This window comes from Legionella lytica (assembly GCF_023921225.1).
GTDB classification, from domain to species: domain Bacteria; phylum Pseudomonadota; class Gammaproteobacteria; order Legionellales; family Legionellaceae; genus Legionella; species Legionella lytica.
Genome location: NZ_CP071528.1, coordinates 1 through 57671, shown reverse-complemented (window position 1 = coordinate 57671; position 57671 = coordinate 1). Strand labels below are relative to the sequence as shown.

The following is a 57671-nucleotide window of genomic DNA, read 5'->3' as shown; positions in this document are numbered from 1 at the left end:
GATGTACCAATGATTCGGGAGAAAGTTCTTTCATATTTAATCCTTATAAGATTTAGATAGTCTATTTTTCTACTTAAAGAGTGATAATTATCCATGTTAAACTAAATTGGCTCAACTCTCGAATAATATACATAAAGGAGAGAAATGAAATTATTTCCCATGTAAGGCATTGATAATATTTAATAAAATGTAAATTTAGTCTCGTTTTAGGTTTAAATTTCTAATTAGGAAATATCTATTTTCCAAAATAGGAAAGTTAAGAAATTTGAACTAATTTATCGGACTCCTATCCCGAAAAGAAACAAATATACTTGAGAAATTAGATAACGCAGTTGCTAAGCTTCAAATTCTAAACAGCAGTAACGAACCACGTATTTCAGAACTTGAAAAAATGCAGCGAATTAAACGCTGAGAGGATTAATTCTATAGCGCCTGTTTATCTGCATGCCCGCTATAACCCATATGTAGAAAGGCTATGTTGAGTCAGCCCTCTTTAGAAGATAAGGTAGTTACGGTGGATTTTATGAAAAAGAATTAAAAATTATATAATTATGATTGAATAAAATTAGCATACTATACAAAGCACGAAGTAAATGGTGAAGTATTTTCTTGCTTTCAATAGAGACAAACTCTAAGGTTAAGGCTTCAGAAATTTTTAACAAAAGGTTCACAGGATTTAATGAAATTATGAACAGACATCCTACACAGCATGATTTACCACGTGCTCAAATGCTCGCAGAAAGAGCTTTTGCTTCAATAGAACGCTTTCTTCATATAGAGGCCGTTAGCGGTATTGTTCTCCTCGTTGCGGCAGCGATAGCCTTAATATGGGCTAATTTACCTTTAGCAGAGAGCTATAATAATGTCTGGCACACACCTTTTTCTATTAGATTAGGGAACTATGAGTTTTCCAGGTCGTTACATTTTTGGATTAATGATGCTCTGATGACTTTTTTCTTTCTCGTTGTTGGTATGGAAATTCGTCGTGAAATCTTTGAGGGTTCATTAAGTGACATAAGGCAGGCACTACTTCCAATGATTGCTGCAGTTGGTGGTGTTGTTGTTCCTGCATTAATTTTTCTTGGATTCAATTCCTTACCGCTTCATCAAAATGGATGGGCGATACCTACAGCTACTGATATTGCATTCGCTGTAGGTGTACTTGCACTGCTTGGACGATCTATCCCGGGAAATATTCGGATATTCTTGCTGACTCTAGCTATCATTGACGACATTATTGCAGTGCTTATTATTGCGCTGTTCTATTCGGGTGGTCTTAATTTCGGGGGCTTCCTGATTGCAGGTGTGGGTATTATGTTAGTGCTGGGCTTTCAGCGCATCGGGATTGGTTCTGCTTTTAGCTATGTTATTCCGGGGGCCATTATCTGGGTCGGGCTCCTAATGACTGGTGCCCATCCAACTTTGGCAGGAGTGGTGCTGGGTCTAATGACTCCAGTAGTTTCCGTTCGCATGAGGGAGCGTCCTTTAGATATGTTATCACGCATGGTCAATGAACTTACTGGCCGAGATCCACACATGGAAGATGAACATAAGTTAGAACGGTCGCTTCGAAAAATTCAGCTTGCGCATAGGGAATTGTTACCTCCAGTTGTTCGAGTGCAAAAAGCATTACATCCATGGGTAGCTTACGGGGTTATGCCATTATTTGCTTTGGCAAATGCTGGGGTAAGCATAAGCAAGAGCACGTTCGCTGGTAATCATGAGCTGCAAATTCTCATTGGTGTTGCTGTAGCTTTGGTGGTCGGAAAGCCCCTTGGTATCTTAAGTATAAGCTGGTTGTCTGTGCGAATAAAATGGTGTCAACTACCCGCAGGTGTAAATTGGCAAGGTTTAGCATTGGTAGGTCTTCTGGCTGGTATCGGGTTTACAATGTCCATTTTTATTGCAATGTTAGCTTTCAATAATGAGCATTTACTCAATGCAGCAAAACTGGGGGTATTGATTGGTTCCTTTACTGCTGCTGTATTGGGACTTGTATGGGGTAAATTTTATATCAACAGAAGATTATGCTTAGAAAATGATTAAGAATTTTTAATTACTATTTAAATGAGCGCATTAACCCTCTTCAAATTTCAAGACCATTAATAAAAAACTCAGCAAATGAACATGAAAGCCATCATGTTCTGGATATTGTTTATAACAATACCAGCGATCTGAAGATTACAGCCGTATCTGGAGACATGCATAGCATCAACCGGGTTAATGTTGCACTGATGTAAAAATCCTACTGAAACAAAAAACGGATTACTGATGCGTGCAATATCCCATCATTGAGAAAACAATGGTATAATGAGGCTAGTAATCATTTTATCGAAAATTAGTCTAATGTATAAGACAGGAGTTCGATTAACTAGAACACATTTTGTTTCCTAGTGATGAATTGATTCTGAGTTTGCAGCAAAAATGTATTGCTCCATTATTCCCATCAAAGTGCAGAATCAAACGAAAACAACGTTAATGTGCTTAAAATCCACTGATTTGTCTAAACCCAGCGAAGTAAAGGATCCTACGAATACAAGCTTATAGATTTACCCAGAGCTTTTGAAGCAATAATATACAAAGATAAGATTTATTTAACATCAGGATATCACTAAAATGCAAATATACGAGGGGCGTCATGAACGGCGCGCACTTAAAATATCAATAGCTGTTACCTTTACCTTAGCGGTGGTAGGTATTTTATTTGGGCTATTATCAGGTTCATTGGCTATTGTCTTTGATGGTATGTTTAATATGGTTGATACCGTTATGTCAATCTTGGCCTTTTTTGTTGCCCGTCTTTTAACAAGAACAGGGGACCGAAGATTTCAATACGGTTATTGGCATATTGAACCTATGGTTCTTGTTTTGAATGGTAGTATTCTAATACTTCTTTGTGCTTATGCGATGATAAATGCCATAGGCAGTATAATGTCTGGTGGGCATGAGTTGAATTTTGATTGGGCCTTTGTGTTTGCTCTGTTGGTCTTTTTTTTATCCACGGGTATGTATTTTTACTTGATTAAAATAAACCGAAAAATCAAGTCCGAATTCTTACGATTAGACATTCAAAGTTGGCTAATGTCTGGATTGATCTCCGCATCTCTCCTATTGGCGTTTGGTCTCGCCGCGTTGTTACATGGTGGGGTCTACGGATATTTTACCCCTTACATCGATCCCCTTATTTTGGCGACTCTTACTGCTTGTTTGATTTTTGTGCCTATGGCCACTATCCGAGATGCACTGCGAGACATATTTCGCATGGCTCCCTTGGAGCTTGATGAAAAAATAAGAAACTTTTTAGAGCAGCTTTTAAAACAGCGTAATTTCAAAACCTATACAAGCTACGTTGCAAAAATAGGACGTGCACAGTTTATTGAAATACATATAGTACTACCCATGAATTTTCCAATTCCAAGCATTGAAACCTTGGATGAAATTCGTAATGAAATCGCATTGGCTCTTGGAGAAGACTCCCCAAGACGTTGGCTAACCATAGCTTTTACTGCAAATGAAAACTGGATTTAATGAAGAAATACATCCCCAAAAAATATACCCACTCGAAGGAGCCGAGGAATTTTTTTTAAGTTTTTACAATAGACAGTGTGTTTTTTGGCATGATCTGCAGAACAAGAATTGGTTTATCGCAATTTTGAAATTAGCAACGAGCAACACGCGGATCGCTTTTTATTTCCTCGGTTAAACCAGTCACGAAACTAAATTGGTTATCTTCATGCGACTATGAACCTGATCCTGCGGGAACAGCCGTCTATCATAAATATAAAGACAAAGTCGATATTGTCTGTGGCGTGCTTAAAATCCTAATTGAATTTACGCCTAAATGTATTGAAAATGCAGAAAAGGAAGGCGCAGCAACTTATGACCCAAAACTTCATTTGATGAGCGTTTTAAACGATTCGGTAAAGACGGTATAAGTATATTGGCAGAGTTCTTACAACATCAACATGCATATCAATTGTTAAGAGCTGACAATCATTTACGGTATGAGCAATGGAAAAATATACTTCCCTTAAAAGATTTATTTTTATCCCAGAAAAACAATTCGGAAACACGGTTTTACTTCAAGATAGGTAACAAGATCTCAGTAATGGGATCCTGTTACCTAACTACGTGCTTCAAATTTCAGGTAATTCACAATATCAGCCATGCGATTTCTGCAATTTTATGGATAAATGAAGCATGGACCGGAGGTATCGACTCATTTTAATTGCAATAGAGAACATCTTAAGAATTTGGTAAGCATTCTACTGTACAATATGTACAAATACCAATCAATGGTTCTTGCTATGTGGAAAAAAGCTGAAACAATATTTAAACGCTCATTAAAAGATAAAGCTCTCTCGGCAGCCAAGCATACCGCGGCTTTGTTTTCAGTAACAGCTCTAACTGGAGCTAGCGTAACTTTTTTTAGTAAAAAAGCCGACACCGATTCTCCTGTTGAATCGGTTCCAGTAGGAAAAAAAGGCCCTATTTCTTACTCCACTATGGCTTCAGGTAGCGCTGATGAAATTCGCATGCTCGCTGAAGATTATGCTCAAAACCAAGCTGAAGAAGAGTTTAACGAGTTGCTCAAGACGACTACGTGTAGAGGCAATAATTCGCTGCATCTTGCTGCACAATACAATACATACGAAGGAATCGTTGAATTATTAACTATAATGGGTGAAGAAATACTCCCGCTGACGACACAATCCAATCATTCAGGAAATCCTCCTATTCGTTTACTTAACCAAAATAAAACACTAGCCAACAAAGACCAGGAAGAATTCGATAAATTAGCTAGTATGATGTTCACACTGACACGAAGTAAACCAACTTCGGAATTAACACAGTTAATAGACCCCAATGCATTATTTTCTGAGCGTTACTCACATATTCAAAACGAGCGTTTTAAATATAATTTCAAAATGGCTGTAGATGTCATTAATGAAACACGTGGGGTTATTAAAAAATCATCGAGTCATCATGCGGTTAATTTACCCTATTCAAAAACGAAGCAAGATGAGATGAAAGAGGTTACTGCAGCGATTATTTCTATGCGCCGAAGAGCTTTATTTTCTAGCTTATTCTCCTTTAGAGATACTTCAGAAATAATAGCCGACTACGCACAACAAAGAGAGGTTGCAAATTGTGGTGAATTAGCGACCATTGTTTATGTAAGTTTAAAAAGAAAACGATTTAACTCATCCTGTGAAGTTATTCATATTACAAATGGTGATCATGTGTTTAATGTAATTGATCGTATTCCTGGAAGTGATATAAATGATCCGAGCACTTGGGGAGAAAATGCATTAATTGCTGATGCATGGAGTGGTGATGTTTATATGGCAAGTGAATTGCCTCTTCGCCTAAAAGCATATCATTTTGTTGATTATAAGAAAAAAGAACAATTCTACATTGCCCCATTTAATCCTTACTTTCATAAACTTAAAGTCCTTAATACATATTACCCTGATGTAGAAAAAGAGGAACTTGCTGAAAATTCAGACTGTATGACAAATAAAATTTGATAAAACCTCATATTGAAAGCAATTTGGGCATTGTTTTGCCTTAGGTATATGCCTTAAATGATCGCAAAAAGGACAGGAAGTAAAATTCAGCAGCTCGAGCCAGAGGAAGGAATGGAGGTAGGCCAAAAAAACTATCCATAGATAAAACGAAACTAGCTATTCATTTATACGAAGGAAAAAAACATAGTATTAAACAAATCTGTGAATTAATGAATATTTCGAAGCCAACTTTATATAAATACTTAAAGACCTCGTCATTGATATCCATAGGAGTATAAATGAGTGAGCAGATTCCGTTACTTTATCAATGTAGAAGATTTCATTCAAATGGAAGAACCAATAAAAGTAGATTAAGGCAATTACTAATTAGGAATGAATTATTTTTTAATTCTCCAAAAGAGTATAATGCTCCTTTTGAATGCTGGTTTTCTCCCTTACCTGAAAGAAATGTTATCTACTACTACAACTCATCCCCTTCCTACTTCATTAATTGCAGATAGTATCGAGAATAGTATTGATTCCCAAAAATTTTTTGTAAATCAACTAAAAGAAAAGTTTAAAAATAGATTTTTTATAACCTGCTTATCAGAAAAAAAGAATCATCTTCTTATGCTGGCACATTATGCTGATAATCATAAAGGATACTTCATTGAGTTTGATTTTTTATCCAATTCTCAACAACTTGAGGAATGGGTAGAAGTCTGTATAAATTTTTACCCGTAAATTATGTTCCTGAAACGTTAGAAAATAAATTAGCTTATCCAGTTATAGATAATTTGAATAGTGCCGCGCAGGCTTTTGAATATATGCTATCTACAAAATCGCAAGACTGTCAGTATGAGCAAGAATAGCGAATTGCAATAGACTCACAGAAAATAAGTACATTGAGAAGTACAGGATTGATTCTCAAATTTCCTAAAAATTTTATTAAAGGGATTTATCTAGGTGCGAGAGTATCAACTGAAAATTTCAAGTTATTGCAGGAAATTTCTAAAGAAGCAAATCTACCTCTATACGCAAACCAATTTAATGAAATTAATTTCGATATCTCTAATATTAGAATTTATTGAAGAAGCTAGCGTAGCACTAATTAGGGTTTTAAAAAAGAAAGCGGCCAACGGCCTCCTTTTTATTTACACCCAGGTTCGTTACATGACCTTGACGGAACAAAACTTTCGAAAAAATCAAGTAGTTGAGTAACCACTGGTGTTGGTACAGGTGGTGCAGGCGGCACAGAAAATAATGAATCTCTCCACCAAGATGGCGAACTAGGTGCCTTCAAAAAACCAGAGTCTGGATTAAGAAGAGGATTACCCATATCATCAAATTTAATACTACCAATCTCCAGGCACTCCACCTCCATTCCCCAATCCTTAAAACTAATCACAGGATTACTGCTTCCAGAGAGAGATGACCGCACACGAACAAACCTCACACCAGCCTCGTTAGACTGTAGATTGATTGTTGTTGTAACACCATCTTTGAAATGGTGAAATTCCTCCACGGGAATCACCTTCCAATCAGGAGACTCTGTTGTTTTTACCTGTACACGAAAGGTGTCCTGTACCCCATCATCTGAATCCACATAAATGCATCCCACCAGGGTATTATATGGCGCTTTAAATCTGATTAAATATTCTGGCTTTCTCATAAAACACTCCTGGTATTTATTAAAATAAAATGCGTCATATGTAGAGGGATTTTCCATCTTTTTAAAGACGAATAGCACTATATAAATACGGCGTGGACGCGTATTATGCAGGTAATTGTTGAGCATTATATAGAATTTCAGGCTGCGTTGCAAAAAAGAAAAACTGTACAAAAAAGCAATTTTTGTATAGATCTCAGCCGTAAATTCCAAATTGCTCATTAATAAATGAGATCTCAGCCCGGTTAACTAACTATTTGGATACATTATTTCTTTTGCCTTGGAAAAATCCAATTATTTTGTGAGTGATAACAAATAAACAATGAAAGATTAGTAATGAACAAGTTGTTACATAAAGAGTATCAATATTTCCTAATAACGGGATGAACATACGATGAGGAAAAAATGGTTCAATAGAGACCAGAATTACTACTATAAATGAAAAAGCCATTATATATGTTTTATGGTTTTCAATTAAAAGGGCTATTGCTGAGAAAAATATAGAAAAAAATAAACCGTAGAAAGTAATGATGCTAATTATTAAGGACCACCATCCTTTAGCATCACAATTGTTGTATGAAAAAATTAATGAAAGAAGAGAGCCAAATAAGAAACTAAAACTTAATAGAAACAAATTTCGTTTAAATAATTCTACTTTTCCTAAACTGCAGCCAGGTTTTTTGACAAGTGGAGAAAATTTTTCACAGAAGTAAACTGCAAAAACAATTAGAGGAAGCGTTTCAAAAAAACCTTGGAGGGAAGTATTACTGGTATTGTACATGGCGAATGTTGCACAAATGAATGCTAAAAGAAGAGACCAAGAATACATATTTAATAGGTTAAATTGGCATTTTTTTTCTGACGTGACCATATATTAATTCCATTAAAAGTCTCGCGATAAATTTTGTGGCTTATTTTAAATGGCTTCCTAAATGGGTCAAGTACAACTATCTGTTTTTACCACACACATTGCAAGAAAGAATTTTTTATTTCTTGTTGATTATTGGAGGAAATTTTTTAGGGGACAGAATACAACTGTTCTTCATTTATGCTAGAGAGTTCTCTATCCACTTCGTTTCCCCTACAATATGTCTGCGCGCAGACACAATTGTTACGCTGAATAATACAGGCAAGTAAAGGGGGGTTAAATTAATTCCTCCAGAAGACGTCAATTGGTATTGAGTGAAAATCAGTGCAAGGGGTTTCGGCACACAAATTACCAATTTATACCTCCGACCGGCATTCTGATAAAAAAGGCCATTATCAATAGATGAAAATTGCAAAGTTTTAAAAATTTCTAAACCAACGCTTTACCGATATTTAGCATCATAATAAAGAGAAACTGTTAAATGAAACGTTCCATCGCGTTTTGTGTATTCGAGATAGTAATACTAATTTTTTGGATATTGGGATGTGCTTTGTTTTTTGGCTCAAATAATAATTCTAGCAATATCCTCCTTTCTAAAATATAGGACATTTTCGTGATGTACAAAGTTTCATGGTTAATGAACATTCGCTCTCTACGAATAATCTTATTTAAAGTATAGACTGGCTCGCATTTTCCTTAAATCAACACCTAAAAAATTGCCACAATGCAGGGGAAGTGATATCGCTCACCCGCATTTCCAGCACCGGAGATGAGTTTTAAGTTTAGGAAAACCCCTCCCAGCTCAAAACAGCCTATCAAATTATATGGAGAATCTATGAAAGAATTAGCATTTTTAATCATCGCATTAATGATGGAATCAACTACTTTTGCACTACCTATTCATAAAAAATACCAAATTCATCAAGCGTTCGCATCAGAAGAACATCCTGTTGAACTTAATGATTTCCCCGGTGAATGGGTGGGTTCATGTACTAGGGACAACGAAGGAGAAACCAGCAAAAAAATTCAGCTTACAATAACGCAAAATCCGAAACAAATAATTCTAATGTTTAATCACCACAAAAAGGAAATCATAGTACTGAATTTGAATCAATTATCTTCTCAACCCAGTAACACGTTCAACAAAAGAGAGACAACAATTCAACGAGTTCTCGTCCTTGACAGCAATGCGATTCAATTTAACTATGAATCCATAGCTCAACAAGGTACATCCGAAGAAAACAGCAGCCTAATCAGAACCTCCTTTCATGGTATTCTGGCTAAAGAAGAAAACACGCTCACACTTCCAGAGCCTCCTAATTCATCTCATGGACCCTGTGTATTAAAAAAAGTAAATTAATTGTTCCTACTTCACCTCAATGGAAACAAGCAACCCGAAACAAAGGCCGCTCAGAGCGCTGGATTTTTCATCACTGCTTACCTTCAATTCTATGTTGGTGAGATCCATGATTTGAGCTCGCTTTTAAATGATTTCCGTAAAGGGATTGTATCTAAACCTCAGATTCGGGGAACCTAAACACTTGGGATTCAAACGCATCCTATTTTTTACAAAGTAGAGATCAATTTGACCAACAAGCGCAATTTTAATATAATTATCTTCCTTTAAGTTACTAAGAGGTCTGAATGGAATACAGAACTGTGCGTATGAATACCCAGCCTGTGTCAGAGGCAAGCAATCAGTTGTATTCTCAAAAAGAACATGCTCTCCTAGGAATCAGTCCTTTTAATAGTTACTTCTCCGAAGAAGCAATCGGTCTTTGGATTGAATGGGCGAAGGCGACCTTTTCTTCATTTCATATTTTTATTCCTGATACATTGCCCGTCTATACATTTCTCGCATTAGGCTATGACGAAGCACGAGCACGCCAAAAAACCAAAAGACAAGCCGCTTATTTGAAAAACAAGGTGGCACGTGCGTTAGCTCACCATCACATCTCAGGAGCAGATGCCGCTCAGATAATTATTGATATGAGTGTTTTAGAAAAAAATCCCAGATACCTTGAGCTCAAAGAGCATTGCTATACGCTGTATCACACCCATTCAGCCTTTCGCGATGAATGCGATCAATGCACCGGCTGGGTTTTAAATGGCCAAAGCATTAAAGACCTTCATCAAGCCAATGAAAATATTGCCGTGCACTACATTTTAGATGAAATGCCCCTGTTCATGGATACGCCATCAATTCTTGGTGTTAACTCTTCCTTATTTACCTATCACCAGACTCCAGAATTCATAAATTATCTCTATACTGATTCTATGGGAAGTGAATTAATCGCCTCAAACCAAGGATTTATTGAATTATCAGTTCATAAACAAAACGCGCGAACGGAAGGAGTGCTGTTTAACGATGAGTTTAAATAATGACGCACTGTACTTAATTATTGATACCATTGATGCGAGCATCTTTTGGAAAGACCTCCGTGGGCGATATTTAGGTTGCAACCACTATATGGTGCAGATGAGCGGCTTTAAACATCGAGAAGAGATTATCGGGAAAACAGACCGCGAAATGCCCTGGTGGAAAATCGCAGATAAATTAGAGGCAATCGACCGCAGCGTATTAAAAAATGGCCTTTTTGAGGGTGAGGAATCCCCGTTAACCGCCTCTTCAAAAAGGGTATTCCATACAAAAAAAACAATTTTGTATGATAAAAACAAAAACATATTGGGTATCATTGGCATATCCATCGACATCACCGAACGCAAGAAAGCCGAGTTGATGCTTAAAAAGAAACAAAAGCAGTTAATCCAAGAAAAAGATAAAGCGCTTGCAGCAAATCGTGCGAAAACCGAATTTCTTGCCAACATGCGCCATGACATCCGTACCCCGCTGTCAGGAATTGTGGGATTTTCTGAGATTTTAAAATCAGAATCCAATGAGCCACGCATTAAAGAGTACGCGGATAACTTAGTAGCTTCCAGCCACGCCTTATTGCATCTCATGGATGAGGTTCTCGATGCGGTCAAGATTGGCTCTGGAGAAATTCCTAGACTGAAACGCAAATTCGATCTCATCGACACCTTAGAACAGGTTATTTCGCTTTATGAGGCCAAGGCGTGCGAGAGAAAACTTAAGCTCTCACTCTCAATGGATAAAAAAGTCCCTCGCTACGTTATTGGCGATAAAATTAGAGTCCATCGTATTGTCTTAGAACTCATCGGCAATGCCCTCAATTTTACAGAAGAAGGGTTTGTGACCCTTCATGTAGAGCTCGCCAAAAAAGAGCATCGTCATTTAGTACTGCGTATTAACGTGACGGATTCAGGCATTGGGATTCCACAGGACAAACAACAAGAAATATACCTGCAATTTAAGCGACTCACCCCTTCATATCAAGGAATTTACAAAGGTGCTGGGCTTGGGCTCTACGTGGTCAAACAATTCATCGAAGAGTTGGAGGGTGAAATTTATGTGGAGAGTGAGCCACGCAAAGGTTCCGTATTTACCTGTTTAATACCATTGCAAGAACCATTGCTTGATGATGAGTCAGGCGTGGAGCGAGCTCGTCTAATCCCTCCAAAACCCCTACTTACCCCCATCCCTGTACCAAGCGAGCTCAGCACACCGTCCCCAGAGGCTGCCATAAAACATAAAATCCTGGTTGTCGAAGACAATTTCATCGCACAGACGGTGGCGAAAAGCCTTCTTAGTTCGTTGAATTGTCAGGTGGACATTGCAGCCAATGGCCTTGATGCCATAGCCCTGTGCAAAGAAACGGAGTATGATTTAATTTTCATGGACATCGGGTTAGGCGAAGGCATGGACGGGTATGAAGTCACCCAATACATTCGTAGTCAAATCAACTCAGAGCATCACATCCCAATTATTGCCCTTACAGCTCATGGTGCAGATGAAAGTAAGCAGCGGTGCATCGAATCGGGAATGGATGCCGTATTAACCAAGCCACTGACGCAAAACAATGCCGCTGAAGTAATTCACTCATTTATTCCCTCGCCTCTGGAAAAACCCTCACCTAATGCGGCTATCACCCGCCATGACTTACCCGATAATGATGAGGAACTATTTCATTTAAACCAGTTTTCTTTACTCGATGAAGCAGAGGCCTTACGCAATTGCGCCACTTTAGATACAGTACGAAGCATGCTGGAATTATTGCATCAAGAACTTCCCAAGGATTTAGCACAAATGAAACAGGCCTTTGCTGAGAAAAATTTCCCACTGGTGGAAGAAATAGCGCATAAAATCAAGGGTGGTGCGATGTATTTAGGGACTCATCGCATGAAATACGCCTGCCAATATTTGGAGCGTTATTGGAAAGCAGGAGAGCGTACTTTATTTTCAGCGCTCTATCAGCAAGCAATAACCGTAATTGAGGAAACACAAACCCATATCGATGGCTGGTTGCGTACTCATTAACCCTTAATAACCACCGCAGGAATGCAAAGGCCGCGAAACGCTGCCTGAAGAAGCTCATCAAGTCTAATCCGACCTGTGATGTCCGTGTCATCAATACTGATAAAAATCCAGCCTATGGTCAGGCCATTAAAGAACTAAAGCAGGAAGGAAGTCTGGCTTCAGACGTCAGTCATCTGCAGATAAAATACCGCAATAATCGGCTCGAAGCTGACCACGGCAAGCTCAAGTGCCTCATCAATCCAGTCAGGGGATTTCAATCCATGAAAACCGCCTATGCAACCATCAGGGGTTTTGAAATCATGCGTATGCTTAAAAAAGGACAGTTCAATATCTGGATGTATGGTAACCGTACTGAAATCTCATTTATTAATGAACAATTTGGGTTATATTGTTGAACTACGCCTAAAATTCAGATTTTTGAGCTCTTGAACTTATTTGCAACGGAGCCTAATGAAATTTCTTTTATTAATGAGCAATTTGGTTTATACAGTTGAGCTACGCACAAAATTCATGATTCTTCATTTTTAAAATTATTTGCAATACAGCCTAAAGAAGTACATCCAAAAAAAATATACCAACTCGAAAGAGCCGAGGAATTTTATTTGGGGTGTGACGTATATTCTATTTTCGACAGAGCCTTTTATTACACATCCGACGCGGAATCTTTTCTATCTGTTTCAATTAAATACTTTATTTTTTCTTTAAGATCAGTATTTATACGGCGCTTTTTATTAAAAAACTTTTTTAATAATTTTTTCATTGTGCACCCATTGACTAGTCTCATAGATACTTTTAAATATAGACGTGTTGCCAATGAATTTTCGATAAATATCCAAAAAAAGTGAAAAAGGCGACTTTTGCGCATCTGTAGAAATTGGTCATGCATAAATTTCCAGCCCTTGCGTCTGGCACGCTGCCTAAGGATGTTGCACCAAATCTTGGTATATCTGTACCGACTCTATATCGTTGGATGCCTGCATCAAATAATTTAACTTAAGCGAGCCAAACTCCGTGGTAAATCACCGCAACAATTTTTAGTTGACATCCACTTTGGCAATCTGCTCACATCGACTTAGAAAAGTTACAGCTGGGTGAGTCGTTTAAAAAGTTCATAAAAACCCCCTGCCTGTTGAAAAATATGTGTAAATAATACATTTAAATATATGTATCCAAGGGGTCCGTCAATTTAACTTTTCCTAACGCAAGAAAAGGGCGCTAGTCGACTTTTAGGCGCAAAGTAGCTCCTGAGCTTGTCCGTTACAATCACCCGAGGCTTTGGATAGGCATTCAACCGACAAGACCGGAAACAATGGCGGCCTTTTTATTGCGCCGCTTTTGCAGAAACACATCCAGCTCATAGCCCTCATCATCCACAGCACGCCATAGATAATACGTCGCGCCCCGAATACGTAATTGCTGCTCATCCAAGTGCCATTTATCCGATGGCCTGGAGGCTCGCTTTTGGCGCTCTTAAAATGAGGTCCAAACTTAATGCACCATTGCCGTATTGTCTCATAACTCACGTCAATACCGCGATACAGCAAACGCTCTGATACGTCTCGATAACTGTCATTAAACCGATGATAACTCCATACCCCGATGCTGATTAACTCCAAGGGGTAACGGTATCTTTTCGGTTTACTTTCTAGCATCGAGATCCTCCTAGAGGTTAATTCCATATAGCGCTGGTTTATCAGCACGTGTCTCTATAACCCTTGTGCTGTAAGGTTTATCGGTAAATTAAAGAATTTATAGATATTGTTTGTTATTGGTCATAATCAAAACAATAAAATTTTGATATAGGTTCATTTCTGTAATTAAACACTCATTTAGAATATTATTTGACTGGCGATACTGATAAACTAGCGCTATATGGAATTAACCTCTCTTAGAACATGCTACCTTTTATGTGTTTGGATGCCGCCTCATAACATTTCGACAAATTTTTTAAGTAAAGCTCCATTGATAACTTCTCTATAAAAATTGTCCATTTTTGTTTTTCTTCGGTAACATTTGTTTTGAGGCAATTCGTATTGCTTTAAAAATTGCAAAAGAAAAAAATATAATCTATATGTTAAAATATACATCAAGAGGAGCCCCCCCAATGCCCTACTTATCTTACGCATATGTTATTAACAATACTAATTTCGCTAATGTATTAAGTGATTTACAATCCAATAAAATAAACTCATCAGCTATTGAATTTGAACTAGAAGAACCTTTAACTAACGATCAATTAAACCAATTACAAGTAGCCCTAAAGAACAATAAGGAAGTTTCGAAATTTTGCCTACGGAGCTGCCATGCATCTCGCCTGGAGTTGTTAAATATATTTCGTGGTTTAGATGGATGTAAATGGTTACTGCTGCAACTTGATTATCCTTTAGAACTTACCCCAAACGAATTCATGTTGGCTTGTGACATCATTAAAGATGAAAAAAAATCACTTGAACTACTCTACTTGTCTATTCCCAAGGGATATGAAAGTAAAGCTTATGAAGCTCTGAGGGACAATTATTCTCTTAATACAATTTCGCTTTTTGGTTATGATGAGTACGATATGTCACTTTTTCAAGACTATATTGTGTATCGAAATACCGGATGGTTAAATAAACTAGAGCACTGGTTAAATAATGACATCATGAGTCCAATGCCTCCTCCAGCCTTGTCTTATGCTTTTCTACTTGAAGAAGATCCACTTGAAGAAGATCCAATTGACGAAGATCCATTTTATGATAAACGAGGTTACTATACTCCAGAGAGAATCAGGCAATACGAGGAAATACTGGAGCATTCAAGCGCCAACCAACTTTACGAGGGGTTAAGAGGCTTAAGACCACAAACAACAGCTGAAGAAGAAAAAGAAGGCTTAATCCAAGAACTCACCGCTGAAGGAAAACAACAATTATTCCAAATACTTACGCAAGCATATCCTCATCCCCAACTCCAGAGGATTGCTTCTTATGCCTTAGGGCATTTTTTGCTTGAAAATCCAAAGTTTCTGGCAACTGATAAGGAGGAAATGATTCGGAGTCTATTAATAATCAATGCATTTAAAAAAAGTGATTTCAGCCCGACAACAGAAAATTTCATCAGCGAAATACGAAAAATAGCTGTCGCCATCGCCATTCTGAAGCTTCAGCACAAAGACGCCTCTCCAAATGACATAAGAAAGTTTACCGGTGGCGAAAAACAAATACTAGATTTTTTTAAATTAAGAGACATACTAAACCAAGCAGTTGAAACGCTAAAAAATGACCAAAACGCATCTTCAGTCAATGAACTCAACCTTTTAAATGCCATTGGAGCTCAAAAGAGTTACCACCCACTTCTCATTAAGTATATGTTAGAATGCCCCTCTCTGGTAAAACAAATGAAGACCAGCTTTCCTTCATTACAATCATTCTTCATAGTGGAAGATTGTTTATCTCAAAACACCTCAATCAGGGAGATTGACTTAAATGAATGCTGTGTTGCAAAGCTAGAGCAAACAGGCATACCCAAGGACAGATGCCCTAGTCTAGCCGCCGAGTTACGATCCGCAAAAGACGTGGTGTTATGGGATACAAAATCCCTCTTAGAGCATCTCAGCAACGCAGAAAAAACACTTGGTTATTCACCTATGTTTTTTCCTAAAACTTCTAAGGCTGAAAGCTCAGCTCCTGATTCCAGCTTATCAAATCAACCATAGGAAATCCTTAAAATTAAGGATTTCCGGCTCCGTTGCAAAACGAACGATAGTTTATACTTGAAGATCAAATCGTTATGCCAGGCGTTGGCATTTGGATGAAACTTACATTCGAGTGAACGGTGAGTGGAAGTACTTATACCGAGCCATTGATGAGCAAGGCAATACGATTGATTTTTATTTGTCTCACCGACGCAATACTATTGCACAACCAAAGTTCACTCGAAGATAATGGTCGGGGAGGAATTTCATATCAAGACTGTGAACATATTAATTAGTGAAAAAATTTCTTAATATCTAGAAAGAAACTAAGCTTAAGACATTAGTTCAATAAAACGTTTGATTGCAATAAATTAAACAATATTTAATTGAAACAGAAAACCACTAAAATGCACTAAAGTTTAATTTTAACACAGAGATTAAAGAGTTCATTAAAACGGTGGTTTTTCTATACTCGAATCTAACTGGATTTACAGGACATCTTTATAAAGAAGATAATCCCAATAATTAGGATTATGTTGAATGATAAGCCAGGGATAAGTCGTATTATTAAACAAGAAGAACCTAAACCCAAGGCAGAAAGACCGCTCATGTGGCTTGGTTCATTAAAACCAAGCCACAAAGCCAATCAAAAATACCTCATAAATTCCTGTAGCTCCTCAGGCAAGTTCTTATTTTGTTCGTGAAGTTCTTTATGATGGACAAAAAAAGCCGCCACATTACTTTTAAGGCTCGGAGGTATTTTGGTTAATCCAAGCTTACTGGCAAAATAGTGACGGGCCTCTAAATCATTTCCGCCTCTAATTGCTCCATAATTATCTAATAAGATAATGGTTTTAATATTAGGAAAAATCGCTTTTAATGCGGCACGGCTCATTGGTTCCATTTGCGCAATCTCGGACTCACTTAAAGTAATTGTTTCTATATTAGGAAGAGAGTTTCTTAATTTATTTAGCTCCTCTAAAGGTAACTGGTCAAGGTAATTACCGCTCAAATGAAGAGAACTCACGCTGGCAGGGAGGGCTACAAAGGCTTGCGCTAATTCAGCACCACTTTTGTTGCCAAGAGAGTTTTCACTCACATCAAGAGAATTCACACTGGCCGGGAGGGCTGCAAAGGCTTGCGCTAATTCAGCGCCGCTTTTTAAGTCTAGAGAATTGTAACTCACATCAAGAGAACTTACGCTGGCTGGGAGGGCTGCAAAGGCTTGTGCTAATTCAGCACCGCTTTTGTTGCCAAGGGAATTGAATCTCAAATTAAGTGAGCTGACACTGGCTGGGAGGGCTGCAACGGCGTGCGCTATTTCCGCACCACTTTTTGGATCAAGGTTATTAAGATTGTATGTGTGCTGCATCAAATGCTCCTACGCTAATGATTAATATTAATTACCATTTATATCGAAATAAAATGATTCATTGTGCTCTTTGGGCTAATGAGAAATTAAGTATTTGGGCAGGCTAATCACAGCCTTTATAAGTCCTTTATGAGTCGAGCCTGTGATTGACACGTGGCGACCTGCATAAATTTAACCCTGTAGAGACAAATAATAACCATTCTGGGCTGGTTTTGGGAATGCTCTTCCTTGGAAATTAATTTATTCCCAAATGGAAATTTGATGATGCCGTCAGGATCAAAGACCCTTGGCGGGTATTAAGTGATGCAAATCTTTTCTGAGCATTGACACGTGGGTGGTATTGAAACTATTAAAACACCTTAACTCTCAGATTCCCAAATGCTCATCAGTTCTCCTTAAAGTCATAGCTTTATTTACCCAAAAGTGTCAGATTAAATTCCATGACCTCGAGTTGGAAGTGCCAATATATTAAAAAACCATAATTTCCTGACACGAGTTTTCCATGCATCACTGACACCCACTTAGGGTATACCTCAAATAGACATTTGAGTCTAATATAACATCGTTTTACTATTATTAATAAATAGCTACTTGTAAAATTCAAACTCACCTAATAGGTGCTCTGTTGCAACAGGATAAACTAAAAATCAAATGAAAGGATCTACAACACGTGCTTATAAAAAATAATAGCGGACTTCGAATGGATTAGGATGTTTACTGATTTCTTTCTTGCTACAGAGACGAAAAGACAATCAAGATTTGATCATCCGGAATGTACTCATAAAAGGCCTCGCACTCCGAAACTTGCGCTCTGACGTAATAATTGTTTGAAAACGAGACCACATTGCTGTGATCCCGTTTCCAAAAAACCATAGATTTATCATTGGATTTCTTTTATTTCCGCCTCGACCCCTTCGCGTGAGCAATGCCATCAGCAGGATTTAATGGCCATTGATGTTTAGGATAACGTATCCGTAACTCTTTACGGATTTCTGAATAACCATTTTGCCAAAAGCTTTCTAGATCGCTTGTTACCTGCACTGGACGAAAATTCGGCCCTAATAAATGCAGTACAACTGACACACTCTGAAATAATATTTTTGGCGTTTTTTCCCATCCAAACACTTCTTGGATGCGTACTCTAAGAAAGGGATGTTCAACCGTTGAATAATGAATGGGTATCATGCTACCACTTGGAACTTTTAACTTATTGGGAAGTTCGGTTTGTAAAATACTACGCAACGTTTCGGATATATTTAGTTCAAAAAAATACACTAAATTTTTTTGCAGTACGAGGGTCATTTTACTTTCGCCGAAACATGCTTGTCTAAATACAGTTAAGCAAAATGATTTTTTTAATGCATCTCCATCGAAAAGACTTTCCAATTCATCTTGTATATGAGGGGGTATTAATGCCTTATGGAAGCGTAAAAATATAATCTTTTGATACCACTCATGTAAATTTTCATTTTTCTTCAGTGTGCTCGCCCAATTGTCAGTTAATATTTCAGGCAGTTTTTCTGCAACGTGTACAGAGCTCGCCAGAGAAAAATTGGGTTCTTCTATAGGTAAATCCCAAAGTGTTTTAAATTCACGCTGATATAATTGCGATTTTTCTGCTTCAAAAATGATGTCTCTTTTCTTTATGATGTGGTCGGAAAAGTATTTGAGTAAAAATTCTTTATTTATCCCACTCGCCTGATTAATCAACGTTTCAGCCTCGCCGTTTTCTTCAAAACCATTCAATGCAATAAAAAATTCACTCCTTTTCACAAGCGTTCGATCTAATAATTTTACACCACGACCACCGACCATTAATGCACGATCAGAGTTCTTCCGACGTCGACACAACCGATCACCAAAAGATAACATGAGGAGTAACTGTCTAGCTTCATCTTCTTCAAGATAAGTAGGGGGCTCTGCTTTTTTTAATTTTTTAGCAAGACCTAGAATCTGCTGATAACTTTGCGCGACACTTTGTAAAATTGTGAAATGACCTTCATGTGAAGAACCATCTTTTAGATATTTATTCAAAATATTTAATCGCGGTGCAACATCACATTCAAAATGATCTGCTTGAAAATGATTCGCCTTTTCTTTCCGTAGAATATCGCGCTCTTGTAATAACGCTGCAATTTTTGCAGCCAGATCGATGCAATTATTTTCTATACCTGCAATTAATAATCTCCCCAACCGCAGAGGTAATGGGAAGTCCAAAAGCTGGCGACCTATTGATGTTAATTCATTATTATTTTTAATAGCACCTGCCGCTTGTAAGCTAAAGGTCGCACGTTCGATGTTGGCACGGGGAGGTCGTTCAAACCACGAAAAATTCTGAAAATTCGAGATATGTTGATTAGCTAAAAAAAGTAAACTATCGCTTAAATCTGAACATAAAATTTCTGGAATATTTGATTTCACAAACGAACTTTCATCATGTTGATTCCACATCCTGTAACAAACACCTGGAAATTGTCGGGCAGCTCTACCAGCACGCTGAATGGCGCTCGCTAAGCTAATTCGCGAAATTTCCAGGCGTGAAAATCCAGTACGTAAATCTTGTTTCATTATTTTTACTAAACCTGAATCTATGACGGTATCAACACCGTCTAAAGTAACAGAAGACTCCGCAATATTAGTTGCAAGAATAATTCTTTGCGCTGAAGATTTTTGCAATGCGATACGCTGTGCTTCCAGAGGAAGACTGCCATGCAGTGTGATCACTTCTATTTTTTTGCTTTCTTTCCAATCAAGTAAGTTTTCTTTAGCGCGTTCAATTTCACGTGCACCCGGTAAAAATACTAAAATATCTTTATCAGTCTGTCGCTGTGCTTCTTTGATGACTTGAGATAAATGCTCATAAAATTGATATTTAGGTGTTAGTAATTGGGTTGATTTTTGATAACGTACCGTTAACTCAAATAATTTTCCAGGCACGGAAATGACAGGACAATTACCCAAATATTCAGCAATTTTTTCTGCTTCGAGTGTCGCTGACATGACCACAATTTTAATATGATGTCCTAACTCTTGTAATTCACGTATTAATCCTAGTGTTAAATCAACGTATAAAGATCGTTCATGAAACTCGTCTAGAATCACAATGTCTACATCGTCTAACTCAGGATGATGAATCATGTGTCGGGCCAGCAAAGCTTCCGTCATGTAAATTAATCTGGTTTTATGCGAAGTTTTATTAACAAAACGGACTTGATAACCAACCTCCTCACCGACTAGCCAATTATTTTCTTCTGCAACCCGATGAGCCGCAGCAATCGACGCCATTCTTCGAGGTTCTAGCACTAATATTTTCCCGGCTACAACAGAAAGCAATTCCGGAGGCAATCGAGTTGTCTTGCCAGCACCAGGTGCGGCTGTTATTACTAAATTTGTATGAGATGTTACCTTCTGTAAAATATCATCTATAAAATCATCTATTGGTAAATGAGTTGAGCCTGCTTTTAAAATGATTGTACCCTCAGTTGAAATTTTCAAATAACCATCTGAACTTTTAATTTAATGAAAATGAACATTTCTATAAATTGACCTCTGGCCTGGATTCTAGTAAAAAAGGGCATGATTGAAATTTAATCAATAGCACCTTAAGAACCGCAGATTTATCTTATTCTTAATATTCTAGCAACGTTCAATTATCGAGTACCAAGTTGCTCTTGAACTTATAATTATTGGTCTTTAGATACTATTGGTAGAACCCCTCTTTATCCGTTATTGGAGTGACAAAAGAAATAAAAGCCCTTTTCTCTTCATGGTCATTCCTTATCTTAATCTAAAATAATACTTGTTGGAGCTTTATACCTGGCTCTGTAATATATCGCAGAAATAGATACTCCTCTCAAATATTTGTAAAACGTCGCTTTGCTTAAATCATGTTGCATGCAACACTAAGCGTTCCTTTCTTGTAGAGTAATTCTGATGAGTGCGCCTTTCCTTGAGCAGACTTTGATAGGCCAGCCGGACGCCCTCCCTTTTCCTCGCAATCTGCTTTTTTGCACCTAAGGGCTCTCTTTGTTACAATGGCCTTTCATTTTACCTATCAAGCAATGAGGTCTATCCTTCTATTAAAATATGAAAAACTCAAATCTAACCATATGCAATGCAACGATACACCCAGGGGAAACCGCTAATTTAGCACTCCCACTTCCCGAACTCTATTCCTGTACCTCATTTTACATGCCGATAAAGGTAGTGCATGGAAAAGAAGCTGGCCCCTGTGTCCTTCTTTTTTCTGCATTAAAGGGAGATGAGCTAAATGGCTTAGAAATCATCAACCGTCTGTTAGAGCCTCAGAAGTTCAATAACTTAAAGGGGACGTTAATCGCCATTCCAGTTCTTAATGTGCTGTCGTTAGTTAACCATCCCAAAGCCTCTGCTTATGGAGTTACTCTGGAACATTGTTTTCCTGGATCTGAACATGGAACTTACGGAGAGCGTATAGCCCATATATTTACCAAAGAAATACTTTCCAAAGCAGATTATTGTATCGAATTACAAAGTGGTTCTCTAAACCACGAAATCTTACCACAAATTTATTGCGATCTTAGCGATAGACAATGTAAAAATTTGGCTCAGCATTTTGCAACACCGGTGATTACGAACATACCGAAAATAACAAACTCACTACGACAAACCACTGAAAAACTTAATATTCCATTGCTCATTTATCAAGCTGGCGAAGCCCTACGTTTTAACGAATCAGCAATATCTGTTGGTCTTAATGGAATACGTAAAGTATTGCATGCTTTAGAGATGTTGGACGAGACAGAGAAGATACCCTTAACTCAATTTAAAAGCATATTTTCCGAAGACCAGGACTGGATTTATTCCCATAAAAGTGGAGTACTAACCAGTAAAGTAGAGCTCGGCCAATTAATTTATAAAAAGCAGATTATTGGTCATGTCAATGATCCTTTTGGGGCTAGTATCTCCGAAGCGATTAAGTCTCCCTCCGATGGCATTATCGTGGGCATTAACCGCCACCCCTTGATTTATGAAGGCCAGTCTATTTTTAAGATAGCCTCATTTGTTGATAATAACCGGGCAGAAACTGTGATTGAAGCCTGGGGTGAACAACAGAACGAAAAACAATCCTAAATCCGGAGGATACTCCATGACAGTTAAAGGCCTTGTTATTTGGCTAATCTGTGCCTTATTTTTTCTTTATGAATTTTTTTTACGAACGGTACTTGGAATATTTCAAGTACCCTTAATGAATGAGCTCAACTTATCCGCTGTACAGTTTGCGATGATAAGTTCCACCGCTTATCAAGTAATCTATGGGCTAATGCAAATCCCTGTAGGTATTATCGCAGACCGTTTTCAACTCAAAAGAACTTTACTTTGCGCCACGTTGATCTGTACTCTGGCAACCCTCGGTTTTGCTTTTTCCTCGGGATACACTAGCGCTTTGTTTTATCGCTTTCTCATGGGGCTAGGCTCTTCTTTTGGCTTTGTTTGCCTGTTGCTGGCAGTCTATGATTGGTTGCCGCGAAAAAATATTGCGTTTTTTATTGGCTTATCCCAATTTATTGGAACTATAGGTCCAATGCTTGCTGCTGGCCCCCTAAATTCACTATTAGCAGGTCACTCTCATAATTGGCGTAGCTTATTTCTGATCTTGGCAGGTATTGGAGCAGGTTTGGCTTGTCTCGTTCTGTATTTTGTAGAGCAAAATCGTGGGCGTGAAGGAGATTTTTTTATCCTATCACGTCCTTCTACCCTTCGAAGTAATGTCCAACTCTTACTGCGCCAGAAGCAAGTCTGGTATATTGGTTTTTATTCAGCATTAGTTTATTTCACTCTAGAATACTTATCAGAAAATGAAGGTATTTCTTTTTTAGTTCATAAAGGGTATAGCCACATTTTTTCTGCTTACCTTATTTCTATTTCGTGGCTAGGCTATGCCATAGGCTGTCCTTTTTTAGGTTATTTATCTGATAAAGCACAACAAAGAAAACCTATTATGGTATTTAGTATTTCTTGTGTTTTATTGAGCTTTAGCGCAATTCTTTATCTTCCCTTGTCGCAGACCGCATTAATAGGATGCTTTCTTATGCTCGGTTTAGGAGCTAGTGGACAAAGTATTGGCTTTGCTATCATCAGCGAATACTGTCAAGCCCGCTATCTTACGATTGGTCTCGCTTTTAATAACTCACTTATTATGTTTTATAGCGCCTCCAGCGCCCCATTTATTGGTTACTTACTCGAAAGTAAGTCCGATTACGTTAACCCCATTGTGCATTATCAAAAATGCTTTTCTGTACTTATTGTTTTAGTGTCATTAGGTTTCCTATTAAGTTTAGGTTTTATCAAAGAAACATTTTGTAAACAGGTAAATGAAAATACCTTACTTAAATAAAAACAGCATGGGGGTTGACGTAATAGTATCGATCCCCCTACGACTTAGACAGATATCAATTAAGCGTATCTTTCTAAAATTGCGTGTAATACAATTTCTCACTGTCAACTGATTCATTTTTCAAGGAACGATTCATGAAGTCTATTTTAACCATTGCGCTAAGTATCACTACGGTAACTGCTTTGGCCACACCAACACATTACATCACCCACAATGATACACAATGGGAAACCAATGTTGTCGTCAAAGGGGTTGAGTCCCCCTTTCCTACACTTCCGTACTCTACAAGAAAAGTAGCTTGGCGCATGGTGAGATTGGGCTGTGGTATTACCCCTGTTTGTGCTGCGGTAATTATGGTGGCAACAGATACTGCCGAACCTATAGAGGTTGGCACACTGTACATGGATATGGAGTCCGGAGAACTCACGCCAAAAAGGATTTCTGCGCACGGATACACCGCGCAAGTTAAAGATATTGCTGAAGTGATGATTACTCAAGATTTGCCATAACACCCATTCAGGAATATTTTTACGCGATTGCATTATCTCTTCCACAACATAGCAACTGTCTTGAATTTAATTGAGGGCTTTGCTACGTTCCATCAGAGTTTCCCTCCAAAAAATGGAACAACCATTGTGCTATTAATGCATGTTCATGCTCTTGCTCTAAAGAACGTAACCCCTGCTCCAGGACTTCCTTTTCAAGAATATTTTTACGTGATTGCATTACATCTTTAGCATAAGCTTTAATAAACTCTGGATGCCCTTGCAGACTTAACATTGTTTCCCCTATTTGCATCATGTTATTAGGGCAAAACTCACTGCTTGCCAACAGCTGTGCTCCAGGTGGGAGGGTAACCACTTGGTCTTGATGACTTGCAAGTAAATTGAAATGAGGTTTTGCCGGATGCATCCATTCTTTAGGCTGTACGATTTGATTCTGTAAAACCCCAATGCCCCAGCCTTTAGGTGATTTAATTACCGTTCCCCCCAGAGCCTTGGCAATAAGTTGATGGCCAAAACAAATACCAATCACTTTTTTGGGTGTTGCATGTAAAATGCGTACAAACTCTTCCAATGCCGCAATCCAGGAAAAACCATCATTCACACCGTATTTGCTTCCGGTAATTAAATAAGCATCTACGGCATGAACATCCGTTGGCAATTCTCCATCGATTGCATTAAACACAGTAAATGTCATCTTGGGAGCTATAGATTGAAACAGTGCGGCAAACATATCAGGATACTGTCCATAATGTAGGGCAAATACTTCATTCACTCGATCACAATTTAAAATCCCAAGATTCATAAATACCTCAAAGCCCGTTACATGCTGAATAAAGAATATCTTTGTATTGTTGTTGCGTAAATATTATAGGATTCGACCCTGATGCAGCGTCTTCCGTTGCCATAGTGGCAAGGCGTTCTAGTTGTGAGGTATCAATACCAATTTCTGCTAAGGTCGATTCAATTCCTAACTCCAAACGCATTTGGATAACCCAGCCTAAAAATCCATCGAACCCACCATCCAGAGATAAATAACGAGCCAAGCGTTCTATTCTTTCTTCAATCGCAGAACGATTAGCCTGTAAGACGTAAGGCATTAAAATAGCATTGAGACGACCATGATGGGCGTCATATAAGGCACCTAAAGGATGGGCTAATGCATGCATTGCTCCTAAGCCACGTTGAAACGCCGTTGCCCCCATCGAGGATGCAACTAACATATTCGTTCGCGCGGCTAAATTAGCCCCTTCGTTATAAGCAATTAATAAATTCTCTTTAATTAAGCGAATTCCTTCTAAAGCAATCCCTTCAGCCATGGGATGATAACCAGGAGCACAATAAGCCTCTAAACAATGCGATAACGCATCCATTCCTGTCGCAGCAGTAATTGGTTTGGGTAAACCCACAGTGAGTTCAGGATCAAGGATGACTAAAGAAGGCAGCATATTTGGATGAAAAATTATTTTCTTTATTTGCTGTTCGGTGTCAGTAATGACTGAAGCTCGCCCTACTTCGGATCCTGTGCCCGCCGTCGTTGGTATCGCAATCACCGGGGCCATTGCGTCCACATTAACACGCAGCCAATTATCGCCAACGTCCTCAAAATCCCATAGAGAATGCTGTTGGCCCACCATTAACGCAATCGCTTTGGCCGCATCAAGCGCTGAGCCCCCACCAAAAGCAATCACGCCATCATGAGCTCCCTGACGATAAGCAACAACGCCTTCCATAACCTGCTCACCAGTAGGATTTGCTTTAATCTGACAAAAAACGGAAGTCTTTACTCCCGCTTCCTGCATCAATGCCAGAGTATTTTCTACCAATACTGAATTTGCCAAACCGGGATCAGTAACCAGTAATGGGGCCTTCATCCTCAATTCTGCACAGGCTGTAGGCAGTTCATTTAGCCGTCCTCTGCCCACACGAATTTTTGTTGGGTAATTCCAATTAGCTTTCAACATCGTTTTAAATTCCTATTTTTTTAATATGAAATGACTTAGGTCGCGTTAATGATTCATAACCTACAGCAGACAAAGTGCAGCCTCTTCCTGAGTTTTTTACACCCGTCCACGCCAAAGCGGGATCCAAATAATCGCAACGGTTAATGAAAAATGTACCCGTCTGTAACTGCTCCCCAATGGCAATGCCTCTTTCAATATCTTGGGTAAACACCGCGGCGGTCAATCCATAATCACTGTCATTCATTAACGCAATTGCTTCGTCATCGGTCCTTACCTTCATGATACCGACTAAGGGGCCAAATGTTTCCTCATTCATCACCCGCATCTGATGCGTCACTTCCGTTAATATTTGTGGTGCTAAATAGGCAGAGCCTGGTTTGTCTAAAGCAAAATCCCGGCTATCTATGTGGGCTATTGCCCCCTGCTCTACTGCCTCTTTGATTTGTCCACGTACAAAATCAGCAGCTTCAGCACGTACCATCGGGCCTAGGGTTGTTTCTGGATCATCCGAACGGCCCAAGCGATACTGCTTTACGAGTTGCACTGATTTAGCCAAAAACTCATCATAAACATCTTGATGCACATAAACACGCTCAATCCCACAACACGATTGGCCAGAATTAAAAAAAGCACCATCCATAACCGTTTCTACTGCGTGTTGCAAATCAGCATCGGCACGAACATAGGCCGGATCTTTTCCCCCTAACTCTAAACCTATATGTATAAAACGACCCGCAGCGGCACGCTCCACCATCTCCCCACCGGCAACAGAACCGGTGAAAGCAACTGCATTGATGTTCGCAGAATGAATTAATTGCTCTGTGTCTGCATGATTCAGATGCAAATATTGAAAAACGCCTTCCGGCAAACGCGCATCACTAAAGCCTTGTGCTAATCGCTCGGCAACCAACGGGGTTTGCGCCGAACTTTTCAGTAACACGGCATTTCCTGACATGATTGCGGGAATCATTGAGTTCACTGTAGTAAGAAAGGGATAGTTCCAAGGTGAAATTACCAAATGAATACCTAAAGGCTCTCGTTTAATGTAACGAATAAACCCTTCTTTCTCAGGCAGTTCAATAGGAGCTAGAGCTGTTTTGGCTGCCGCAATCATGTATCTGGCTCGCTCTTCAAACCCGTTAATTTCTCCTTGGGTATAACGAATGGGTCGTCCCATTTGCCAGCTCAACTCCAAGGCAATCGCTTCCTTATTGGCAACAACAACGTCTACAGCGGCCTGACAATACTCCTCACGTTCTGCAAGTGAAGCACGACGCCATAAGTTTTGTGCTGCCTCTGCTTTTTTCAGTGCTAAATCAATCTCTTGTGGCGTTGCAAAGGAGCGTTCTACATAAACCGAATTATCAATAGGAGAGTACGTTTTAAATTTCATTTTTATCCCTAAATAATTTCAAAATAACGATCTAATTCCCAGTCCGTAATATGTCTTCTGAATTCGCGTTCTTCCCATTCCCTGCTTGCTGCAAAATGAGCTACGAAATCAGGGCCAAATAAAGCATGCGCTGCTCGTGATGCTTTAAGATTTTGTGCGGCATCCCATAAAGTTCGAGGCAAAGCCAATTCTTTATCATGAGCTTGTGCATACGAATTTCCTTTAATTTCTGCTCGAGGCTCCAATTCCTGCTCAATTCCATACAAACCTGAACCGATTGCTGCAGCTAAAGCAAGATAAGGGTTTGCATCGGCAGAACCCAAACGATATTCAATACGTTGAGATTTTTCGTTACCAGGAATTACGCGCAACGCCGTGGTTCGGTTTTCTACCCCCCAAGTGGCATCCGTAGGTGCCCAATAGCCTGGGATCAAACGTGAATAACTATTTATTGTCGGTGAGAACATCGCTAACAATTCCGGCATTAACACTTGTTGACCAGCCAAGAAATGACGTTGAATTCGACTCATGTTGTAAGCATTTGCGGGGTCATAAAATGCAGATCCACCTTCCAAGTGCTTGAGGGAAAGATGAATATGCCCACTTTGCCCCGGACAATCCATAGACCACTTCGCCATGAATGTAGCCATTTTTTGGTTACGCTGGGCCAATATTTTCATAAAGGTTTTAAATAGTGCCGCCTTATCGCCAGCATTCATTGCCGAGTCGACTGCAATTGCTGCCTCAATGACTCCAGGCCCTGTTTCCGTATGCAATCCTTCGATAGGAAAATCCATTGCCTCACTCATGTGTAAAATTTGATGATAAAATTCCGCATGGACCGTATTACGTAAAATGGAATAACCAAAATTATCTGGAGTAATTGTTTTTAAATTACGAAAACCTTTAGCCCGCACACTTTCAGAAGTTTCATCAAAAACGAAAAATTCATATTCCAGTGCGGCATAAACATCAAAGCCCATATTCTTTGCTTTTTCAAGGACACGTCTTAATACGGCTCGAGGGCAAATCGCCTCAGCCTTTTCAGAAAACTCGGCCAGAAATAATAACTGATTCTCCTCAACAACTAACTCACGACAACTGGAAGGAATAATACGTACATTGGCATCGGGATATCCCGTATGCCAGCCCGTATAATTAACATTATCATAAAGCTGATCTTTTATATCCCAACCCAGAACCACATCACAAAATGCAAAACCATTATCCAAAGCGGAAAAAAACTTATTGCGACTCATATACTTGCCAAGCATCACTCCATCGATATCAAAAATCCCCACTTTGACATGGCTTAATTGCCTCTCTTCAACGATGCGTTTTGCGTCTTCTGCAGTCTTCACTTCACGTGGATTGAGCATTTTATATCCTTATGTATTTATCCTTAAAAATTCCTATGTGTTCATCTTGTTGAAAAAACATGATCACAATAGCAAGAGAAACTATCACTGGGAAGAGATATAAAATCTTATTCAAATAAAATAAAGTCCAACAGCAAATGGGGCAAAAAACACCCCTAAAAACCTTAACCACGTGTCTAACGAACCTCCGGACGTAAGCAGCAAGATGGTTCCAGGGGCATTGCTTAGCAACTTATATGGGGCATATAAAAACCGAATTATTTGGCAAGAAAAACTTATAAATCAAAAAAATACTTTTCAAGTTGACATTATTTTATTAGGCTAGACCAACAGATGGGTATTGGCCCTTAACAAACCAATATAATCAAACACATAAGGATAGTGTAGGATGGTTAATACAACCCAAGATACAGTTATGGAAAGTACAGATAAAGTTTCCAATGTACTGAAGTGGATTCTTTTAGTCACCGCAATTTTATGTTTTATTGTTTTGATTTGGGGTACTTATAAAACCTACCAGCTCGCCCCACCGCTGCCGCAACAATTTCAATCACCTACTGGACAAGTAGTAATGACCGCAGATGATATCGTTGCTGGTAAAGCAGGTTTTCAGCGCGCGGACTTAATGGATTATGGCAGTCTTTATGGAATGGGGTCTTCTTTTGGAGAGGATTATACCGCTAAGTACTTAGTACGTTTGGGGCGTATTGTTGAAGACAAAATGGCCCAGAAACAATTTACTAAACCCTTTGCAAACCTGTCTGAAGGTGACCAATATGTAGTACGTAAAGCCATGCAACGGGACTTACAACAAACAAATTTAAGCCAACCCACATCCATTTTATCGCAACCGGTGACCGATGCAATTTTGCAGTTAAGAAATGAAATCGCACAAAGCCTGTTAACTCATAATCCAGAAATTGGTTGGACAATGGCTTATAGTCTGGATTCTCAAAGTGCCTTACAAACCGCTGATTTTCTGATTTATTCGTCCTTGACCACAATAGCACATCGACCTGGCAAAAATAGCTCGTATACCAACAATTGGCCTTATGAGCCTACCATGGGAAATACGCCAACAACCCATACTTTTTACTGGACCTGGATCTCGTTTTGCTTTGTATTTTTGGGCTTTGGAGCCGTACTTTACATTTATCACCGTTACCTTAGCTCCCCTGATCACGCGCTAAGAACACCAATATTTATGAATTTTTCTCCCCTTACGCCAAGCCAGCGTAAAACAGGGCAATATTTCCTTGTGGTGGCGGCTGTATTTTTGCTACAGATTGGTGTGGGGGCAATTTTGGCACACTATTACACGGAACGTACTGGTTTTTATGGAATTCGCATTAACGATTATTTACCTTTTAATTTCTTGCGCGATGTACATATTCAAACGCCAATCGTGTGGATTGCTCTTTCTTGGATTAGTGGCGCCATATTTTTATCACCAATCATCAGCAAAAAAGAAGCAAAGCATCAAGGCTTTCTTGTCGATTTACTATTTTGGGTCACTCTACTTATCGTTGGTGGGGCAATAGTTGGTAATTATATAGGGATCATGGGCTATGTGAATCAATCTTGGTTTTGGATTGGAAATCAGGGCTTATCTTATTTACAACTTGGTCGGCTATGGCAAATCGCCTTTTGTGTGGGGCTTTTCCTGTGGAGTTTTATTGTGTTTCGTGGCATGTGGCCTACGTGGAACGAATTAAAAACGGCTACACGGCAATTTTGGACTGGAAAAATCCGATTAGAACACCTTTTTTGGGCAAGCACTCTAAATGTTGCTGTATTATATTGCTTTGGAATGATTCCATTAACTGGAATTGAGAAATCCTTCACCATTACCGATTTTTGGCGTTGGTGGGTAGTACATTTATGGGTAGAGCAGTCATTTGAGTTTTTCGCGGCATGTGCTACAGCCTATCTGTTGATGGGAACAGGTTTGGTATCTCGAGCCCTTGCTGAACGAACTATGTATTTTGAAACCATTCTTGTCTTTTTAGGCGGAGTGATTGGTACCGGACATCACTGGTATTGGACTGGTACACCGGATATATGGGTACCTCTTGGTTCCATGTTTTCGTTCATTGAAGTATTGCCCTTAGTTTTGCTGATTATTGATGCAATTGAACAACGAATATTAATTAAGCGGCAAGGTTCTTTCGCCTATAACTTAGCATTTATGTATATTTTAGGGGCTTCATTTTGGAACTTCGTCGGTGCCGGCGTTTTCGGCGGAGGAACACTTAATGCCCCATTAGTGAATTATTATGAACATGGAACATTCTTAACCTTAAACCATGCTCATACTGCTTTATTTGGAGCCTTTGGGTTATTAGGGCTTGGTTTAGTTTATTTTTGCTTACGATACGCGGCAGGAGATCGCCTACCTTGGAGTGATCGTTTAGGGACTTGGGCATTTTGGCTATACAATATTGGCTTGCTCTTATGGATCACACTAAATTTCTTCCCCATAGGCTGGGCACAATTGATGGATGTGTATGAGAATGGTTTTGCTCATTCACGAAGTCTTGAGTTTTATAACACAACTTTATTGTGGCAATGGCTGCGATTACCAGGTGATATTGTTTTTGCTCTTGGGGCGATCTTTATGGCCTATGATTTTCTTAAAAAACTAGGACCTTTTTTCCCAAAATTTGCGAAAAACAGACTTAAGGAACAATTACCTATTCGCGAGAATTAAAATTATCGTTTAATCATTGGGAGTAGCCTGGATGCATGCAGCCAAGCTAGTCCCAATGATTTTATACTATTAAATACCTAGATCATTAACTATTTGTTGCTAAACTAGAATTTTGTAAGGGGCCTTGTTAGTTAACAAGCGAATGAGTCACTGAATCAAGGATGAAACATAATGACTACAACACAAGTATCAATGTACCGATTAAAAACCGCTCTGCGCTCTTTAATCGCGATTTATCGTTTACCTCAAGAACAAATAGATGCCTTTTTGCGTTCTTATGAAAGCTTTAACAAAGAAATGTCTGATGAAAATGAAGAGCAGAGTATTGCTAATTATTATTCCGTTCTCAATCATCTTTGCGCTCTAGGTGAAGTGGAAAAAATGTATATTCCACCGGTAATGGATCTAGCCAAAGGAATATTTGACAATCAACTCTTATTCGAAGAAAAAATGAGCCATGATTTAAATATAAAAGAAGGCGATAAAGTTTTAGATATGGGCTGTGGTAGAGGACGTGTGGCAGCTCATGTAGCGACGATGACGAACGCGAAAGTCACCGGATTTAATATTGACGATGTGCAATTAGCCAGTGCTCAAGAATATGCCTCATTAAATCAATTAACTGACAAATGCCAATTTATAAAAGCAAATTTGAATGAACCTTTTCCTTTTAAAAATGATTCCTTTGATTCCCTATATCAAATCCAAGTTTTAACTTATGCGAAAAATAAAGAAGAACTCTTCGCCGAAATGTTTCGTGTGCTAAAGCCTGGAGGAAAAATATCATTCCTCGATTGGGTACAACTGGATAATTACGATATGAATAATGCCCACCATCGTGATTTATTAAAACGTGTCAAACCCTTAATTGGTGCCATTGACACCCCTACCCCTGATGAAATTAAAAATACGCTAGAAAAAATTGGCTTTAAGGTACTGTTAAATAAAGACATCAGCGTGGGTGGTCATCAAGCACCACTTATAGAAAAAGCGGATAAATATTATGAGCATATGCAAAAACTAGTGTATTTCATGGTTAAATTACACCTGCTCCCCAAACACTTTAAAATATTATTTGACCGATTTGCACAAGATGGTGAGTCATTTATTGAAGCAGATCAATTGGGGCTTTTTACTACGAGTTGTCAAACAATCGCAGTGAAACCTGGCGCGAGCCTTCACTAGAATAATGAAACTCCCAGCTACTTCACGTAGATTGTCTGCGTAAAGTAGCGTTATTTACCATTTGGCGTCTCTTTGGATAAATGAGAGTGCTCCAAAACTCCGTGTTGGGCCGTGGCCCAACATGAAAATGTTACCCTGTGATAACTTGATTCATGATGCGCAACCCGCATATCATCGGGTTAAACCAGAAAAACGCCACTACTAGCTACTGCAAATTATGTCCGAAAAAACTTATTGGGTTTATATCCTACACTGCGCAAATCAAAGTTATTACACCGGTTATACTGATAACCTTGAAAAACGTTTTCAAGAGCATCTTTCAGGCAAGGGCAGTAAATATACGCGCAGCTTTAAACCCACAGCAATTGCTCAAAACTGGGAAATTAAAACCGGTAAATCAATAGCAATGCGCATCGAACGCTACATTAAAAAACTATCCAAGGCTCAAAAAGAGCAGCTCATACTCAATCCTTATTCAGATACATTAATCAACTTATTATCCAATGAGGAACTTACATAAGCCACATTGCCAACGCCATTGCAATCATCATTAGGTTTTCAGTTAAAGAAATAAAGCCTAATGGTACATTACTGTCACCGCCAACACAGGCACATTTCAACTCACGCTTATCAATATACACTGCTTTAAATACGGAAAAAGCGCCTACGCTGCCGATAAACAAAGCAATTGGAATAGAAAGCCAATTCAGTGCATGTGCACTCATCAAAACCCCTGCTAACGCTTCTGCAAAAGGATAGATATAGCTATAAGGCACCCAACGTTTGGCTAAAAGATCGTAATTTAGAAACATAGTTGAAAAACTTTCAATGTTTTGTAACTTGAACAGCGCAAGAACCACCATACTAAAAGAAATAAACCATCCTAGCGCTTTTAAAGTAAAGGGGGTATGTAAAACAGCATAACTCGTTGCCATAGCCATAAGCGCTGTAATGGCAAAAAGTACAATGACTGGTCGATAGCTTTTTTCTTTTGGGTCCCGTACGTTTTTACCAAAATAACGGCATAAATCATCATAGCCGCCAATGCGCTCCCCATCGATAAACGTTTGCGGGGTGGTCTTCACATTATGTTTTTCTTTGAATGCATCTACTTGTTCACGAGTAGTGAGCCAATTATCTTCCACTACATAGCCTCTACGCTGCAACAAATCTTTTGCCTTAAGCCCATATGGACAAGTATGTTTTGACATTACCATACGATAAAGAGTAGCTTTTTTGGCAACTACGTTGTTCATTTTAATTCTCCTTTGATACATAATTTAAATATAGGGTATGTACTATAGTACGGAGTCAAGCAATGGATAATAAAACCATTAGCGAATTTGCTAAATCATGTGGGGTCGGAGTAGAAACTATTCGTTATTATCAACGCAAAGAACTTCTTCATGTTCCAGCAATTAGCAAAGAATTAAGCGCGGGAAAAATAAGGCGTTATGGGGATAAGGATATAAACCGTTTGCAATTTATCCTTTCAGCCAAAAAAGCCGGCTTTACTCTAAACGAAATAAAAGAACTATTAGAATTAGATGCTAAAAATGATCGTGAGCGTGTACGAGAACTAGCTCAAAAGCGGATTGAAAAACTTAATTTAAAAATTACCGAATTAACCGAGGCGCGTGACTCACTCTCACACTTGGTGAAACAATGTAGGGACACTAAATCGGCCCCCTGCCCCATTCTTCTCACCTTTGATAAAGAGGCTTAAGTTACGGTCTTATTTAGCGAGCCAATCCTCATAAGTAAGCGCAAATCTAAAGTGATCGCACCATTGATTATTTACTTTAAGGTATCGAGGAGAAAATCCCTCTTTGCGAAAACCATTTTGCGTAACAAAACGAATAGATGGAGTATTGGTTGGCTGCACATTGGCTTCAATCCGATGTAATTTTAATTCTAAAAAATCTTTTTCAAGCCTCACTACAAATAACTTAAATAAGAAACATTATGTATTTTACTTCGTCAAATACACCCCTCATACCGTATTTTTTACGGTATTGCGGTTTGATTTCAGATATCATTAACGTCTAGCTGAAATTAATCGTACTAATAAATAATAAAAATGGCCACTCTAGACTCTAATAGTGATAATAAAGTTAACGAATTTATTCATGCCATTCAAAAGTATTTAAGCCATTGGAAATATAAATCGTTTGAGCGACTGGTGTCATTCTCAATCATCTCACTGCAAGCAATTACGTTATTTAATTTAATTTATACCTATGAAAGGACTTCTTCTTTTTGTTTAATATCAGTATTGATTATTACTTATATCATTACCGATTTTGTCAATGGTTTAGTACATATGTATATGGATAATAACACTTATTATACATCTGCTGCTGGACCTTATATTGCTGCATTTCACCTACATCATGCAAAATATTTTTATACTGTAAGGCACCCATTAAAGGTCTATTTTGATGAGTCAGGAACTAAATTTTGGTTATTGGTGTATTTATTTGCTTTAGTAGGGATTCAGTTCAATGTTCACTTGGGGGCTTCTTTAAATACAGGATTGGTCGCCTTTGGCATTTTTTCATCTGTTGCCGAGGTATCGCATTATTGGTGTCATAACGCCACTGAAGAAAATCGACTCATCCTATGGCTACAGAATCACCACATATTACTTTCTAAAAAGCACCATAGGGCACACCATTGCTCTGATAACATTCAGTATGCCTTTTTAAATGGAGTAACCGATCCGCTAATCAATCTAATTGCTCGTGGTTTTTATAAGGGCTATAAAAATCATGCAGACAAACATACACGTGCATACATACAACAGACGTTACACTAGTGTTAACGGCACTCTTCGTGCCAAAGTACGCTTTGGCACGAAAAAATACTGTCTTACATGATAGTGCAGTTTTCCTCAGAAACATAAATGGTCGTCGAGCTTGTTTTTAGAGCAGCAAACATGCTTAAAGCTCTTAGAAGGTGCGCATCAGCAATTTGCTTGCGCTCTAAAGCTCGCTCATAACTCGTACTTTCTTCTCGAGTAAGTGTCGTCTGTTCTTCCACTAAGGTTTCTACAAAACTTCCTTTATATTCTTGATAATATGTCACAAAGATAGTTAGAATATGTTCTATCTCTCCTTTGTTAAGAAATTTAAATTCGCCTGCATCAACCTTATTCTGTTGTTCCCAAAACTTATTCAAATATAAAGACAGCAGTTCTGGTGTAACTTCCATGGTAAATTCACGGTGAAAATGAATTACATCTGTTTCACCTTTATGAGTATGATTTCTTTTTATATGAGGGGCATCTGGACCGCGGAACCAATCAGCATTATATCCAGGGATAGAGCTTAAAAACTTCCCATCTAAATAGTCCCATGCTTTTACCGCAGCCTCTATCTTTTCGTCTTCTGCACCATAAAAATAAAGCGTTATAGTATTTTTAGAAATTTGCAGCTTAACAAAAGGTTCGCCTATTGATAGTTCTATGTTAAATGGCATAACGATTCCACCCGTTTTAGTTGAGAAAAAATAATAATACGGATGAAATATTAAGGAAATATTAACAATTTACTTCTTTTTTTCACAAAAAAATCGTTTTCTATACATCTTGCGCGAAACAATTTTTTATTTAATTAAAGAGAAGGCAATTAACTTTTTTAGGAAATGTGAAGGGTTAATTTCTCAAAAGAGGGATTAGCCCTTCACAATTAAGGAGGATATGCAACTTCACAGGACAGTGGAGTCGTTATTGGTGGAACAAAAAGATGCTAGAGACTATAATTGACCAATAAAATCACTTAAAATAAAAAAATAAACCGTCTACGCAGCTCCAAATGATTTATCCCATGCGGAACGAACCCAAATAATGCCTTTTACTTATAATTACAAACAACCTGACGAATATCATTTTAGTCTTGACTCAGTTCAGCTCGCGCAATTCGTTGCAACTGAATTACAATCGCACTCCGCTCTGAGTTCACTACGCATCTTGGACCTCTGCGCAGGTTGTGGGGTCGTGGGTATGGAGCTCTCCTGGCATCTGCCGGCAATCCGACAAATTGATTTTATTGAAGTCCAGGATATTTATACGGACTATTTTCATCAAAACTTGGCCCATATCAATCGCCCTGAACTTCAATGCCATTGGCATCTTATAAATTATGATGAATTGCATGAAAAAAAGTGGGAAGGAAAATATGATTTGATTATCAGCAATCCCCCCTATTTCCTACTCGGCCATGGAGTGCTATCACCTTCCGAATTTAAAAATCGCTGTCGATTTTATTTAGATAGCTCTTTTCAGAATTATATTCTCGCCTTAGAAAACGCCCTTGCAGATCAAGGTAAAGCTTATTTTTTATTACGCCCATTAAAACATCATGGTTTTGATTTATTTGCGCAGATACATACACTCCTCCAGGAAACAACAGCAGTCAAAAAAATAGCGAACATCCGTGGTACAGATATTATCTTATTAGAAAAAACTCGCTCTGCTGTGATTGTGTAGCAACATCAACAAATAATAAACACATTATCTGTTCTGTGTTAAGCTTTACGAATCTAAGAGCAACGAGTTTAGTCATGATTAAAGTTGGACAATTTAATAAATTAAAAATGGTACGAGAGGTTCCTTTTGGCGTGTATTTACAAGGAGGCGAATGGGGAGAAATTTTATTACCCAATAAATCAATACCAAAAGGCGCTTTAGTAGGTGATGTGCTGGATGTATTTATTTATTTTGATTCAGAAGACAAAATTATTGCCACAACCACACGCCCTCATGCCAAAGTAGGTAGTTGTGCTTTTTTAAAAGTAGTTGATGTAAATGCGGTTGGTGCGTTTCTGGATTGGGGATTGGACAAAGATTTATTAGTCCCTAAGCCAGAACAACATAGCCCCATGGAAAAAGGGAAATCTTATCTTGTCTATTTAAAGCAAGATCATCAGGGACGCATTATTGCCAGTTCAAAAATCGATTACTTTCTAGATAAGACAAAAGCTGATTTTAAACCTGGCGAAGAAGTTAATCTCCTTATTGCGGATACAACACCTTTAGGCCGAAAAGTAATTATTAACAACCGCCACTGGGGATTAATCCATGCAGATGATATTTTCCAAACATTGGGTTATGGCAAAAAGCTAAAGGGATACATTAAAAAAGTACGTGATGATGGCAAAATTGATGTTACTTTAAGACAGATAGGACAAAACAGCATTAATGACTTAGCACAACGTATCCTGGATAAACTGGAACAATCCAGTGGTTTCTTAGCCTTACATGACAAAAGTTCTCCAACGGAAATTCAGCTTGCATTTGCTGAAAGCAAAAAGAATTTTAAAAGCGCAATAGGGCAACTTTATAAACGTGGTCTAATTACTATTGAAGAGAAGGGAATTCGCTTACAAAGCACGAAAAAGAAAAGTTAGGTGTAAAACTCAAAGCACGACACCCTGGATTGCTTCCCTACGTTCGCAATGACGGGGCAGTATTTAGCAACACGATTGAAATTGAAGAATAATCACTCAAAACAATACTCCGTCATTGCGAGGAACGTAGTGACGAAGTAATCCAGGAGGCCGCGGCACAAAACTCTGAGCTTATGTTAACCAGAAGAATTAACCAATAAAAAAATTTACTTCTCAAAAGTTATCTTATCTTGAATGGGTGTGTAAGTAGATTTTGGGGCGATTAACTCATACTTTCTAGGATTGTTTTACTTCAGGATTGAACTCCATTGATTCAGATGGTATTTCATTGGTTGGTTTCTTTTTACTAAAAAAACTAATCGGACTAAAAATGCTAGATACCGTAACCACAACCTGCTTTCCCCACTTAAAAAGTGAACTGAAATTATCAACAATGGTATTTGTGAAACTCGCTGTTGTTTTGCCTATGTGTGAGCCAAGCCCTGCACCAGCGAAGCTTGCGGCAAGCATCGTACTTAAATAAAAGAGTTTTACTAAAGCATCTTCATTATTATAAAGCTCATAAAAGTGCATCATAATACCAATAATATTGGACATTGTTTTAATAAAGTGAATCACATCAACATGAGTTTCTTTCCTTATGAGCGCTGTGAGTTCAACTAATGCTAATGAATTAGTTAAACTAAAGCCCGCATTGCCTGAATAACTACGAATTAAAATAAAGGCAGTCAGCGAAAGTGCATTCGCCATCTCCGGATTTAAATTCAACAGCTTGATATGGGATAAAAAAGAGGCAACAGCTGATTCAGCAGCGCTATGTAAAAATCCGGTCCTTAGCCCATTCAATAGAATCCTTTCTGAAAACGGGGGGAACTCATAAATACGCGTACATATTTGTTGGTCCAATGGCCCAGGAACAAATGCATGCCCCTCTCCGTATGGGCAGTACTTATTCGAGCTACAAAAATTATCTGGGCTCGCCAATAGCCAATCATAACCCATAACGGTGCATCCCCTACCCTGAGCTATGACCAGCAATTGTTGTTTCACTGACTCGACTTCATGAGGATGAGCAATGCCTAAAGCATGGCCTATTTCATGGGGAATAGTATTTTTATACCGACTATTTGCCGCATTATAGGACAAACAGATTAGCGAATATTGATACCCACCATTCTCATAATGATTCCAGGCTTCACCTTGATGTCTAAACTGTTTACACAGAGCGAAGATGATTCCAGGCTGACTCGTAGAGAGAGTGTTTTTATAATTAAATTCTATGGTTTCACCACAAGCAACACGCCATAAACCAAGAGCAACCCTCACCCTTTTTTGGGTAGATAAGGTTAAAGGTTCCATTGTTACGTTCGGATGTTCTTTGTGAGCGCGTCTCTCTAGCGCAGCCGGGATGAAGCTAAGATCAAAAGTATAATTAATTGCCGTTGTTCTTGCATGAGGTGCTCTTTTCCACCTTCCCATAAAAAGTGCCGCAAATTCTTTATTGGTGAGCTTAGGGCACAAAATTTCAGACTTTTCGTTCACGTTGAGAAACCATCTATATAATTTTTGGCTAATGTAATCATGAAAAGAACATCAAGTCAAAAATTAAGTTAATCTTACTTCCCTTCTCTCTTCCCCTCTAAAATGCCCAACAAAAACATCCACCCCATTGCCATGACGTATGCTGGCAATGAGGCGACGAATGATGATGTGGATGGACTAGACGTGCAACAGAAGTAAATAGTTTATCGCGGTTATATCCACCGTAATATTTTACCGGAGACCAAGAAGGACTCACTGGAGGTAATGGCGGGTTAAATTTCAAAAACTGTTCACATGCATGAACAACCTCCCCACCAACAACCGTCATAAGTGAATAGATATCTTTGATTTCTTCATCCTGGACCTGAAAAAAGTTTTTTGAAAGAACTGCAAAATCAGCTAATTGGTTGGGAAGAAATGAACCTTTGTGCTCTTGCTCATTGGAAAACCAAGCACTTCCTTTCGTATAAAGCTCCAATGCTTTTTCACGAGAAAGAATATTATCTTCTTGATATAACGATTGTCCTCCCACCGTTTTTCCAGTCGTGAGCCAATACAAGCATAGCCATGGATTATAACTAGAAACTCGAGTCGCGTCCGTTCCCATGCCTACAGGAATACCTGCTTCCATAAGTTTAGTAATTGGTGGCGTGCGTATAGTTTTTTCTTTCCCATAACGTTCACTAAAGTACTCACCTTGAAAAGCCATCCTGTCTTGAATCGCAATACCTCCACCGAGTTTTTGTACTCGTTCAATAGACTTATCCGAAATGGTTTCGGCATGGTCAAAAAACCAGTGTAATTGATCAATGGGGGTTTCAGCGTTCACCTGTTCATAGACAGTTAATGCGCGCGCAATGGATTCATCATAAGTTGCATGCAATCTAAAAGGCCATTTATTTTGTGCCAAAACCTCAACGACTGGTTTTAATTGCGCTTCCATAACCTCGGGTAGATCAGGACGAGGTTGTAGAAAATCCTCAAAATCAGCTGCAGAAAAAACCAGCATTTCTCCCGCGCCATTATGACGGTAATAATCATTGCCTTGTTGGTATTTTGAGGTTTGTGTCCAATGGGTAAAGTCCTCAAGCTCATGTCCTGGTTTTTGAGTGAACAGATTATAAGCGATGCGTAAAGTGAGCTTATTTTCTTTATCTAATTGTTGAATGACGTCATAGTCATCGGGGTAATTTTGAAAACCACCGCCAGCATCGATGACGCTAGTAATTCCAAGGCGGTTTAATTCACGCATAAAATGTAAGGTCGAATTAATTTGATCGCTGCGGCCCAATTTAGGCCCTTGCGCCAATGCAGAATAAAGAATAATGGCATTAGGGTGCGCAATTAACATTCCTGTGGGATTACCTGATTTATCACGTTGAATTTTTGTTCCAGGAATTTCTTGAGCGTTTTTATCATAGCCAATCGTATGGAGTGCTGCTTTATTGAGTAATGCCCGGTCGTACAAGTGTAAAATAAAAACAGGTGTGTCTTTAGAAACTGCATTAATTTCCTCTAAGGTAGGCATTCGACGCTCTTTGAATTGAAATTCAGTCCAGCCCCCTACTACACGAACCCATTGCGGAGCTGGGGTACGGGCAGCCTGCTCTTTGAGCATATGCAGGGCTTCATTAAGACTGCGAATCCCATCCCAGCGTAACTCCATATTAAAATTTAAGCCGCCACGAATTAGGTGAATATGTGAGTCATTTAAGCCTGGAACTACTGTGTGCTTATGTAAATCGATTAACTTAGTTGATGAGGTTTTCAGCTTCATCATTTCCTCATCTGAACCAAATTGCACAAATCGATGATTTTTAATAGCAACAGCGGTAATTCTTTTACTGATACCTGAACCTTTAAAATTGCCATTGTAATAAATAGTATCCATCTCTAGGTTCTCCTATGAGGGGCCTGAAGGGAATTAATTCCCACAGCTCCCGGAATGATAAGGACTCGGCTCACTCCTGGACTTTTGCTTGTGTACCATGGTGTAAGCACAATCAACTCCCGTCAGGCCAAATAAATCCACTAAAGCTTTCTGTTTCCACAGAGGTAAGAATGGTAGGCACTTTGAATAATTTGCCTGCTTGGCTAGAGCACTCGTATTGTTTTTGAGGCTTTGGCGGTCAATAGTGGTGACACTAAAAGCCATTTGTGGGTGATAATTAATCATTAGAAGAACAGAGTTTTTAGGTGTGAGTAACTCGATTTGCTTATCCATAGCATTCTTCCTTGTATGAAATGTGGTGGATAAATAACCACCCCAGCCAATAGATCAAGTATAGGCCATATTGGATGTTTTACGTGCCAATCAAGGGGAGCTGTAATGTGGCAATGGTTACAAAGAATTTAAATAAATGTATAATTTTACGCACTTTTTGAAAAACGATTTAGTAAACACCAGGTAAAAGGATGCAGTTCACTAACCTCTTACTTTACTCATTACTTTGGTAAGGATACTCACATGAAAAAAATAGGGATAGGTGCTTTTCTTTTATTCATTATGACTCATGGCATAGCCCATGCAATGCAAAGTCCAGGTTTTGCTGTTGGATCTCAATATGACACCACCCACGTTTATGTTGCTCCTGAAAATTTTGATCGTTTTGTTTCCAGTTTTGTCAGCACTTTTGGTGGAAAAACATCAAAGAAAGGTGTTTTTCAAGTAACACCTACCCCCAGTCAGACAATGTCACAATTGGCATTAACTCCCGCCGGGACAATTTCTGTCTTTGGGTTTAAAACACCAATACCTCATCCATTTGGCACTGAAAGAACCGGTTATTTGGTTAATGATTTTGATAAAGCGATTCTGGCCGCACGTTCTGCTGGCGCTGATGTGCTCGTAGCACCCTTTACTGATCCAATTGGTCGTGACGCAATTATTCAGTGGCCAGGTGGTGTAAACATGCAAATCTACTGGCATACAACCCCTCCATCGTATGAACCTTTAGCAACAATTCCAGAAAATCGAGTTTATGTTTCCCCTGATCGCGCTAATTTGTTTGCTCAACGTTTCTCCAGCTTTGCTCGAGGCAAAATTGTTGCTGATGATCCTAAGGCATCAGGAATAGAAATTGGGCAGCCAGGGACTACTTATCGACGTATGTCTATAGAATCAGGCTTTGGTAAAATGCTAGTCATTGTGACGAATGGGCATTTAAACTGGCCTTATGGTCACGAAATGACCGGGTATGAAGTGCCAAACTTAAAAGAAACTTTAGATAAAGCACAAGCTGCTGGGGCGAGGATTCTTGTTGCACCAGTTACTTCTGGAGGTCGTATCTCAGCGATGGTTCAGTTCCCTGGCGGCTACATTGCAGAAATTCACGAGCAAATAAAGAGCAAAGAAGACTCGCAGAACCCCATTACTAAGCAGTAAATGAACCCCGGGGGTATACTGTTTTATAGCTTGCTGCTAAGTTCATGCACAGTACTCGGTAATCAGATCACAGCAGCAACTACTCTACGTAAAGTGGATTTCGAGCTGTGGAGGGAAAAAATTCAAATTATGTTGGCGTGCAGATTCAGTCTGGTTGGTAAGAGACCCTACCATTAACCTCTACCACTATGTCTAAAAAATAATGTATTATCTTTAGCGCATCTAAGTCCAATTAGGAAATTATGTCGCTTCAATTCTGCATCAAGAAAGGGATTTTTCTCTTCTCTAAATTAATTATAGCGTTTGTGTTATTCAACACATCGTTTGCCTCAACCCCAATCGTGAATGACATTACCTTATTAAATCCTATCGTAGTAAAAGAAATCCTGACTCCTAAATCTGTAGACGAGATAAGCCAGTTAATTAAAAATCATCCTGGTCCAATTTCAATTGGAGGGGGAAGATTTAGCCAAGGCGGCCAAATCGCTACGGATAATACTCTGTTTATTGATATGCGAGACCTGGATCATATTCTAGCGATTGATAAAGAAAGGCGTTTAATCACTGTAGAAGCAGGGATTACGTGGAGAAAAATTCAAGAAACGATTGATAAATATAATCTATCACTACAAATCATGCAGTCATTTTCCAGCTTTACTGTCGGTGGTTCGCTCAGTGTTAATGCCCATGGGCGCTATGTAAATGAAGGGGCGATTATTAAATCCGTCAAATCAATTAAAATTGTGCTTGCCAATGGACAAATCGTAAACGCCAGCAGAGATGAGAATAGCGAACTATTTTTCGGTGCCATTGGTGGCTATGCCGGACTTGGTGTCATTGTAGAGGCTACCCTCACTCTAAGTACGAATACTCCAGTAAAAAGAATAGCGCGAAAAATGAAAGTGGCTGATTATAAAGCATACTTTCTCCAAAATATTCGCCACTCACACAGTGCTATATTTCATAATGCCGATTTATATCCTCCTAATTTTCAATACATTAATGCCGTAACCTGGGAAAAAACAAAGGAACCTGTCACAATAAAAGAAAGACTAGCCCCGATAAGCCGCCCTTCTGCTTACCAAGAATTTCTTTTAAATTGGGTATCGGATACCAAATCAGGAAAATATTTTAGGCAACATATTTATAATCGATACGAAAATTTAGGGTCTATTATCGAATGGCGTAACTATGAAGCAAGTTATGATGTACTCAGCATAGAACCTACGTCACGGACAAAATCCACCTACGTACTGCAAGAGTATTTTATTCCCATCAATAATTTTGATTCATTCGCTAAAAAAATGATTTCTATCCTTAAGCAAGATCAGGTGAATGTTTTAAATATTTCCATCCGCCATGCACTACCCGACAATGAGTCTTATTTGTCATGGTCTAGAACTGAAGTTTTTTCATTTGTTATTTATTACAAACAAGGGGTTACCGAGCCAGATAAAATGCAGGTTAAAAAATGGACTTCTTCCTTAATAGATGCAGCGTTAGACGAGAAAGGAAGCTATTATTTGCCCTATCAAATTATTGCATCCAATACTCAGTTTTTAAAAGCATACTCACATGCTCCTGATTTTTTCCGCTTAAAAAGCAAATTTGATCCAGATTATAAATTCAGAAATAAACTTTTTGATCAGTACTATACTCCCAGGTCACCAGGAAATGCTAAAATGTAGCTATAAGGACGACCTTATCCATCATGGTTTATCATTTCTGGACGGCCAGACTAAGTTAAAAGGACTAATAAAATGGCCTGGATCTATTTATTTTTCGCGGGATTACTTGAAGTTGTTTGGGCATATTATATGAAGCAATCTTCAGGTTTTACGAAACTGCTCCCTTCGATTATTACACTTATCACCATGACTCTTAGCTTCATCCTTTTATCCATCTCCATGAGAAGCCTTCCCTTAGGCACAGCTTACGCCATTTGGACGGGGATAGGTACAGTAGGGGCATTTTTATTAGGTATCGTTCTTCTAGGAGAACCCACAAATTTAGCAAGAATAATCGCGGGATTATTAATTATTGGTGGGCTAATACTGATGAAGATTTCCGGTTAAAGAACCCTTACGCAGTCATTGCGAAAAACAGAGTGACGAAGCAATCCAGGAATGTGTGGCATGGCACCCGTGATTTGCACTGACTACAGGTTTTTAAATACTCGCATACCTCATGAATATTTATATGACATGAATAATAATACAAAATCCTATTTACAATGGAATTGGATAAAATCTATAACCGTTTTGACAAACTGCGAGTCCCAAAGATCATTATGACCTTTACCATCCAAGGCAACAAAGGTTTTGGGCTCATTGGCTTGATTAAAAAGTGCTAATCCTTGCTCAAATGGTATGAGCTGATCCTGTTTACCATGTAAAATAAGCAAGGGAGATTTAACCTTATTTATCCTCCCAATCGAGTCATATTTATCCCATGGTGCTATAAAAATCCACGGATAATGATAACGCGCAACAGCCGCTAAGGAAGTGAATGGGGATTGAAGCACCACAGCACAGGCAGGAAACTCTGTAGCCATTTTTACCGCGACACCGGTGCCTAGCGACTCACCATAAAGTACTAAATGCGCTGACGAAATACCTTGCTGCTGTAAAAAATGTATGGCGGTACGGGCATCAATATAAAGCCCCTCCTCTGTGGGGTTTCCCTTATTGCCACCAAAACCACGATACTGCAAAAGTAACACGCCAAATCCCACATCTAAAAATGCACGCGCTAAAAACATGCGATGGCCAATGTGACCGGCATTTCCATGGAAAAATAATAGGGTTGGTTGATTCTCTTTAGCCGCTTTATACCAGGCCAGTAACTCAATGCCATCACTGGTTTTAAGATGCAGTTCTTGCATATCCGTGGCATGATAAACTTGCCGACTAGGCACTTCCCGTGCGGGGAAATAAATCAAATTCCTTTGAAAGACAAACATTCCTAAGGAAAGAATAATGAACATCAAGCAACCAACCTTAAGGATATCTATCAGCATGTTCGAAAATCCTGAAAAGAGTTAATTGACTTGTATACTCTTATTATTGCCTCTACTCTATTTTTTTCAAGACATTCCCATTGCTTTTGAAGAAAAAGAGTAATGATCTCTTTGCCAGCCGCTACTAAGGAATAGTATTTTGAGTGTCTTCACTTTTCAGTCCACGTTAATTCATCATAGGACATTAACCAGCATCATTCTCCACATACGTCATCCAAAATAACTCCGTTCCTGATCTATATTTTACGACATACCGCAATTGAACTAAATAATATCTTGCTGTAGCATATGTGAACAAATATTATTGGCTACAGGTTCTTATGCTAAATCAAATGTTTACAAAATCTTTTATTTCTTCTGATTCCATTGTAATGCCTAATGTTTATGACATTTATGATGAAGAGGGACGGTATTTTATTAGAGATGCTCAGATTGAGATTAAGGAACAATTAGAAAATTTTCGCCAAAGCCCCGAGTTTAATCTATTAAAATCCCAGTATGAGTCATTATTGAACAAACTAAACGACTGGTGCGCTGAACATCAGTGCCGCATCATGCTGGATGATGAAACTATAAACATTGAGCAAGTAACTCCAGCTTTTGAGATCTTGAGAAACAGTTTATTTGATCGAAATAATTATTTCGGCGCCCATGAAGCCATATTTTTTTCAGAAGGAAAACAAGCACTCGAAGAACTATGGCTTTTATTGCAAGACGAGCTCATCCCTCTTGATGAGAAAAAAAATGCCTTAATGGAGTTGCAAAGAAACGTGGATGTATGTGCTGATGGAATTGTAACCCACATTCGGCAAGCCCAAAATGCTGTCAAAGCGTATAAAGGCATCAAGAATACCTTGCAAGCAATTAAAACCGAGTTCATTCGTCAACATAGCACTCCCTACGTTCAATCTCTATATTCTGATTCGGGTAATTACGAAGCCTTTGAAATTCATTATGCAAATGCCTTTTACAACCTTGTCGCTAAAGATTTTGGTTTATTAGAACAGGATGACACCTATATCGACGACTTAGAGAAAGAGATTATTCCTGAACATATATGGCATTACCAAAAAATGCTTCAGGAACAAGCCACACCATCTAGGATGTTAGAAATTTTATGGCTTAAGCTTCGCACTGATTTAAGCTGGATGTATAGTGAATTGAGCGATGAAATGAAATCGCTTAGCGCAAACGCTCAAGATTTTTCTCAAGAAGGGAATAATACCTTTTTATTTCAGCAAGAATCCATGCTGATCAGCCAGGTGTTAGAGCAATGGAACGCGAAATATGGGGCATTAATTACCTTGAGCTTCTATGATTTGGCCGCTCTTGATGACAAGAATATAATTGTTCTCCTGGAATTACCTGCTGTAATTAAAGCTCTTGAGCCTAAAATTATGAGAAATTTTAGCGAGCACTATCTTACCCCTACCCAACGGTTCACACTTAAAATTAATTCACAACTTACCGTTCATTTTCATCACGGCCTATTGTGGTGTGAAGACAATCAGTTACTAAGGACCATAACCTTAGAAGATTTCAGAAAAATTAATATTGAGAATTTAAATGATCATGACAAAGTCCATTATTGCTTCGTCATAGAACAGCTGTGTGTACTATTTCCAGAGGATACAAAGTCTTTATTAGCCTCTTTAGATGACGAGCTACTTAAGATAATCTGGAATAATGGTTTAATTAATTGTATTTTGAATTTAGAGGATATGTATCCACGTTCATTTCTAGACCCCACCCAGGAGAATAAAGCTGGTTTAAAGGACCTAATAATCCGTTATCCAAGGAAAATATTACATTATATAGCCAACAAGGATGATTATGAAACCAAGATGGCCATATTTGACGTGATCTGTGATTTTGAAAACGTAGGAAAAACAACTTTGCTTGGGTATGCCGCGCATGCTCAAATGTGGAATTACATATTTAATTTATTAGATAATTGCTACCTCACTAGGGAACAATTCCTAGCGACAATCTCTTATAATCAACATGACAATGTCAACATAGTATGGACTCTCGTTGCTGAACAACAATGGGGTTTAATCGAATCGTTAATATCTGACGGCCTTATTCATTCATCACATTTCTCCTCTTGCCCATTAAATGAAGAGAGTAGGTATAAAGAATATAATGTATTAGATTTATTAGCTCGTGGAAAACAATGGGATTTTATTGAAAATTTATTAGAAAAAGATGTAATTACTGCAGAATTATTAGTTCCTATAAGACAGGAAGCAATAAATGGACAAAAATTCTGGCGTGCTTTATTCCGCAATCAAAAATGGGAGTTAATTTCTCTTGTGGTGGAAAAAAAGTTAGTTACCACAGCCATGTTGACGCCAGTCAATGAAGATAGACGTGTTCTTGAGGAATTAAGCGCCAATTCTCAATGGAGTATACTTGAAAAATTATTCAACCAAGAAGGTTTAATAACGGAAGAGTTACTCCTTAAATCAAAATCAGCCTATCTCTTATTCAATTTTGTAGAAGCAAAACAAGTAGGTTTAATTAATATCCTTTTACAAAAAAAATTAATTACTCCTGCTGTAATAAAGCCAATCACAATTAACGATGAGAATATTTTTCATCTTTTAGCGCGCACCCAGCAATGGGAAATACTTAGAAAATTTTTTGATATTAAAGAATTAATTACCCCAGAAATATTTAATCTTCAAGTAAGCACATTTATCTTACCAAGTCGCGTAAACATCTCGAATAGGAAAGAATTCGCTCTGTGGGTACAGATGGTTTTGGAAAAATCACTTCAAGAGATAAATCTATTGTGGTTTTTAGCAAAGTATAAGCAGTGGGATTTAATTGATTTTCTTTTACAAAAAGAGCTAATTACATCCTCAATGCTCAGCTCCATGCCTGAAGTAACCATCGCATCAGAAAACATTTTTCAAGGACAAAATGTACTTTATCTGCTAGGAAAAAATTGTCAATGGGAGCTGCTTGAAAAATTCGCAAAAAAAGATTTAATTACTGCGGAACTACTCCACCCTAAAATTGTACTACAGGATACGCCAATCCCTGAGAGTGTTCATTTAACTGTGTCACCTCATTGCTTATCTAAGCCCCAAAGTTAGTCTGTCTTCAAAATAGATTTGTAGTTGGGACACGATAAGCGCCCAATTGTGCATGGGCTGATTCCATTTTTCCAGTACTTTCTGAGCAGCACAGTAAATGAGTTTGATAAGGGCGTTTTCGCTGGTGAATGCGCCTTTATTTTTAGTGTATTTGCGAATTTGTCGATGAAAACCTTCGACAATATTGGTCGTATAAATGATACGTCTGAGCTCTTCTGGATATTTAAAGTACTGTGATAGAGCTTCCCAGTGATTATTCCAAGACTTTATTACAGCAGGATATTTTTTTCCCCATTTCTCTTCCAGCTCAAGCAGATGATGCTCCGCTAAGTCTTTGCTTGACGCTTTATAAACAAGTTTTAAATCAGCCATAAAGGCCTTCTGGTCTTTGCTGACCACATACTTCAATGAGTTGCGAATTTGATGAACAACACAAAGCTGCACTTCAGTATGAGGAAATACTTCGGTAATGGCATCAGGAAATCCCTTAAGCCCATCGATGCTGGCAATAAGAATATCTTCTACCCCGCGAGCCTTAAGGTCATTTAAGACACCAAGCCAGAAACGAGCGCCTTCTGCCTCAGATAAATAGAGTCCTAGAATATCCTTTTTACCTTCTGAGTTAACAGCGAGAACCGTGTAAAAGGCTCGACTGATGACCTTGCCGTCAACACGTACTTTAAAGTGCATGGCATCAAGAAATACGATGGGGTATACCGATTCTAAGGAGCGATTGCGCCATTCAGTAATCAGCGGTAAGAGCTTATCGGTTATTAAACTGATTTTAGCGCTGGAGATTTCTAATCCATACATCTCCGATAAATGCTCGCTTATTGCCTCGTAGCTCATGCCTATCGCATAAAGTGCCAAGACTTTATTATCGAGTGACTCGTTGAGTACTGTTTGACGTTTTTTGACTATCTCAGGCTCAAAACTACCATCCCTATCTCGAGGCGTTTCCAAGTCAAAAACGCCAGTGGTCGATTTAATCGTTTTAGTCGTTTTACCGTTACGACGGTTGACGATACCTGTCTCAGAGCAGTCCATCATATGAGAATCCATTTCTCCTTCTAAGGCAGACTCTAATAACTCTTTAATTAAGGGGGTAAGGATTCCGTCTTTTCCTGTGAGCGATTGTCCTAATTTTAACTGCGCTAATGCTTCTGATTTGAACTCGTTGAAATCAAAATTCGATAAATCAATTGTCTTCTTACTCATATGCACCTCTTTTAAGTGTTAAATTATAACAAGTTAAAAGAGATGACACAGTTATTTAAACACTACCCAATCCCTAGCTTACTCTCTCTTTTACTTGATTATGAGCGATGGCATTTAATTATCATTCTTCTCGAAAAACAGCTAATCAATTCCAACTTACTCGAAAACATCCGTAAAATAAATAGTTCGAATGATTTTATGGTATTAGACTTATTGGTAAATGATTTGTACAACTTAAACCAACAGGACAGCGAAGATCTAAGTAGCTCATTTAAAAGTAGCTATTCACCCATTTTCTTTAATGCAGAAAATAGTAATCCACTAAAGCGTAAAAAGGATAAATATAATAATGAGATTTCTGAAGAAGCGGAAGAACAACAAAATATAAAAAGAAAAAGATAACCTTTTAAGTATATTTGTTAGGGGCTTATTGGCCCCTGGCTTCAACAGCTAAGTGCAACTTTTTTTCATTCAGTTAATGAAGGATACATCGGTCCGTCAAATTTTTATCAAGTACGATAATTTTATCTTGATCTATTTTAGGAACTTTATGAGTCTGTATCAAATCTTGAATAACCCATATTACGCCACGCTAATATGGGTTACAGATAAAGGAGGCCCTTAACATTATTTGCTCTAATGCTCACATTCTTGCTCTTCTTTGAGCTCCATGTCTTGCGATGATAATTCGTTTTTTATTATATATTTTTTTAAGAGATGCAGCACAATTCCCTCTATTTTATCATCTGTGTTTTCAAATGATTTTTCGATGCTTTTGTTATCCATAATCACTCCCTCTTTTATTGTCTAACAAACGTTTATTAGCAATCAAGATAGACCATTTTAGTTGGTGATTAATTTTTAACAATTATGGTTTTCCTCAAATACGAGATTAGTATAGAAAGTCTATTAGCGATAAGTTAGGCTATGATTAGTTAAACTTTTATGAACTCATTATGACTTTAAAATTTGGCTGGCTACATGAACTGTATATCAATTGGCAAAACGATCGCGTATCAAGCCTTGCCGCAGCCCTTGCTTATTACACCCTATTTTCTCTAGCACCTATTTTATTGATTTGCATCTCCTTAGTGGGAACATTATTTGGAGAGGATGCTGCCCGAGGGCAAATTTTAGGACAGGTCAGTTCCTTATTAGGAGAGCAAACAGCTCTCCAAATTCAAGAAATGATAAAAAATGTCAATCACCATTCTACAGCGTTCTTCGCACGCATTTTTAGTATTATCGTTCTATTATTTAGCGCCTCACGCGTATTTAGCTCCATTCAAGAAGGATTAAATATTATTTGGGGTGTTCAAATTCATCCTCATCAAAAATGGTTTGCGGCGATTAAAAATCAATTTGTATCATTTGCGATGATATTAATTTTTGCTTTTTTATTATTTTCTTCTTTAATATTAAGTGCCCTATTAGCTATTTTAAGCAGCCACATTAATTATTTTATTGGTACGAACATCTTCCTCGAACTCATAATTAGTCACTCATTTTCTTTTCTATTAGTCACACTACTCTTTGCACTTATGTTTAAAAGTCTGCCGTATATTGAGCTCAAATGGAGCAATATATGGGTCGGAGCCCTAATTACCGCCTTATTGTTTAGTCTGGGTAAAATAGCCATTGGCTTTTATTTGAATAAAGCCGAGATTGCTTCTGTCTTTGGTGCAGCAAGCTCAGTCATTGTGCTGTTAATATGGGTTTACTATTCAGCGCAAATTTTCTTTATAGGGGCGGAAATAACCAAAATTTATACAAATCATAGAACATCCTAAAGATGCAGGGAAAAACAACATGACAATATCTTTAATCCCATAGAATACCGTATTTTTTACAGTATTAAATAGAATCGGCTTACGCTAAACTGGCTTTTTTTACCTATTTCACAAACGTATGCTTATGTCTTAAGAAATGCAAATATTCCCCTCTCTCTCGAGCAGTGCTTTGACTTTCTCAACCAACTAGATAAGAAGAACTAAAATGGCTTACTTAAGTTAAATTTTTGAACAATTCAGTCTTAAGTTCTAAAATTATACTAATAAACCACTAATTATTTCTACCACAGTACTCTTTCTTGTGGTGTTCTTTGGACAACATGGAGCTAGGAATGGCGCGATCAATTTGGAAGGGAGACATTTCTTTTGGGCTGGTGTCTATTCCAGTCTCGTTGTTTTCTATAGAAGAAAATAATGAGATTCATTTCCACCTGCTTAATGTAAAAACGAGCTCTCGTGTCCGCTATCAACGTGTCGATGAAGAAACTGGTAAAGAAGTGCCCTGGGATGAAATCGTTAAGGGCTATGAATATGAAAAAGGTAATTACATCATTGTAAATGAAAAGGATTTTGAGAAAAAAAGTCCTGAACTATTTAAAACCATCGACATTGAAGAGTTTGTTGATCTCAATGAGATCGACAATTTATATTACGCAAAGCCCTATTACCTAATACCGGAAGGAAAAAATAAAAAAGCATATGTACTCTTGCGAGAAGCCTTGAAAAAAACGCGTAAAGTGGGTGTAGCCAAAACCATCCTACGCACTAAAGAATACTTAAGCCTAATCCTACCCCATCAACATAGTCTTCTTTTATATCTTATTCATTTCAAAGACGAAATTCGTGATGAAGAAGAACTAAATGTACCTAAAGAGGAAGCCAAAACTTATAAGATTTCAGATAAAGAAATAAAAATGGCTGTCGATTTAATTAATGATATGAGTGTTCCATGGAATCCTGACAAATACCACAATGATTATCGCGAAACCCTACAAAAATGGCTTGATCAACAAGTAAATAAATTAACTATTTCTGATAGAAAAACCACAAAAGCAGCCCCAAGTCATGATGCAGTTGTTGATTTTGTTTCTTTATTAAAAGAAAGCATGAAGCAAAAAACCAGAAAACCCTCAAAAATCAAGCGCTCTAGACATAAGGAGTAATGCCAATGAGGCTAGGTCCATACTTCGATACACTGTACAGGTGATTAAAGCAAAAAAAATTACTGCAGCAATTTTGCAATTAGTTTTATGAAGGCATTATATAGAAACAGATAAATAGCACTTATCAATCAAACCGAAGCTACAATTGGCTAAAATAATATGCGTTAAACGTCAAGAGTGGTAATTGGAGGATATACACCTCCTAAAGGTGGAAGAGATACTTTGGCTCACTTTTTAGGTTGTATAATAAACAAGGTGGATTGAATTTAATCATCAATATAGTCCTGGATTTACCGCGGCAACGGAAAGAGATATTTATCAGCTACTAGTACAGGATAAACAAAGCTTAAACCCATTTAGCTCCGTGCCTCCTGGCTCTGCCCACGCATACGGATAAAATCAAAATTTGTTTGTGAAGCACTGTTTGCTGAATGGTCTGAAACGGCCACTTACGCCACTAGAGCTTTAAAGGGTTACGATTTGACAAAAATCCAACCGAAGTGATAAGGTATATGCGAAATTATTAGGTGATCCCCCCTCCCCTTCGCAAGAAAAGAAATTTATTATCAGTAATCCACACCAGCTCTTATATCCAGATAATCAGATTACGAAACAACTTTGATAACAATTCACCCTTGCGTTTGCGCAACTATTAGAGCAGTTAAAACAGGTTTATATTAATAAAATGACCAAATCCAAACGATCCGGAAAAATTTTTATCGATTATTTGCGAAATCAGCGTACTACCTCGGCAATAAGCGTTTATTCAACCCCTGCCCGGCCACATACCCCTGTTTTACCCCCTTGCATGGAGTGAGCTAAGCAAAAGTACACTAAAGACAAATTATACACAATTGCAGCATTACCTAAACGATTAACGCAATCAAAAAGGATCCTTGGAGGATTTTTGGCATTTCGAACAATCATTACTCCTTGATGAGCTATTAAAATAAATATTCTAATTGCTCATAAACAAGTACCATTTACTAATGGCATAGCGAGCCCTGAAAAAAAATCCACGTGATTAGGAATATGAATTAATTTTTTCTAGGTGGAACTTTTTTACCTTTTTTTCTCGCTTTCGATAATCCAATCGCTATAGCTTGTTTTCGGCTAGTGACCTTTTTATCTCCTTTGCCACTATAGGCTTCGCCTTCTTTGTATTTATGCATTTCTTTTTCTACTTCTTTTTGTGCTCCTTTACTGTATTTGGTCATGATATTCTCCTTTATCTCTTACTTATATAATAGCCTGATTAGAGAGAGCCGATGGCACAATCAAATAGCGAATATAATAAAATAGGTGACCTATCATCCTAAATTATTTAATAAATAACTTATTTTAATGGAACAAAAACAATAATAAAGAAAGAAATATAATTGTTGATATTACATTTTTTTTCACATCAATTAATACTATGTAAATGTTCCATTAAAAATACCCTTTTCCTCGCCGCATACAATCATCCTAATATTAATCACTGTAACTCATAATTGAATCAAAAAAGGCTTTGTCGCCCAAACTGAGCCTAATTGAAACCGCCTTTCTTATCAAACCTGTGCGTACATCTTTCATAAGAGGCTTGGTTAGTTTAATCTTTTTCTCTAGCTCTAGAATTTGAGTTTTTGTTTCTTCAGTAAAAAATACTTGTGTCGCATTTTCCAAAGGGCCTTGATTTAATCCTTCATAAATATCATCAATGAGTTCACAGTAATCAAGATCCTTTTCGTATTCAGCCCATTTAATTTCTGCAAGCGTATATAAATAGTACTTAACCGCATCTTCAATAAGTAATGATTGCTTCCCTCGCCCACTGTATTCCTTATCAGCTTGTATCTTAAGCTTTTCTTTAATGTCTCTTGGAAAGCGTATGCATACAAGCCATTTTTCCTTTTTTTGTGGCGAAGCAAAAAACAACTTTTTACTTTTTCTTTTTTCAGTCATAAGCTTCCCTTGTTAGAATCAAAAAAATCAAAAATGTAATTTTTTCTTTATTTATCAATAAGTTACGGAAGCGTGACCCGGGTCACGCTAACTCTCCAGCAGCCATTTCCTTAATTATATTTAAAACCCGTTCTAGGCTCTTAAAAGACAATTCACCTTCAATCTCTTCAATTTCTGGAAACCTGGAAAGTAATAATGTTTGCATCTTAATGGACTCCTGCTCATCATTTACCTTAAACGTAGCAGACTTCTTGATAGCGCCACCTTGTCTTCCACGAGGCTTAGGGCTTTTTTCAAGAGGAATACTAAGTTGAGTTTCATTTAAATCAGGTTCGGCAGTTAAAGCATGCTCTATTTCATCATATGATTTAGGAACCAGGGCCCTAATTGTTTTAAAAGTTAATTTGTTTTCATGAATTCTCGAGAAGAAAACTGGAGGATAACTTTCAGGCTTCGTACAGATAGAACGCAAAGCACTAGCAATACTTTCATTAAAACCAATGATGCCAGACAACTCCTTTTTAGTGAGCGAGTGACTGCTTGGATCAGAAAATAATGCCTGTACAATTTGAAAGTTCTGAGAAACAGTCAAACCTTTTCTTAGATTATTTTCTGATAACTGTCTTCTTAATTTTCGATGTTTCACTTTTAGCTTAGCTAACATGCTCTCATCAGTGATCTCAATACAGGTCACTGTTGAAACGCCAGCCATCATTGCAGCAAGTCGTCGTTGATGACCTTCTAAAATTACATAGCCATATTCTAAATTTGAATTGCGGAAATAATCTGGATCATTTTGTCGGTCAGCCAAAAAAATCTCGATTGGCTGAATTAATCCATCATTGCGAATAGAAAAAGCTAAATCACGAAGTGCATTATAACTGTCTTCTAATGACTCACTATTCTCACAAGGCAATTCAGAATATTCAGGAATAACATAATCACCAGATTCTGAAAAATTACATAAAGATTGCTCCGTACCAATATGTAACATAGCCCGCAACCAGGCTTCGTCGATAATTTCACCTGGTCTTGGGTTCTGTGGGTCAGGAATCAGAGAAAAAGGGTCATGCTCAACAAGCTGCTTGCCCCGAGTAAATTTTAGATTCGCTGTAATGCCTGCACGTGTAATCGTATCAGGTTTATTCACTTTCGACGTTAACGAGCTCGCCATTAGTTTCTTTTTGATGGACACGTTCTTTTTCTCCCAATACTTTTTTATAAACAAATTCACCCAAAGCAAGTGCTTCAATAGCAAATCGATCATTATCTTTTAATTCGGTATAAGGTGCCGTAATAGGCGCTTGATCTTCATCGATATCAACAGCTCTTGGAGAATCATGAACTTCAATCTCTTCAATTAACAACTGGCTTAACATAGGATTAGACATAATGGTGTCAATTATACGATTCTGAGGAGTACGCTTGTTGTAATCCACTTTGTTTTTCAATAATCCAATAATTTTCGCTTGTGAATTGCTGGGACGATAGACATTTTGCCGATTGACCAAATCAACCATTCCAGCCAAACCTTGCAATGATTTGTTGCTAAGCTCTAAAGGAATTAGCACATGGGTAGCAGCCCGAATAGCACTTTGCGTTAAAGGACCTTTTGCCGGAGGCGTGTCAATCAGGATCAAGTCATAACCACAATCGATAAATTCGTCCATAGCAAAAAAATCATAGGGGCGCTGTACAATACTTTCAAGACTGTCACTGTATTCAAAAGCTTCGATATCCTTGATTAATCCCGCATCGCTAGGAAGAATATCTAAATTCTCAAGATCAGTTGGATAGGGTACTACAGGATTTTCAGTCCACATGTCCAAAGCCGATGAACGACCGTCCCAACCATCATCATCAGGGTTATTGGGATCGTAATCCGGATGCAATGGAGGCTTATAACTCGACATATCGCGAATACGTGTATCGCGAAGAAATCGATAAGACATATTGCCTTGGGGGTCAAAATCAAGGACCAAGACCTTTTTATTTTTTTTAAAAGCAATGTAAGTCGATATTAATTGGCTAATCAGGCTTTTTCCAACACCACCTTTATTATTAGCAACGACTAAAACTTTAGGTTTCTTCGTGGCCAT

48 protein-coding genes and 6 pseudogenes (1 of these 54 running past the window's edge) are annotated in these 57671 nt (G+C 38.2%); 31 read left to right on the top strand and 23 right to left on the bottom strand.

The window, feature by feature from the left end; translation table 11 throughout:
- Positions 1-34, bottom strand: the 5' end (the start) of a protein-coding gene (locus J2N86_RS14250; RefSeq protein WP_252582648.1) for a hypothetical protein. It extends 1457 nt beyond the left edge of the window; 34 of the gene's 1491 nt are visible here — the first part of the coding sequence; the start codon lies at positions 32-34; the stop codon falls past the left edge of the window.
- Between the two features lie 653 nt (positions 35-687).
- On the opposite strand from J2N86_RS14250, the gene nhaA reads away from it, so the two are divergent.
- The 6 genes and pseudogenes from nhaA (at position 688) to J2N86_RS14225 (ending at position 6254) form a co-directional block, all read left to right on the top strand.
- A complete protein-coding gene (gene nhaA, locus J2N86_RS14245) occupies positions 688-2046 on the top strand; it encodes a Na+/H+ antiporter NhaA (protein ID WP_252582647.1) in 1359 nt (452 codons plus the stop codon).
- Between the two features lie 71 nt (positions 2047-2117).
- Positions 2118-2237 (top strand): annotated as a pseudogene (locus J2N86_RS16280) (Tn3 family transposase); the annotation flags it as partial.
- A gap of 379 nt (positions 2238-2616) precedes the next feature.
- Positions 2617-3528, top strand: a complete 912-nt coding sequence (locus J2N86_RS14240; RefSeq protein WP_252582646.1) for a cation diffusion facilitator family transporter — start codon at positions 2617-2619, stop codon at positions 3526-3528.
- A gap of 779 nt (positions 3529-4307) precedes the next feature.
- Positions 4308-5531: a hypothetical protein gene (locus J2N86_RS14235; protein ID WP_252582645.1), complete on the top strand. Its 1224-nt coding sequence runs from the start codon at positions 4308-4310 to the stop codon at positions 5529-5531.
- Positions 5532-5620: 89 nt separating this feature from the next.
- Positions 5621-5809: pseudogene (locus J2N86_RS14230) on the top strand (helix-turn-helix domain-containing protein); the annotation flags it as partial.
- A 127-nt stretch (positions 5810-5936) separates the two neighbouring features.
- Positions 5937-6254, top strand: a complete 318-nt coding sequence (locus tag J2N86_RS14225; RefSeq protein WP_252582644.1) for a hypothetical protein — start codon at positions 5937-5939, stop codon at positions 6252-6254.
- Between the two features lie 406 nt (positions 6255-6660).
- Here the strand turns inward: J2N86_RS14225 and J2N86_RS14220 are convergent, their stop codons facing one another.
- Both J2N86_RS14220 and J2N86_RS14215 read right to left on the bottom strand, forming a co-directional pair.
- Positions 6661-7182: a hypothetical protein gene (locus J2N86_RS14220; protein ID WP_252582643.1), complete on the bottom strand. Its 522-nt coding sequence runs from the start codon at positions 7180-7182 to the stop codon at positions 6661-6663.
- A gap of 250 nt (positions 7183-7432) precedes the next feature.
- Positions 7433-8050: a hypothetical protein gene (locus J2N86_RS14215; RefSeq protein ID WP_252582642.1), complete on the bottom strand. Its 618-nt coding sequence runs from the start codon at positions 8048-8050 to the stop codon at positions 7433-7435.
- 832 nt (positions 8051-8882) lie between these two features.
- On the opposite strand from J2N86_RS14215, the gene J2N86_RS14210 reads away from it, so the two are divergent.
- From J2N86_RS14210 to J2N86_RS14190, 5 genes and pseudogenes are all read left to right on the top strand, one after another.
- A complete protein-coding gene (locus tag J2N86_RS14210) occupies positions 8883-9407 on the top strand; it encodes a hypothetical protein (protein ID WP_252582641.1) in 525 nt (174 codons plus the stop codon).
- Between the two features lie 284 nt (positions 9408-9691).
- Complete coding sequence (locus J2N86_RS14205) at positions 9692-10429, top strand: tRNA-dependent cyclodipeptide synthase (protein ID WP_252582640.1); 738 nt, start codon at positions 9692-9694, stop codon at positions 10427-10429.
- A complete protein-coding gene (locus J2N86_RS14200; RefSeq protein WP_252582639.1) occupies positions 10416-12446 on the top strand; it encodes a response regulator in 2031 nt (676 codons plus the stop codon). Before J2N86_RS14205 ends, J2N86_RS14200 begins: the two co-directional genes overlap by 14 nt.
- A gap of 8 nt (positions 12447-12454) precedes the next feature.
- Positions 12455-12841, top strand: a pseudogene (locus J2N86_RS14195) (DDE-type integrase/transposase/recombinase); the annotation flags it as partial.
- A 503-nt stretch (positions 12842-13344) separates the two neighbouring features.
- Positions 13345-13443 (top strand): annotated as a pseudogene (locus J2N86_RS14190) (recombinase family protein); the annotation flags it as partial.
- 229 nt (positions 13444-13672) lie between these two features.
- Here J2N86_RS14190 and J2N86_RS16360 read toward each other — a convergent pair.
- Positions 13673-14098 carry a hypothetical protein gene (locus J2N86_RS16360; protein WP_252582638.1) on the bottom strand — a complete coding sequence of 142 codons (426 nt, stop codon included), beginning with the start codon at positions 14096-14098 and terminating at the stop codon, positions 13673-13675.
- A gap of 668 nt (positions 14099-14766) precedes the next feature.
- On the opposite strand from J2N86_RS16360, the gene J2N86_RS14180 reads away from it, so the two are divergent.
- Positions 14767-16137, top strand: a complete 1371-nt coding sequence (locus J2N86_RS14180) for a hypothetical protein (protein WP_252582637.1) — start codon at positions 14767-14769, stop codon at positions 16135-16137.
- An 85-nt stretch (positions 16138-16222) separates the two neighbouring features.
- Positions 16223-16354, top strand: a pseudogene (locus J2N86_RS14175) (DDE-type integrase/transposase/recombinase); the annotation flags it as partial.
- Between the two features lie 408 nt (positions 16355-16762).
- Here the strand turns inward: J2N86_RS14175 and J2N86_RS14170 are convergent.
- Together J2N86_RS14170 and hrpB are read right to left on the bottom strand one after the other, a co-directional pair.
- Positions 16763-17488: a leucine-rich repeat domain-containing protein gene (locus J2N86_RS14170; RefSeq protein WP_252582636.1), complete on the bottom strand. Its 726-nt coding sequence runs from the start codon at positions 17486-17488 to the stop codon at positions 16763-16765.
- An 894-nt stretch (positions 17489-18382) separates the two neighbouring features.
- Complete coding sequence (gene hrpB, locus J2N86_RS14165) at positions 18383-20983, bottom strand: ATP-dependent helicase HrpB (RefSeq protein WP_252582635.1); 2601 nt, start codon at positions 20981-20983, stop codon at positions 18383-18385.
- Between the two features lie 591 nt (positions 20984-21574).
- Here hrpB and J2N86_RS14160 point away from each other — a divergent pair.
- The 3 genes from J2N86_RS14160 to J2N86_RS14150 all read left to right on the top strand — a co-directional run bounded on the left by J2N86_RS14160 (position 21575) and on the right by J2N86_RS14150 (position 24373).
- Positions 21575-22600, top strand: coding sequence for a succinylglutamate desuccinylase/aspartoacylase family protein (locus J2N86_RS14160; protein ID WP_252582634.1), 1026 nt, complete (start codon positions 21575-21577; stop codon positions 22598-22600).
- A 16-nt stretch (positions 22601-22616) separates the two neighbouring features.
- On the top strand, positions 22617-23864 hold the full coding sequence (locus J2N86_RS14155; RefSeq protein ID WP_252582632.1) for an MFS transporter: 1248 nt from the start codon (positions 22617-22619) through the stop codon (positions 23862-23864).
- Between the two features lie 134 nt (positions 23865-23998).
- Positions 23999-24373 (top strand): hypothetical protein, encoded by a 375-nt coding sequence (locus J2N86_RS14150; protein WP_252582630.1) that lies wholly within the window; start codon positions 23999-24001, stop codon positions 24371-24373.
- An 82-nt stretch (positions 24374-24455) separates the two neighbouring features.
- Here J2N86_RS14150 and J2N86_RS14145 read toward each other — a convergent pair whose 3' ends face one another.
- Genes J2N86_RS14145 through J2N86_RS14130 form a run of 4 tightly spaced genes read right to left on the bottom strand, consistent with a single transcriptional unit; the run spans position 24456 to position 29103 of the window.
- Positions 24456-25172 (bottom strand): glutamine amidotransferase-related protein, encoded by a 717-nt coding sequence (locus tag J2N86_RS14145; protein ID WP_252582628.1) that lies wholly within the window; start codon positions 25170-25172, stop codon positions 24456-24458.
- 7 nt (positions 25173-25179) lie between these two features.
- Positions 25180-26331, bottom strand: a complete 1152-nt coding sequence (locus J2N86_RS14140; RefSeq protein ID WP_252582627.1) for an iron-containing alcohol dehydrogenase — start codon at positions 26329-26331, stop codon at positions 25180-25182.
- Positions 26332-26335: 4 nt separating this feature from the next.
- Complete coding sequence (locus J2N86_RS14135; protein WP_252582626.1) at positions 26336-27724, bottom strand: aldehyde dehydrogenase family protein; 1389 nt, start codon at positions 27722-27724, stop codon at positions 26336-26338.
- An 8-nt stretch (positions 27725-27732) separates the two neighbouring features.
- A complete protein-coding gene (locus tag J2N86_RS14130) occupies positions 27733-29103 on the bottom strand; it encodes a glutamine synthetase family protein (RefSeq protein WP_252582625.1) in 1371 nt (456 codons plus the stop codon).
- Positions 29104-29491: 388 nt separating this feature from the next.
- Here J2N86_RS14130 and J2N86_RS14125 point away from each other — a divergent pair, with 388 nt between their 5' ends.
- The 3 genes from J2N86_RS14125 (at position 29492) to J2N86_RS14115 (ending at position 33518) form a co-directional block, all read left to right on the top strand.
- Positions 29492-31813 (top strand): nitric-oxide reductase large subunit, encoded by a 2322-nt coding sequence (locus J2N86_RS14125; RefSeq protein ID WP_252582624.1) that lies wholly within the window; start codon positions 29492-29494, stop codon positions 31811-31813.
- Between the two features lie 171 nt (positions 31814-31984).
- A complete protein-coding gene (locus tag J2N86_RS14120; protein ID WP_252582623.1) occupies positions 31985-32998 on the top strand; it encodes a class I SAM-dependent methyltransferase in 1014 nt (337 codons plus the stop codon).
- Between the two features lie 217 nt (positions 32999-33215).
- Entirely contained in the window at positions 33216-33518 is a 303-nt protein-coding gene (locus J2N86_RS14115; protein ID WP_252582622.1) for a GIY-YIG nuclease family protein, read from the top strand.
- Here J2N86_RS14115 and J2N86_RS14110 read toward each other — a convergent pair.
- Positions 33511-34254, bottom strand: a complete 744-nt coding sequence (locus tag J2N86_RS14110; RefSeq protein WP_252582621.1) for a glutaredoxin family protein — start codon at positions 34252-34254, stop codon at positions 33511-33513. The two genes, J2N86_RS14115 and J2N86_RS14110, sit on opposite strands and share 8 nt — an antisense overlap.
- A 62-nt stretch (positions 34255-34316) precedes the next feature.
- On the opposite strand from J2N86_RS14110, the gene J2N86_RS14105 reads away from it, so the two are divergent.
- On the top strand, positions 34317-34724 hold the full coding sequence (locus tag J2N86_RS14105; protein WP_252582620.1) for a MerR family transcriptional regulator: 408 nt from the start codon (positions 34317-34319) through the stop codon (positions 34722-34724).
- Positions 34725-34733: 9 nt separating this feature from the next.
- On the opposite strand, the gene J2N86_RS14100 is transcribed toward J2N86_RS14105, so the two are convergent.
- A complete protein-coding gene (locus J2N86_RS14100) occupies positions 34734-34937 on the bottom strand; it encodes a GNAT family N-acetyltransferase (protein ID WP_322790925.1) in 204 nt (67 codons plus the stop codon).
- A gap of 141 nt (positions 34938-35078) precedes the next feature.
- On the opposite strand from J2N86_RS14100, the gene J2N86_RS14095 reads away from it, so the two are divergent.
- Positions 35079-35816 (top strand): fatty acid desaturase family protein, encoded by a 738-nt coding sequence (locus J2N86_RS14095; protein WP_252582619.1) that lies wholly within the window; start codon positions 35079-35081, stop codon positions 35814-35816.
- Between the two features lie 53 nt (positions 35817-35869).
- Here J2N86_RS14095 and J2N86_RS14090 read toward each other — a convergent pair whose 3' ends face one another.
- Positions 35870-36478 carry a hypothetical protein gene (locus J2N86_RS14090; protein WP_252582618.1) on the bottom strand — a complete coding sequence of 203 codons (609 nt, stop codon included), beginning with the start codon at positions 36476-36478 and terminating at the stop codon, positions 35870-35872.
- Positions 36479-36845: 367 nt separating this feature from the next.
- Between J2N86_RS14090 and J2N86_RS14085 the strand changes: the two genes are divergently transcribed.
- Positions 36846-37487, top strand: a complete 642-nt coding sequence (locus tag J2N86_RS14085; RefSeq protein ID WP_252582617.1) for a methyltransferase — start codon at positions 36846-36848, stop codon at positions 37485-37487.
- A gap of 74 nt (positions 37488-37561) precedes the next feature.
- Positions 37562-38407, top strand: a complete 846-nt coding sequence (locus J2N86_RS14080; RefSeq protein ID WP_252582616.1) for a CvfB family protein — start codon at positions 37562-37564, stop codon at positions 38405-38407.
- Positions 38408-38683: 276 nt separating this feature from the next.
- Here the strand turns inward: J2N86_RS14080 and J2N86_RS14075 are convergent, their stop codons facing one another.
- The 3 genes and pseudogenes from J2N86_RS14075 to J2N86_RS14065 form a co-directional block, all read right to left on the bottom strand.
- Entirely contained in the window at positions 38684-39949 is a 1266-nt protein-coding gene (locus J2N86_RS14075) for a zinc metalloprotease (protein WP_252582615.1), read from the bottom strand.
- Between the two features lie 97 nt (positions 39950-40046).
- Positions 40047-41840, bottom strand: coding sequence for an amidohydrolase (locus J2N86_RS14070; protein ID WP_252582614.1), 1794 nt, complete (start codon positions 41838-41840; stop codon positions 40047-40049).
- Between the two features lie 121 nt (positions 41841-41961).
- A pseudogene (locus tag J2N86_RS14065) lies at positions 41962-42173 on the bottom strand (hydrolase); the annotation flags it as partial.
- Between the two features lie 282 nt (positions 42174-42455).
- Between J2N86_RS14065 and J2N86_RS14060 the strand changes: the two are divergent.
- The 3 genes from J2N86_RS14060 (at position 42456) to J2N86_RS14050 (ending at position 45409) form a co-directional block, all read left to right on the top strand.
- Positions 42456-43334 carry a VOC family protein gene (locus tag J2N86_RS14060; RefSeq protein ID WP_407659007.1) on the top strand — a complete coding sequence of 293 codons (879 nt, stop codon included), beginning with the start codon at positions 42456-42458 and terminating at the stop codon, positions 43332-43334.
- A 242-nt stretch (positions 43335-43576) separates the two neighbouring features.
- Complete coding sequence (locus J2N86_RS14055) at positions 43577-45022, top strand: FAD-binding oxidoreductase (RefSeq protein ID WP_252582612.1); 1446 nt, start codon at positions 43577-43579, stop codon at positions 45020-45022.
- Positions 45023-45094: 72 nt separating this feature from the next.
- A complete protein-coding gene (locus J2N86_RS14050) occupies positions 45095-45409 on the top strand; it encodes a DMT family transporter (protein ID WP_252582611.1) in 315 nt (104 codons plus the stop codon).
- A gap of 149 nt (positions 45410-45558) precedes the next feature.
- Here the strand turns inward: J2N86_RS14050 and J2N86_RS14045 are convergent, their stop codons facing one another.
- Positions 45559-46353: an alpha/beta hydrolase gene (locus J2N86_RS14045; protein ID WP_252582610.1), complete on the bottom strand. Its 795-nt coding sequence runs from the start codon at positions 46351-46353 to the stop codon at positions 45559-45561.
- Positions 46354-46685: 332 nt separating this feature from the next.
- Between J2N86_RS14045 and J2N86_RS14040 the strand changes: the two genes are divergently transcribed.
- Positions 46686-49457: a hypothetical protein gene (locus tag J2N86_RS14040; protein ID WP_252582609.1), complete on the top strand. Its 2772-nt coding sequence runs from the start codon at positions 46686-46688 to the stop codon at positions 49455-49457.
- On the opposite strand, the gene J2N86_RS14035 is transcribed toward J2N86_RS14040, so the two are convergent.
- Positions 49437-50675, bottom strand: a complete 1239-nt coding sequence (locus tag J2N86_RS14035; RefSeq protein WP_133138134.1) for an IS256 family transposase — start codon at positions 50673-50675, stop codon at positions 49437-49439. The two genes, J2N86_RS14040 and J2N86_RS14035, sit on opposite strands and share 21 nt — an antisense overlap.
- Positions 50676-50717: 42 nt before the next feature.
- Between J2N86_RS14035 and J2N86_RS14030 the strand changes: the two genes are divergently transcribed.
- A complete protein-coding gene (locus J2N86_RS14030) occupies positions 50718-51077 on the top strand; it encodes a hypothetical protein (RefSeq protein ID WP_252582608.1) in 360 nt (119 codons plus the stop codon).
- A 234-nt stretch (positions 51078-51311) separates the two neighbouring features.
- Here J2N86_RS14030 and J2N86_RS14025 read toward each other — a convergent pair whose 3' ends face one another.
- Entirely contained in the window at positions 51312-51461 is a 150-nt protein-coding gene (locus J2N86_RS14025) for a hypothetical protein (protein ID WP_252582607.1), read from the bottom strand.
- 170 nt (positions 51462-51631) lie between these two features.
- Between J2N86_RS14025 and J2N86_RS14020 the strand changes: the two genes are divergently transcribed.
- The 3 genes from J2N86_RS14020 (at position 51632) to ligD (ending at position 54445) form a co-directional block, all read left to right on the top strand.
- Positions 51632-52465, top strand: a complete 834-nt coding sequence (locus tag J2N86_RS14020; protein WP_252582606.1) for a YihY/virulence factor BrkB family protein — start codon at positions 51632-51634, stop codon at positions 52463-52465.
- Between the two features lie 332 nt (positions 52466-52797).
- On the top strand, positions 52798-53628 hold the full coding sequence (ku, locus tag J2N86_RS14015; RefSeq protein WP_252582605.1) for a non-homologous end joining protein Ku: 831 nt from the start codon (positions 52798-52800) through the stop codon (positions 53626-53628).
- Positions 53629-54313: 685 nt separating this feature from the next.
- Positions 54314-54445, top strand: a complete 132-nt coding sequence (ligD, locus tag J2N86_RS16270) for a non-homologous end-joining DNA ligase LigD (RefSeq protein WP_407659003.1) — start codon at positions 54314-54316, stop codon at positions 54443-54445.
- Positions 54446-54665: 220 nt separating this feature from the next.
- On the opposite strand, the gene J2N86_RS14010 is transcribed toward ligD, so the two are convergent.
- The 4 genes from J2N86_RS14010 to J2N86_RS13995 all read right to left on the bottom strand — a co-directional run bounded on the left by J2N86_RS14010 (position 54666) and on the right by J2N86_RS13995 (position 57671).
- Positions 54666-54845 (bottom strand): DUF6496 domain-containing protein, encoded by a 180-nt coding sequence (locus J2N86_RS14010; protein ID WP_252582604.1) that lies wholly within the window; start codon positions 54843-54845, stop codon positions 54666-54668.
- Between the two features lie 256 nt (positions 54846-55101).
- Entirely contained in the window at positions 55102-55572 is a 471-nt protein-coding gene (locus J2N86_RS14005) for a hypothetical protein (RefSeq protein ID WP_252582603.1), read from the bottom strand.
- Positions 55573-55654: 82 nt separating this feature from the next.
- Positions 55655-56767, bottom strand: a complete 1113-nt coding sequence (locus J2N86_RS14000) for a ParB/RepB/Spo0J family partition protein (protein WP_252582602.1) — start codon at positions 56765-56767, stop codon at positions 55655-55657.
- Positions 56715-57671 (bottom strand): ParA family protein, encoded by a 957-nt coding sequence (locus J2N86_RS13995; protein WP_252582601.1) that lies wholly within the window; start codon positions 57669-57671, stop codon positions 56715-56717. Before J2N86_RS13995 ends, J2N86_RS14000 begins: the two co-directional genes overlap by 53 nt.

Excerpts from the sequence above, each read along its gene's own strand:
- nhaA (WP_252582647.1), top strand. The coding sequence starts at position 688 with ATGAACAGACATCCTACACAGCATGATTTACCACGTGCTCAAATGCTC.
- J2N86_RS14240 (WP_252582646.1), top strand. The coding sequence starts at position 2,617 with ATGCAAATATACGAGGGGCGTCATGAACGGCGCGCACTTAAAATATCA.
- J2N86_RS14235 (WP_252582645.1), top strand. The coding sequence starts at position 4,308 with ATGTGGAAAAAAGCTGAAACAATATTTAAACGCTCATTAAAAGATAAA.
- J2N86_RS14225 (WP_252582644.1), top strand. The coding sequence starts at position 5,937 with ATGCTCCTTTTGAATGCTGGTTTTCTCCCTTACCTGAAAGAAATGTTA.
- J2N86_RS14220 (WP_252582643.1), bottom strand. The coding sequence starts at position 7,182 with ATGAGAAAGCCAGAATATTTAATCAGATTTAAAGCGCCATATAATACC.
- J2N86_RS14215 (WP_252582642.1), bottom strand. The coding sequence starts at position 8,050 with ATGGTCACGTCAGAAAAAAAATGCCAATTTAACCTATTAAATATGTAT.
- J2N86_RS14210 (WP_252582641.1), top strand. The coding sequence starts at position 8,883 with ATGAAAGAATTAGCATTTTTAATCATCGCATTAATGATGGAATCAACT.
- J2N86_RS14205 (WP_252582640.1), top strand. The coding sequence starts at position 9,692 with ATGGAATACAGAACTGTGCGTATGAATACCCAGCCTGTGTCAGAGGCA.
- J2N86_RS14200 (WP_252582639.1), top strand. The coding sequence starts at position 10,416 with ATGAGTTTAAATAATGACGCACTGTACTTAATTATTGATACCATTGAT.
- J2N86_RS16360 (WP_252582638.1), bottom strand. The coding sequence starts at position 14,098 with ATGCTAGAAAGTAAACCGAAAAGATACCGTTACCCCTTGGAGTTAATC.
- J2N86_RS14170 (WP_252582636.1), bottom strand. The coding sequence starts at position 17,488 with ATGCAGCACACATACAATCTTAATAACCTTGATCCAAAAAGTGGTGCG.
- J2N86_RS14160 (WP_252582634.1), top strand. The coding sequence starts at position 21,575 with ATGAAAAACTCAAATCTAACCATATGCAATGCAACGATACACCCAGGG.
- J2N86_RS14155 (WP_252582632.1), top strand. The coding sequence starts at position 22,617 with ATGACAGTTAAAGGCCTTGTTATTTGGCTAATCTGTGCCTTATTTTTT.
- J2N86_RS14150 (WP_252582630.1), top strand. The coding sequence starts at position 23,999 with ATGAAGTCTATTTTAACCATTGCGCTAAGTATCACTACGGTAACTGCT.
- J2N86_RS14145 (WP_252582628.1), bottom strand. The coding sequence starts at position 25,172 with ATGAATCTTGGGATTTTAAATTGTGATCGAGTGAATGAAGTATTTGCC.
- J2N86_RS14140 (WP_252582627.1), bottom strand. The coding sequence starts at position 26,331 with ATGTTGAAAGCTAATTGGAATTACCCAACAAAAATTCGTGTGGGCAGA.
- J2N86_RS14135 (WP_252582626.1), bottom strand. The coding sequence starts at position 27,724 with ATGAAATTTAAAACGTACTCTCCTATTGATAATTCGGTTTATGTAGAA.
- J2N86_RS14130 (WP_252582625.1), bottom strand. The coding sequence starts at position 29,103 with ATGCTCAATCCACGTGAAGTGAAGACTGCAGAAGACGCAAAACGCATC.
- J2N86_RS14125 (WP_252582624.1), top strand. The coding sequence starts at position 29,492 with ATGGTTAATACAACCCAAGATACAGTTATGGAAAGTACAGATAAAGTT.
- J2N86_RS14120 (WP_252582623.1), top strand. The coding sequence starts at position 31,985 with ATGACTACAACACAAGTATCAATGTACCGATTAAAAACCGCTCTGCGC.
- J2N86_RS14115 (WP_252582622.1), top strand. The coding sequence starts at position 33,216 with ATGTCCGAAAAAACTTATTGGGTTTATATCCTACACTGCGCAAATCAA.
- J2N86_RS14110 (WP_252582621.1), bottom strand. The coding sequence starts at position 34,254 with ATGAACAACGTAGTTGCCAAAAAAGCTACTCTTTATCGTATGGTAATG.
- J2N86_RS14105 (WP_252582620.1), top strand. The coding sequence starts at position 34,317 with ATGGATAATAAAACCATTAGCGAATTTGCTAAATCATGTGGGGTCGGA.
- J2N86_RS14095 (WP_252582619.1), top strand. The coding sequence starts at position 35,079 with ATGGCCACTCTAGACTCTAATAGTGATAATAAAGTTAACGAATTTATT.
- J2N86_RS14090 (WP_252582618.1), bottom strand. The coding sequence starts at position 36,478 with ATGCCATTTAACATAGAACTATCAATAGGCGAACCTTTTGTTAAGCTG.
- J2N86_RS14085 (WP_252582617.1), top strand. The coding sequence starts at position 36,846 with ATGCCTTTTACTTATAATTACAAACAACCTGACGAATATCATTTTAGT.
- J2N86_RS14080 (WP_252582616.1), top strand. The coding sequence starts at position 37,562 with ATGATTAAAGTTGGACAATTTAATAAATTAAAAATGGTACGAGAGGTT.
- J2N86_RS14070 (WP_252582614.1), bottom strand. The coding sequence starts at position 41,840 with ATGGATACTATTTATTACAATGGCAATTTTAAAGGTTCAGGTATCAGT.
- J2N86_RS14060 (WP_407659007.1), top strand. The coding sequence starts at position 42,456 with ATGACTCATGGCATAGCCCATGCAATGCAAAGTCCAGGTTTTGCTGTT.
- J2N86_RS14055 (WP_252582612.1), top strand. The coding sequence starts at position 43,577 with ATGTCGCTTCAATTCTGCATCAAGAAAGGGATTTTTCTCTTCTCTAAA.
- J2N86_RS14050 (WP_252582611.1), top strand. The coding sequence starts at position 45,095 with ATGGCCTGGATCTATTTATTTTTCGCGGGATTACTTGAAGTTGTTTGG.
- J2N86_RS14045 (WP_252582610.1), bottom strand. The coding sequence starts at position 46,353 with ATGCTGATAGATATCCTTAAGGTTGGTTGCTTGATGTTCATTATTCTT.
- J2N86_RS14040 (WP_252582609.1), top strand. The coding sequence starts at position 46,686 with ATGTTTACAAAATCTTTTATTTCTTCTGATTCCATTGTAATGCCTAAT.
- J2N86_RS14035 (WP_133138134.1), bottom strand. The coding sequence starts at position 50,675 with ATGAGTAAGAAGACAATTGATTTATCGAATTTTGATTTCAACGAGTTC.
- J2N86_RS14030 (WP_252582608.1), top strand. The coding sequence starts at position 50,718 with ATGACACAGTTATTTAAACACTACCCAATCCCTAGCTTACTCTCTCTT.
- J2N86_RS14025 (WP_252582607.1), bottom strand. The coding sequence starts at position 51,461 with ATGGATAACAAAAGCATCGAAAAATCATTTGAAAACACAGATGATAAA.
- J2N86_RS14020 (WP_252582606.1), top strand. The coding sequence starts at position 51,632 with ATGACTTTAAAATTTGGCTGGCTACATGAACTGTATATCAATTGGCAA.
- ku (WP_252582605.1), top strand. The coding sequence starts at position 52,798 with ATGGCGCGATCAATTTGGAAGGGAGACATTTCTTTTGGGCTGGTGTCT.
- ligD (WP_407659003.1), top strand. The coding sequence starts at position 54,314 with ATGACCAAATCCAAACGATCCGGAAAAATTTTTATCGATTATTTGCGA.
- J2N86_RS14010 (WP_252582604.1), bottom strand. The coding sequence starts at position 54,845 with ATGACCAAATACAGTAAAGGAGCACAAAAAGAAGTAGAAAAAGAAATG.
- J2N86_RS14005 (WP_252582603.1), bottom strand. The coding sequence starts at position 55,572 with ATGACTGAAAAAAGAAAAAGTAAAAAGTTGTTTTTTGCTTCGCCACAA.
- J2N86_RS13995 (WP_252582601.1), bottom strand. The coding sequence starts at position 57,671 with ATGGCCACGAAGAAACCTAAAGTTTTAGTCGTTGCTAATAATAAAGGT.